50 protein-coding genes and 3 tRNA genes (1 of these 53 running past the window's edge) are annotated in these 57,671 nt (G+C 34.3%); 44 read left to right on the forward strand and 9 right to left on the reverse strand.

Going from position 1 to position 57,671, the window contains the following annotated elements; all coding sequences use genetic code 11:
* The coding region (locus tag ACWIUX_RS08180; protein ID WP_448590240.1) for a TaqI-like C-terminal specificity domain-containing protein at positions 1–2,326 on the forward strand (2,326 nt) is incomplete at its 5' end.
* 454 nt (positions 2,327–2,780) lie between these two features.
* On the opposite strand, the gene ACWIUX_RS08185 is transcribed toward ACWIUX_RS08180, so the two are convergent.
* Positions 2,781–3,443, reverse strand: coding sequence for a HesA/MoeB/ThiF family protein (locus tag ACWIUX_RS08185; protein WP_448590241.1), 663 nt, complete (start codon positions 3,441–3,443; stop codon positions 2,781–2,783).
* 87 nt (positions 3,444–3,530) lie between these two features.
* Between ACWIUX_RS08185 and ACWIUX_RS08190 the strand changes: the two genes are divergently transcribed.
* On the forward strand, positions 3,531–5,135 hold the full coding sequence (locus tag ACWIUX_RS08190) for a DUF445 family protein (protein WP_448590242.1): 1,605 nt from the start codon (positions 3,531–3,533) through the stop codon (positions 5,133–5,135).
* Here the strand turns inward: ACWIUX_RS08190 and ACWIUX_RS08195 are convergent, their stop codons facing one another.
* On the reverse strand, positions 5,136–5,723 hold the full coding sequence (locus ACWIUX_RS08195; RefSeq protein ID WP_448590243.1) for a sulfite oxidase-like oxidoreductase: 588 nt from the start codon (positions 5,721–5,723) through the stop codon (positions 5,136–5,138).
* A 224-nt stretch (positions 5,724–5,947) separates the two neighbouring features.
* Here ACWIUX_RS08195 and ACWIUX_RS08200 point away from each other — a divergent pair, with 224 nt between their 5' ends.
* From ACWIUX_RS08200 to ACWIUX_RS08290, 19 genes are all read left to right on the forward strand, one after another.
* Entirely contained in the window at positions 5,948–6,217 is a 270-nt protein-coding gene (locus ACWIUX_RS08200; protein WP_448590244.1) for an FmdB family zinc ribbon protein, read from the forward strand.
* Between the two features lie 8 nt (positions 6,218–6,225).
* Positions 6,226–6,300, forward strand: a tRNA-Pro gene (locus ACWIUX_RS08205).
* A gap of 157 nt (positions 6,301–6,457) precedes the next feature.
* A complete protein-coding gene (locus ACWIUX_RS08210; protein WP_448590245.1) occupies positions 6,458–7,381 on the forward strand; it encodes a dihydroorotate dehydrogenase in 924 nt (307 codons plus the stop codon).
* Positions 7,382–7,435: 54 nt separating this feature from the next.
* Positions 7,436–7,885, forward strand: a complete 450-nt coding sequence (dtd, locus tag ACWIUX_RS08215; protein WP_448590246.1) for a D-aminoacyl-tRNA deacylase — start codon at positions 7,436–7,438, stop codon at positions 7,883–7,885.
* Positions 7,882–8,475: an RdgB/HAM1 family non-canonical purine NTP pyrophosphatase gene (gene rdgB / locus ACWIUX_RS08220; RefSeq protein WP_448590247.1), complete on the forward strand. Its 594-nt coding sequence runs from the start codon at positions 7,882–7,884 to the stop codon at positions 8,473–8,475. The genes dtd and rdgB overlap by 4 nt, the downstream gene beginning before the upstream one ends.
* A 5-nt stretch (positions 8,476–8,480) precedes the next feature.
* Complete coding sequence (gene gcvT / locus ACWIUX_RS08225; RefSeq protein ID WP_448590248.1) at positions 8,481–9,572, forward strand: glycine cleavage system aminomethyltransferase GcvT; 1,092 nt, start codon at positions 8,481–8,483, stop codon at positions 9,570–9,572.
* A 30-nt stretch (positions 9,573–9,602) separates the two neighbouring features.
* On the forward strand, positions 9,603–9,977 hold the full coding sequence (gene gcvH / locus ACWIUX_RS08230) for a glycine cleavage system protein GcvH (RefSeq protein ID WP_448590249.1): 375 nt from the start codon (positions 9,603–9,605) through the stop codon (positions 9,975–9,977).
* Between the two features lie 2 nt (positions 9,978–9,979).
* The gene (gcvPA, locus tag ACWIUX_RS08235; protein ID WP_448590250.1) at positions 9,980–11,302 is read left to right on the forward strand and encodes an aminomethyl-transferring glycine dehydrogenase subunit GcvPA; all 1,323 of its coding nucleotides are present in this window, start codon (positions 9,980–9,982) and stop codon (positions 11,300–11,302) included.
* Positions 11,299–12,747: an aminomethyl-transferring glycine dehydrogenase subunit GcvPB gene (gene gcvPB / locus ACWIUX_RS08240; protein WP_448590251.1), complete on the forward strand. Its 1,449-nt coding sequence runs from the start codon at positions 11,299–11,301 to the stop codon at positions 12,745–12,747. Before gcvPA ends, gcvPB begins: the two co-directional genes overlap by 4 nt.
* 89 nt (positions 12,748–12,836) lie before the next feature.
* Complete coding sequence (locus ACWIUX_RS08245) at positions 12,837–13,628, forward strand: lipoate--protein ligase family protein (RefSeq protein ID WP_448590252.1); 792 nt, start codon at positions 12,837–12,839, stop codon at positions 13,626–13,628.
* The gene (gene lipA, locus ACWIUX_RS08250) at positions 13,594–14,478 is read left to right on the forward strand and encodes a lipoyl synthase (RefSeq protein WP_448590253.1); all 885 of its coding nucleotides are present in this window, start codon (positions 13,594–13,596) and stop codon (positions 14,476–14,478) included. Before ACWIUX_RS08245 ends, lipA begins: the two co-directional genes overlap by 35 nt.
* The gene (lpdA, locus tag ACWIUX_RS08255) at positions 14,468–15,820 is read left to right on the forward strand and encodes a dihydrolipoyl dehydrogenase (RefSeq protein ID WP_448590254.1); all 1,353 of its coding nucleotides are present in this window, start codon (positions 14,468–14,470) and stop codon (positions 15,818–15,820) included. Before lipA ends, lpdA begins: the two co-directional genes overlap by 11 nt.
* A gap of 190 nt (positions 15,821–16,010) precedes the next feature.
* Entirely contained in the window at positions 16,011–19,004 is a 2,994-nt protein-coding gene (gene fdnG, locus ACWIUX_RS08260) for a formate dehydrogenase-N subunit alpha (RefSeq protein ID WP_448590255.1), read from the forward strand.
* A 1-nt stretch (position 19,005) separates the two neighbouring features.
* Positions 19,006–19,785: a 4Fe-4S dicluster domain-containing protein gene (locus tag ACWIUX_RS08265; RefSeq protein ID WP_448590256.1), complete on the forward strand. Its 780-nt coding sequence runs from the start codon at positions 19,006–19,008 to the stop codon at positions 19,783–19,785.
* On the forward strand, positions 19,785–20,438 hold the full coding sequence (locus tag ACWIUX_RS08270) for a formate dehydrogenase subunit gamma (RefSeq protein ID WP_448590257.1): 654 nt from the start codon (positions 19,785–19,787) through the stop codon (positions 20,436–20,438). The genes ACWIUX_RS08265 and ACWIUX_RS08270 overlap by 1 nt, the downstream gene beginning before the upstream one ends.
* A gap of 118 nt (positions 20,439–20,556) precedes the next feature.
* Positions 20,557–21,342, forward strand: a complete 786-nt coding sequence (locus ACWIUX_RS08275; RefSeq protein ID WP_448590258.1) for a hypothetical protein — start codon at positions 20,557–20,559, stop codon at positions 21,340–21,342.
* Positions 21,343–21,579: 237 nt separating this feature from the next.
* Complete coding sequence (gene fdnG, locus ACWIUX_RS08280; protein ID WP_448590259.1) at positions 21,580–24,576, forward strand: formate dehydrogenase-N subunit alpha; 2,997 nt, start codon at positions 21,580–21,582, stop codon at positions 24,574–24,576.
* Position 24,577: 1 nt separating this feature from the next.
* The gene (locus tag ACWIUX_RS08285; protein WP_448590260.1) at positions 24,578–25,354 is read left to right on the forward strand and encodes a 4Fe-4S dicluster domain-containing protein; all 777 of its coding nucleotides are present in this window, start codon (positions 24,578–24,580) and stop codon (positions 25,352–25,354) included.
* Positions 25,355–25,356: 2 nt separating this feature from the next.
* Positions 25,357–26,007, forward strand: coding sequence for a formate dehydrogenase subunit gamma (locus tag ACWIUX_RS08290; RefSeq protein WP_448590261.1), 651 nt, complete (start codon positions 25,357–25,359; stop codon positions 26,005–26,007).
* Between the two features lie 65 nt (positions 26,008–26,072).
* On the opposite strand, the gene ACWIUX_RS08295 is transcribed toward ACWIUX_RS08290, so the two are convergent.
* Genes ACWIUX_RS08295 through ACWIUX_RS08320 form a run of 6 tightly spaced genes read right to left on the reverse strand, consistent with a single transcriptional unit; the run spans position 26,073 to position 32,766 of the window.
* Entirely contained in the window at positions 26,073–27,293 is a 1,221-nt protein-coding gene (locus tag ACWIUX_RS08295; protein ID WP_448590262.1) for an ABC transporter permease, read from the reverse strand.
* Positions 27,290–28,498 (reverse strand): ABC transporter permease, encoded by a 1,209-nt coding sequence (locus ACWIUX_RS08300; protein ID WP_448590263.1) that lies wholly within the window; start codon positions 28,496–28,498, stop codon positions 27,290–27,292. Before ACWIUX_RS08300 ends, ACWIUX_RS08295 begins: the two co-directional genes overlap by 4 nt.
* Complete coding sequence (locus ACWIUX_RS08305; protein WP_448590264.1) at positions 28,495–29,235, reverse strand: ABC transporter ATP-binding protein; 741 nt, start codon at positions 29,233–29,235, stop codon at positions 28,495–28,497. Before ACWIUX_RS08305 ends, ACWIUX_RS08300 begins: the two co-directional genes overlap by 4 nt.
* On the reverse strand, positions 29,232–30,338 hold the full coding sequence (locus tag ACWIUX_RS08310; protein WP_448590265.1) for an efflux RND transporter periplasmic adaptor subunit: 1,107 nt from the start codon (positions 30,336–30,338) through the stop codon (positions 29,232–29,234). Before ACWIUX_RS08310 ends, ACWIUX_RS08305 begins: the two co-directional genes overlap by 4 nt.
* A gap of 40 nt (positions 30,339–30,378) precedes the next feature.
* Positions 30,379–31,710 carry a TolC family protein gene (locus ACWIUX_RS08315; protein WP_448590266.1) on the reverse strand — a complete coding sequence of 444 codons (1,332 nt, stop codon included), beginning with the start codon at positions 31,708–31,710 and terminating at the stop codon, positions 30,379–30,381.
* Positions 31,711–31,740: 30 nt separating this feature from the next.
* Positions 31,741–32,766, reverse strand: coding sequence for a ketopantoate reductase family protein (locus ACWIUX_RS08320; RefSeq protein ID WP_448590267.1), 1,026 nt, complete (start codon positions 32,764–32,766; stop codon positions 31,741–31,743).
* A 187-nt stretch (positions 32,767–32,953) separates the two neighbouring features.
* Between ACWIUX_RS08320 and ACWIUX_RS08325 the strand changes: the two genes are divergently transcribed.
* Positions 32,954–33,598 carry an MBL fold metallo-hydrolase gene (locus ACWIUX_RS08325; RefSeq protein WP_448590268.1) on the forward strand — a complete coding sequence of 215 codons (645 nt, stop codon included), beginning with the start codon at positions 32,954–32,956 and terminating at the stop codon, positions 33,596–33,598.
* Between the two features lies 1 nt (position 33,599).
* On the opposite strand, the gene ACWIUX_RS08330 is transcribed toward ACWIUX_RS08325, so the two are convergent.
* On the reverse strand, positions 33,600–34,865 hold the full coding sequence (locus tag ACWIUX_RS08330) for a replication-associated recombination protein A (RefSeq protein ID WP_448590269.1): 1,266 nt from the start codon (positions 34,863–34,865) through the stop codon (positions 33,600–33,602).
* 93 nt (positions 34,866–34,958) lie between these two features.
* On the opposite strand from ACWIUX_RS08330, the gene ACWIUX_RS08335 reads away from it, so the two are divergent.
* The 22 genes from ACWIUX_RS08335 to ACWIUX_RS08440 form a co-directional block, all read left to right on the forward strand.
* Entirely contained in the window at positions 34,959–35,852 is an 894-nt protein-coding gene (locus tag ACWIUX_RS08335; RefSeq protein ID WP_448590270.1) for an MBL fold metallo-hydrolase, read from the forward strand.
* A gap of 112 nt (positions 35,853–35,964) precedes the next feature.
* Positions 35,965–36,882 carry a diguanylate cyclase gene (locus tag ACWIUX_RS08340; RefSeq protein ID WP_448590271.1) on the forward strand — a complete coding sequence of 306 codons (918 nt, stop codon included), beginning with the start codon at positions 35,965–35,967 and terminating at the stop codon, positions 36,880–36,882.
* A 367-nt stretch (positions 36,883–37,249) separates the two neighbouring features.
* Positions 37,250–38,458, forward strand: a complete 1,209-nt coding sequence (nifS, locus tag ACWIUX_RS08345; RefSeq protein WP_448590272.1) for a cysteine desulfurase NifS — start codon at positions 37,250–37,252, stop codon at positions 38,456–38,458.
* The gene (gene nifU, locus ACWIUX_RS08350; RefSeq protein WP_448590273.1) at positions 38,440–38,868 is read left to right on the forward strand and encodes a Fe-S cluster assembly scaffold protein NifU; all 429 of its coding nucleotides are present in this window, start codon (positions 38,440–38,442) and stop codon (positions 38,866–38,868) included. The genes nifS and nifU overlap by 19 nt, the downstream gene beginning before the upstream one ends.
* A 247-nt stretch (positions 38,869–39,115) precedes the next feature.
* Positions 39,116–41,023 carry a molecular chaperone DnaK gene (gene dnaK, locus ACWIUX_RS08355; protein ID WP_448590274.1) on the forward strand — a complete coding sequence of 636 codons (1,908 nt, stop codon included), beginning with the start codon at positions 39,116–39,118 and terminating at the stop codon, positions 41,021–41,023.
* Between the two features lie 204 nt (positions 41,024–41,227).
* Positions 41,228–41,800, forward strand: a complete 573-nt coding sequence (locus tag ACWIUX_RS08360) for a nucleotide exchange factor GrpE (RefSeq protein ID WP_448590275.1) — start codon at positions 41,228–41,230, stop codon at positions 41,798–41,800.
* Positions 41,790–42,695: a DnaJ C-terminal domain-containing protein gene (locus tag ACWIUX_RS08365; RefSeq protein ID WP_448590276.1), complete on the forward strand. Its 906-nt coding sequence runs from the start codon at positions 41,790–41,792 to the stop codon at positions 42,693–42,695. The genes ACWIUX_RS08360 and ACWIUX_RS08365 overlap by 11 nt, the downstream gene beginning before the upstream one ends.
* Positions 42,695–43,024 carry a MerR family transcriptional regulator gene (locus ACWIUX_RS08370; RefSeq protein WP_448590277.1) on the forward strand — a complete coding sequence of 110 codons (330 nt, stop codon included), beginning with the start codon at positions 42,695–42,697 and terminating at the stop codon, positions 43,022–43,024. Before ACWIUX_RS08365 ends, ACWIUX_RS08370 begins: the two co-directional genes overlap by 1 nt.
* Positions 43,011–45,416 (forward strand): ATP-dependent Clp protease ATP-binding subunit, encoded by a 2,406-nt coding sequence (locus ACWIUX_RS08375; protein ID WP_448590278.1) that lies wholly within the window; start codon positions 43,011–43,013, stop codon positions 45,414–45,416. The genes ACWIUX_RS08370 and ACWIUX_RS08375 overlap by 14 nt, the downstream gene beginning before the upstream one ends.
* A complete protein-coding gene (locus tag ACWIUX_RS08380; RefSeq protein WP_448590279.1) occupies positions 45,413–46,243 on the forward strand; it encodes an SDH family Clp fold serine proteinase in 831 nt (276 codons plus the stop codon). Before ACWIUX_RS08375 ends, ACWIUX_RS08380 begins: the two co-directional genes overlap by 4 nt.
* Entirely contained in the window at positions 46,243–46,890 is a 648-nt protein-coding gene (gene gmk / locus ACWIUX_RS08385) for a guanylate kinase (protein WP_448590280.1), read from the forward strand. The genes ACWIUX_RS08380 and gmk overlap by 1 nt, the downstream gene beginning before the upstream one ends.
* 1 nt (position 46,891) lies before the next feature.
* Entirely contained in the window at positions 46,892–47,083 is a 192-nt protein-coding gene (rpoZ, locus tag ACWIUX_RS08390; RefSeq protein WP_448590281.1) for a DNA-directed RNA polymerase subunit omega, read from the forward strand.
* 1 nt (position 47,084) lies between these two features.
* Positions 47,085–48,257, forward strand: a complete 1,173-nt coding sequence (gene coaBC / locus ACWIUX_RS08395; protein ID WP_448590282.1) for a bifunctional phosphopantothenoylcysteine decarboxylase/phosphopantothenate--cysteine ligase CoaBC — start codon at positions 47,085–47,087, stop codon at positions 48,255–48,257.
* 57 nt (positions 48,258–48,314) lie between these two features.
* Complete coding sequence (locus ACWIUX_RS08400) at positions 48,315–49,058, forward strand: pyridoxine 5'-phosphate synthase (RefSeq protein WP_448590283.1); 744 nt, start codon at positions 48,315–48,317, stop codon at positions 49,056–49,058.
* A gap of 20 nt (positions 49,059–49,078) precedes the next feature.
* The gene (gene glnA, locus ACWIUX_RS08405; protein ID WP_448590284.1) at positions 49,079–50,518 is read left to right on the forward strand and encodes a type I glutamate--ammonia ligase; all 1,440 of its coding nucleotides are present in this window, start codon (positions 49,079–49,081) and stop codon (positions 50,516–50,518) included.
* Positions 50,519–50,612: 94 nt separating this feature from the next.
* Positions 50,613–52,454 (forward strand): glutamine--fructose-6-phosphate transaminase (isomerizing), encoded by a 1,842-nt coding sequence (glmS, locus tag ACWIUX_RS08410; RefSeq protein ID WP_448590285.1) that lies wholly within the window; start codon positions 50,613–50,615, stop codon positions 52,452–52,454.
* Positions 52,455–52,460: 6 nt separating this feature from the next.
* Positions 52,461–53,369, forward strand: coding sequence for a cation diffusion facilitator family transporter (locus ACWIUX_RS08415; protein ID WP_448590286.1), 909 nt, complete (start codon positions 52,461–52,463; stop codon positions 53,367–53,369).
* Between the two features lie 46 nt (positions 53,370–53,415).
* The gene (locus ACWIUX_RS08420; protein WP_448590287.1) at positions 53,416–54,852 is read left to right on the forward strand and encodes an NAD(P)H-hydrate dehydratase; all 1,437 of its coding nucleotides are present in this window, start codon (positions 53,416–53,418) and stop codon (positions 54,850–54,852) included.
* A gap of 31 nt (positions 54,853–54,883) precedes the next feature.
* Complete coding sequence (locus tag ACWIUX_RS08425) at positions 54,884–55,993, forward strand: hypothetical protein (protein ID WP_448590288.1); 1,110 nt, start codon at positions 54,884–54,886, stop codon at positions 55,991–55,993.
* 87 nt (positions 55,994–56,080) lie between these two features.
* Positions 56,081–56,156: transfer RNA gene (locus ACWIUX_RS08430), tRNA-Lys, on the forward strand.
* An 11-nt stretch (positions 56,157–56,167) separates the two neighbouring features.
* Positions 56,168–56,242, forward strand: a tRNA-Asn gene (locus tag ACWIUX_RS08435).
* Between the two features lie 184 nt (positions 56,243–56,426).
* Positions 56,427–57,671 carry the 5' portion of a DNA methyltransferase gene (locus ACWIUX_RS08440; RefSeq protein WP_448590289.1) on the forward strand. The gene runs 366 nt beyond the window's last position, so 1,245 of the gene's 1,611 nt are visible here — the first part of the coding sequence; the start codon lies at positions 56,427–56,429; the stop codon falls past the right edge of the window.

Here is a 57,671-nt window from a genome sequence, read left to right on the forward strand (position 1 = left end):
ATTAACTGGCTTAAATGAAGCGTTTATTATCACTACAGAAAAAAGGAATGAAATTTTAGATAATTGTAAAGATGAAGAAGAAAGAAAACACACTGAAGCAATTATAAAACCTATACTTCGAGGTCGTGATATAAAGCGCTACTCTTACGAATGGGCAGATTTGTGGGTGATTGTAATACCTGCTGGGTGGACTAATGAACATAGAGGGGCAGAAAAAGCTGAAATATTTATAGAAAAGAGTTTACCCGCACTAATGGAGCACTTAAAGCCTTATGAAGTGAAAGCTAAAAAGCGAGACGATCAAGGTGATTACTGGTGGGAGCTTCGTCATTGTGCATACTATCCTGAATTTGAAAAGGAAAAGGTCGTGTGGAATAGAATTACTGACAAAATTATTTTTTCTTATGTAAAACAAGGCTTTTATATTCTGGATAGTACATTTATGTTTACTGGCAAAGACTTAAAGTATTTAATTGCATTATTAAATTCGAAAGTTATCGCTTGGTGGATAAAGTTATCATCTGCTACATTAGGGAAGGGAAGTTATGGTGCAAAAATTTACATAGAGAAAACACCTATTCCTCCCATTACTCCTGACAACGAGCCAATAGTGAAGCAAATAGAGAATGATGTGGAAACGATTTTATCAGCAAATTTATCAGCAAAGCGCCAAAATCTCAATGCCGATATAAGCCATTTAGAAAGAGAAATAGACCAGTTGGTTTATAGGCTTTATGATTTAACAGAGGAAGAAATAAAGGTAATTGAAAAAATCTTAGTTAAGGAAAGGGGAATTAGGATGGGGGATCTTCTTAAGAATTGGAAAATTTTTAATTTATTTCCAGATTTTAAAAAAAACTTAAGACCTCTACCTGATAAAGAGAAAATTTTTATAGTAATGGGATGTTTATCAGGAGATATTTGTAATGTTTTTAGAAATTTTTCTTGTCTCATATCTTATGTTGAAAGTCCTGACAAAAATAATCAGCAATCACAAGTTGAAGATGGCTTTATTGACTTTATAAGAAAATGTGATTTTAGTAATTGGGCAAAAGAGGATTTAGAAAAGTTAATTGATATGGCATATAAATCTGTTGGAAAATTGAAAAATTATATATCTTATACTAAGTTTAAAGAGTTTTTTGGAGAACCAACAGAAGCTCATTTAGGAATTTTATCAAACTATTTAATAAGTTCATTAAAATGTAGTGAAGAAGAAAGTATAAAAATAATTTGTTATATAAATATTTTATATTATTCTATCCTTCGTTGCAAAGATGAATACCGTGGCGATCTGATAAGAAAGTTATATAATCTTACTGAGAATTCTGGCAATAATTTTAATAAATTTTTATTTCAAATGATCTTAAGTGAATTAGTAAAAAATGATTGGGAAAAATTAAAAGAGTTTTTTTGGGAATATAATTATTTTTCTAAAACTAAGGATGAAATCTTTTGGCTTCCGTATGATATCTCAAATTTTAATAGTAAACTTTTTGCAAAATTATCTGGTCAAGACATATTAATATTACAAGAATATCAAGAAATGTTTTCTGATTTAGTAAAAGACATATGTGAGAGTTTAGATGATTCTGATATAGAGGAATTTCGTAAGATATTTCATATAGATAAATTTCACATAGATGAATTAAAAAGCGATCCAAATGGAATAGCTGAAATAAAACAACATTTAGAAGAACGCAAAAAGACATGCAGTAAGGTTTTTAGCATTGCAGGTTTAGATTGGAGAAATAATCAAAAAGAAGAGGAAAAACGTTTTCTTGAATTTTTTTGTGAACGTATGCGTGATGAATATGGTCTTCACATAGAGGGGTACAAGAAAGAAGAAAGACCAGATTTTATTGTACTTATTGATGGTAAAAGAGTTGGTATTGAATTAACTACTTACAATACAGAAGAAGAAAGAAGAAATTCACAACCTGAAACAGAAGTAAAATTAATATCAGCTAAAAAAGCAGAAAAAAAAGCTTTGCCGGCTTTGGAAGAAGCTATATATAAAAAGATAAAAAAATATAAACCTTTTAGGCACTCAGAAGAAATGGATGAACTAAAAATAGATGAACTTTGGCTTGTTTTATATTCACCTAATCCAAATTATGAAACAAGTATTGGTACTACATGCCCCCCTTTGTTTAATGACACTAATTTACATAGTAATTTAAATTCATTGAAAGAATCATCATTTAAAGATGATACAACCTTTGAATTAATTTCTGTTTTTGTATATAGTAATTTAAATTCATTTGTTTTTGCACCTAAACCTGTTTTTATTAGAAATGAATCTGCTTTGTTTAAGAAAAGATAGCCAATTTCAAATAATTTTTAAAATTTTTCAAATCTTTGTGATAATTTTTCCTTATCAATAAATTATCCTAAGAAATTTCACAACATCACATATTACTCCAGCTTAAGAAGAAAAAAGCATTTATTGACATTAGACAATTTAAGATTTATATTTTTCAAATGGGGTTGGGTTTAACTGATTCTATCAGTTGGATGAATTTACAGAAAAAATTGGGCGTGATTGTTTTAAGCATAAAACTATATATGTTTTATGTGATGCTTCTTTATTACCAATTATGAGGAAACAATGGTATTTCGAACAGCTGGAGGGAACCGTTGAACGTTCCTTATATGTCAATGCATTGACACTGCTGGGCAGCTTAAAAAATAAAAAACTTTCGCGAGCAAGATGCTCGCGTTACTATTAAGCTGTATGCTAGATACACTATAAAGCGTAGAATGCGCTATAAAGATACTCATGGTACTATATAGAAATTGTTCATCAGGTCAAAATAAATTCCATCTTTTAAGACTTTGCCTGTATTTGTTAAAAGTTTTATAACTTCCATTGCCTGAATTGATGCAGCTACTGCAACTGTAGGTGAAATTGTTCCCAGATAGACCTCTGTGCCTTTATTTTTCTTAAAATCAACTATTTCATCATCTGGTAAAAAAACCTTTATTTTTCCTGAAGTCATCGAAACTGCTGCATGAACTACAGGTATTTTTAATTTTTTTGATTCTCTAAGTAAGATCAATCTAGAGTTATTGTTATCCAATGCATCTACTGCAACATCTGATCCTTTTAATATTTCTGCTGCAGTGTATTCGTTAAATTCAGTTTCAAATGAATCTATTGTGACTTCTTTGTTGATGCTCTTCGCCCTGCTTTTAGCTATCTCTACCTTTGATTTACCAAGAGAATTGATATCTGAGAGTATCTGTCTATTTAGGTTTGACTCATCAAAGATATCCTTATCAACAATTTTTATATGGCCTATTCCCAATCTGACGAGGTGTTCAAGTACGAAACCCCCAAGTCCTCCCATTCCTATTATTGACACAGTAGAGTGAAAGAGTTTTATTTGATTTTCTTCGCCTAGTGACATTATATTTCTCTCAAATTGTTTTGAAATCACATTATGCTCCTTATTAAAACTTAAATATTTTTATCATATATGTTATATTTTAAATTGCTTTTAATCAATTTTACTGTAGGTGATGAATTGAAATTTGACAGAGTATTTTTTTCTTTGTTGATACCGTATATTCTCTTGTTTATTTTTGGGAATCTGTTAAAAATTGAATTTTTTTTGTTAATAATGCCGATCTTTCTTGGTGCTCTTGTAGGATACGTTACAAACGTTGTGGCTGTGTGGATGATATTTAATCCAAAGAAGAAAAGATTTGGTTATCAAGGAATAGTTCCAAAGTCAAAATTTGAAATAAGTGAAAGGCTCTCTCTCCTAATAGAAAAGGAACTTATTAACCACGATTCAATAATAAATATGCTTGAAAGTAAGTCTGACAAGATAAAGAAATCGCTGGTAGATTTTCTGTATTCTTTGCTGAACAATGATTTTGGAACCGCGAAGGACTGTTTTAAAGACAAATCAACCCAATTTAGATCGATGTTTTTAAAGTTGTATGAAAAAAATTTGAATTTGATAGTACGTCTTATAGACTCAATTATCTTAAAATTGCTTTCTAACCATTTAGGGAAGCTCGTTAATCTAGAAAAATTAAGAATTGAGATTATAAATTCAAGAGAAGCAATAAAGGATAAATTTGACAGTTATTTAAACGATAAGACTTTGGTTGATGTATTTGGTGAAGATAACCTTGACGTAATTTTTAATAAAATCAAGGGATATCTGAAATGTGATATGAAGGAAGTTTTATATTCAAACTTGTCGGATAAGCGTATAAACCAGATAGTACCAAATTCAAAGTTTATAGTAAATTTTGTGACTAACTGGTTAGTTACCAAATTAAGCGATGATGAGTTCGTGGATAAGATGGCTTCTTTTATCGAGGAGGAATTCAGGTCATCTAAGAAGGGAATTTTAGAGGAGGCTTTGCTGTTTTATACAAATATTTTTGCTCCAAATTTTATTTCAGAAAAAATCAAAAAATTTATTGAAGATTTAAGGGAAAAGATAGCTTCAAACGAGAAGATTGTTGAGGCCATAGAATATAGTATAAATGAATTAACGAACAAGAAATTCAGTGAGATTGTAAGCGCTGAAGGCTTTTATAGTTTCTACGATAAGGTATTTATATTTTTTGAGTCAAATATTAACGAATCAAAGAATAAGATATATCAAAAGAAAATATTGGACTATCTTGGTTACGATGCATTTGAAAAGGTCTTACTTACCATATTTGATTGTATTGAAAATAACAAAGAGAAGATTTACTTTAAAGAGTTGTATCTACTAAAAAGAGAGAGCTTTAAATCGTGGCTTCATACATTTTTAGGATCTGATAAGGTAAAAAGAAAATTTAACACAATTGTTGAATATTTGCTTTCAAGAAAAATTGGAAATATTGTTTTGTTTTTTGAAAGCATGAAAATAGATATAGATTTAATTTTAAAAGACATCATCGAAGGGCTTTATGTTTATATAAAAGAATGGATATCTCTTTTGATAGCACATGTTGATGTGAAATTGATTGTAAAGGAAAGAATAGATAGTTATTCGGTAGAAGAGATGGAAAATCTTGTGTTTGGGATAATGGATAAGGAGTTTAGGATAATTGAGCTCTTGGGCGTTCCCATAGGGGCTCTGTTGGGTATTGTTCAGGTAGCTATGAGTCTTTTCAAGTAGTTATTCGTATCTTTCTTCGAGCCATGGGTCGCCCCTCATATGATAACCTCTTTCTTCCCAGAATCCAGGTATATCTTGTTCGACTAGCTCTATTGACTCCACGTACTTAGCACTTTTCCATGCGTATAGTTTTGGTATTACAATTCTTAAAGGATAGCCATTTGATTTTGGGATGGGCATTGAATTCATCTTCCATGCAAGAATTGAGTCTTCTTCTAAGAGATAATTTAAGGGAAAATTGGTAGTATAGCCTTCGCGGCAGTGGACTATAACGTACTGCGCGCTCTCCTTAGGTGGGCACATTCTTAGGAGTTCCTTGGTTTGGACTCCTTCCCATCGGATATTTTTTACGCTCCAGGTGGTAACACAGTGAAAATCAGCAGTTAATTCTACAGGTTCAAGTTTCTTTATTTCATCAAAGCTCATTATCAATTCGTTTTCCACAAGACCATACAACCTAAACCTAAAATTTGATAGGTCTACTTCAGGAACCTTTTTTATGTCATATACAATTGGTTTTTCAACCCATTTCTGACCTGGAGGCAGCCTGTCGGGTCTATTTATACTTGAGCTAATTATCGATTTCATAGTTTGTCTCCTAATATAAAATTTAATATTAATTATTATAATTATATAGCAAATAATTTAATAATACAAAAAATTGTAGATTTAATAAATAGTTCTTATATTACATTTATATCTATTTTAAGCGACAATGAGTGATAATATAATAATATAAATTTTTGTATTAACAAATAATAATTTTTGGTTTATAATATTTCAATTATATTCTAACTTAAGGAGGGATAAACATGCCAACTTATGTTTTTAAATGCAAGAACTGTGGGAATAAATTTGAACAAAACCGTTCAATTAAAGATGAATCGGAGGTTTTGTGTCCTAAGTGTGGCAATCCTTCCGAAAAGATTTTTGTGCCTGTGCCTATAGTTTTTAAAGGTTCTGGTTTTTATGTAACTGATTCGAATAATTCAAAAAATAGTGCGATTTCATCTTCCTCAAATGGGGAAGGTTCTCTGTCTATTGAGAGCGCAAAATGTCCTGCTGCAAAGAAAGGCAAATAGTTATTTGTCGGGGCGTAGCGCAGTGGGAGCGCGCCTGCTTCGGGAGTAGGAGGTCGGAGGTTCAAATCCTCTCGCCCCGACCATTAGCTATGAAAATATAATGATTTTTTAAATTTGTTTTATGCAATTTTTTAAAAGGAGATTTTTAAACTGATTTTTAAAAGAGTTTTTAAAGATCGTAAAATTATTAAGTATTATTTTAGAAGTAGTAGGTTTTTTAGTCCTGGTTGTGGATAGTTTATGACAAATTTAAATGTAAAATTTTTCGATACAGTTCTTAAAAACCCATTTATAGCGCCTTCAGGTGTGTTTGGTCTTGGATATGACGTTAGTGAGGATTACGAATTAAAGAAGTTTGGAGCTTTTACTTTGAAAACTGCAACAACTAAAAGAAGAGAAGGAAATATTTTACCTAGAATAGTTGAAACTCCTGCGGGAATGCTAAATTCTATCGGGTTGCAAAATCCTGGTATAGATGGATATTTAAAAATTTTTCCGACTATAAAGGATTTCTTTGAAGATTGCCCTTTGATATTTAGCATATCAGGTGAAACTGTTGATGATTTTGAGTACCTTGCGAAAAGGGTACTTGAGATTGAAAATGACGTTATTGCTCTTGAATTAAATCTTTCGTGTCCAAATTTAAGGAGTGGGGGCGTTACCTTTGCCTCTAATGTAAAGGACTCAATTAAAGTATGTAAAAAGGTGAGAAAGGTATGGAAAAAGGCCTTGATAGCAAAGTTGTCTCCTCTTTCTGACTTTAAAGAGATGGGAGTTTCGCTTGAGGCAGAAGGTGTTGATGCTTTTTGTGCTATTAATACATTGCCTGGAATGAGGATCGATATAAGTAAGAAAAGGCCTTTTCTCGGAAATATACATGGTGGTTTGTCTGGTCCTGCTTTACTTCCTGTATCCCTTAAATGCGTTTGGGATCTTAGAAGGGTTACAAAGCTTCCTATTATAGGTGTTGGTGGTGTTTATTCTGTAGAATCTGCATTAGAGATGTTTATGGCCGGAGCTAATTATGTGGGTATTGGTTCGAGTTTCTACAACAATCCTAAATTGTTGGACGAGCTTCTTAGCGGGATTGAAGATTTTTTGTCTCATAGCGACATGAAAGGAGTAGAAGAACTTGTTTCTATCGCAAATAGAAGCGGTTGGTAGAAGAAGTTCATTTGATGTTCTTTTAGAAGATAAAATTGGGGGAAGGGTTAGGTTTTGAGAGTAGTTGCTCAGAGGGTAAAGGGCGCAAATGTTAGCATAGCTGGGAAAAATTTGTACGAATCGATAAATAGAGGTCTGGTTTTACTTGTAAACTTTGAAAAGGGTGATAGCGAGAAAGAAGTTTCTTCATTTTGTGAAAAAATAATTAAGCTGAGACTTTTTCAATCTGAAAGGATGCCAATGGATTTATCCATTATCGATATAAACGGCGAAATTTTGATTGTCCCTCAATTTACTTTACTCGCTAACACATCAAAGGGCTTGCGACCTAGTTTTGAAAGATCTGAAACCCCACAAAGGGCAAACGAACTATTTGATTATATGTTTAAGATTTTAAAAGAAAAGGTTGTTACGAAAAGAGGGTTTTTTGGTGAACATATGCTGGTATCTCTTATAAACGATGGTCCTGTAACCCTTATTTTTGATACTAGAGTAAACCTATGAGATTACTTCTTGCTACTAATAATAAAAACAAGATAAGAGAAATTGTAAATATACTATCTAAATATAATTTTGAATTTGTGTTGCCAAAGGAAGTGAATTGCTTTATCGAACCAGAAGAAACTGGTTCTACATTTTGTGAAAATGCCTTAATAAAAGCCAAAGCCTTTTATGAGGCTACAAATATTGCTGCTTTAGCCGACGATTCAGGCCTTGAGGTTGACGCCTTGGACAAAAAGCCTGGGGTTTTGTCCTCAAGGTTTTTTGGAGATGTAACAGATGCAGAGAAATGTATGGGCATTTTGAAACTTCTTGGCGATTTAGAGTTTGAAAAAAGAACTGCAAGGTTTAAAGCTTGTTTTGTTCTCTATAACGGTAAAGTTCTGAGTCAAGCTGAGGGAGTTTGTGAGGGGCATATTGGTTTTGAACCAAAGGGCGAAAATGGTTTTGGATATGATCCGATATTTATACCTTTAGGTTTTAAGCAAACTATGGCTGAGCTCTCGATTGATGAAAAGGAAAAGATAAGTCACAGGGGAAATGCCTTGAGGATCCTCAGTAATAATATAAAAAATTTAATAAATGGAAGGTGAAGTAAATGGAAAATCTAAAGTCAACTCCGCTTGAAGCTGAGCATATTAAGCTAAAAGCGAAAATGGCACCCTTTGGTGGATGGAATATGCCTATTCAATATGAAAGCATAATTGAAGAGCATAACCAATGTAGAAGTAAAGTTGCACTCTTTGATACGTGTCATATGGGGGAATTCTTTTTTAAAGGCGATTTGCAAGAAACCAACATTGAAATGGCCTTTTCTTTTAATATCGGAACAATAAAAATTGGAAAATGCAGATATGGTTTAATTCTGAATGAAAAAGGGGGTATTGTAGACGACTGTATTGTTTATAGATTAAGTGAAGATGAACTTATGATGGTTGTAAATGCGGGCACCAAGGACAAGGACTTCAACGTTATAAAAAGTGTATTAAAGGGAAATTTTGTATTTGAGGACAAATCTGACGTTACTTCGAAGCTTGATGTTCAAGGCCCATTATCAAGAGATGTTTTAAGAAAATATTTCCCAAATGTTATTGAGGAGTTAAAGTATTTTTCTTTTACCAAAGATAAACTTTTAGGTGAAGAAATCTTGCTTTCCAGGACAGGATATACTGGGGAGTTAGGTTTTGAAATATATATGCCATCAAAGATTTGTGTTGATGTTTGGAATGATTTGCTTAAAGATGAAAGAGTTAAGCCTGCTGGTTTGGGTGCAAGGGATTTATTAAGACTTGAAATGGGCTATCCTTTGTATGGCAGTGATCTTGATGAAGATACTACGCCTTTAGAAGCAGATCTGACATATTTTGTGCACTTTGATAAAGATTTTGTGGGAAAGGATGTGCTCATAAAGCAAAAAAATAACGGAATAGAAAAAATAAGAGTAGGTTTTGTTTGTGAGGGCAGAAGGGCTCCAAGACACGGTTATAAGATTTTTGCAGAAGGTGAAGATATTGGATACGTTACAAGCGGTGGCTTTTCTCCATCATTGGGTAAGGGAATAGGTATGGGCTATGTAAAGACCAAATATAGTACTGAGAACTCTTTATTAGAGTTGTCTCAAGATAAGGTAAAAATTAAAGCAGTAGTTGAAAAGTTTCCATTTTATAAAGATGGATCACTCAGAAAATAAAAAATAAAAATATTTAGAGGAGGTTTATTTATGTCGAAGTACTATTCAAAGGATCACGAATGGGTAGAGATTGAGGGGAATATAGGAATTATTGGAATTACAGATTATGCTCAACACCAATTGGGTGATATTACCTATGTGGAGTTGCCGGAGGTTGGCAGTGAGTTAAAGCAATTTAATGTATTTTGTACAATCGAATCTGTAAAAGCAGCAAGTGATGTTTACGCACCGGTAACGGGGAAGGTTATTGAAGTAAACACAAAATTAGAAAATGAACCTGAAATTATAAATAAAGATCCTGAAGGCGAAGGATGGATAGTTAAAGTGGAAGTTTCTGAAATGAGCGAGCTAAGTAATCTTATGGATAAGGATTCTTATGAAAATTACGTTAAGGGGTTAGATTAAAAATGAATTTTTGCCCTCATACATCAGAAGATATAAAGGAAATGTGTGCAGTTTGTAATGTTAATGAAGTTGACGAACTATTCAAAGATCTACCTATTGAAAAGATAAATTTCAAAAAATTGGGTAAAGGGATCTCTGAATATGAAGGTTTCAATCAAATTTTGGATATGGCTAAAAAGAACAAATTGTTGTCATATCACTTTATTGGTGCAGGCTTGTACGACCATGTAATTCCAAGCGTAGTGGATTTTGTAGCATCAAGATCTGAATTTTATACTGCATATACTCCATATCAGCCAGAATGTTCTCAAGGAACACTGCAAGCTCTGTTTGAATATCAAACCGCTATGTGTAATCTAACCGATCTGGATGTAACTAATGCATCTCTCTATGATGGAGGTACTGCTTTAGCTGAGGCTGTTTTGATGTCTTTAAGAATTACTAAAAGAGAAAAAATAATTATGGATAAAAGCGTTAATCCTATATATAGGAACATAGTAAAAACATATTTAAAGTTTTTGCCTTATGAATTGGTTGAAGTAGATACTGTTGGAATTGAACCTGATTTTGAGAGGATAAAGTCTTTACTTGATTTAGACGTAGCTTGTTTTGTTTTTCAAAATCCAACCTTTTATGGCAGTGTGTACGATTGGACGGATCTAATAAACATTGCGCATGAAAAGGGAGTTTTAGCTGTGTCTTCTGTATACCCGATTTCGTTGGGGATAGTAAAAACGCCAGGCAAGATGGGAGTGGATATTGCTACTGGTGAGGGACAGTCATTGGGCAATCCGCTTTCATTTGGGGGGCCATATTTTGGTTTTCTGGTTACTAAAAAGAAATATATTAGAAATATGCCGGGCAGAATTGTGGGAGAAACTGTAGATAGGAATAACAAGAGAGCCTATGTTCTGACACTGCAAGCAAGAGAGCAACATATAAAGAGACACCGTGCAACCTCGAACATATGCTCCAATGAAGGACTGTGTGCTTTGAGAGCTTTGGTTTACCTGTGCTCTCTTGGAAAGAGTGGTCTCAAAGAGTTAGCTTTGCTAAACTTTAGCAAAAGCGAATACATGAAAGAAAAGCTGTCAGATATTGGTCTTACCATAAAAAACAAAGGCACTACATTTAATGAGTTTGTAGTTGAATTTAAGAAGGATGCTAAAGAAGTTTTTTCAGCGCTTTTATCGAAAAACATTGCCTTTGGAGTTCCGCTTTATTTATTTGAAGGTCCTGAAAACGCTATTTTGGTCAATGTTACTGAAAGGATGTCAAAAGAGAAAATTGATAATGTATGTTCTATTTTGGAGGCTATACTATGAATCTAATATTTGAGAAATCAAAAGATGGTAGAAAGTCTTTTAATCTACCTGAATCAGATGTTAGTTTGAAAAATTTTCCAAAAGAATTGTCACGTTCCGATTTAGATTTGCCAGAGATATCAGAGCTGGATCTGATAAGACACTTTATTAACCTTTCAAGATTAAATTTTTCTGTGGACACCCAGTTTTACCCATTGGGTTCTTGTACGATGAAATATAATCCTAAAATATTAGAAAAGGCTGCAAGTATACCTGAATTTACAAATTTGCATCCATTTTTTTCTATTTTGCCAGGATGTGAAGATATGTGCCGTGGTGCTCTTGAGATAATTGCAGATTTTCAGGATGTATTATGCGAGATAACAGGAATGGACAGTGCTACTATAAACCCGATGGCGGGTGCTCATGGCGAATTGACTGGTATTATGATTATTTCAAGCTATCATAAATCAAAAAATTCTAAGAGAACCAAGGTTATTGTTCCCGATTCTTCTCACGGTACAAATCCAGCAAGCGCCTCTATGGTAGGTTATGAAGTGGTTACAATACCTTCAAATAGCGAAGGCGAGATGGACGTAGATGAGCTAAAAAAACATCTTGATACTGATGTAGCAGCAGTAATGATGACATGTCCAAATACACTCGGACTATTTGAGAAGAATATAAAGCAAATTTCTGAGATGGCTCATTCTGTGGGCGCATTAATGTATTACGATGGTGCAAATCTTAATGCAATTATGGGGAAGGTAAGACCTGGTGACCTTGGATTTGACGTAATACACGTGAATGTTCATAAGACCTTTGGCACTCCTCATGGTGGTGGTGGTCCTGGAGCAGGTCCTGTAGGGGTAAAGAAGTTTCTGGAGGAGTTCCTTCCTATACCAAGAGTTAAAAGAGAAGATAGTTCTTTGGTAGTAGTATCCAATTCAGACAAATCAATTGGTCATATTTCCTCCTTTTTTGGGAATTTTGCTGTAGTGTTAAAGGCTTACTTGTATATTAAGTTGCTTGGCAGCGATGGGATAAAGTATTCTGCCGAAATGGCTGTATTGAACGCAAATTATGTAATGAATAGGCTTAAGGAATATTTGAAATTACCGTTTGACAGAACTTGTATGCACGAATGCGTTTTCTCTCTTTCTGAAATGGCAAAGAAAGGGGCAAACGCACTTGACTTTGCAAAATATCTTATAGATATGGGTTTTCATCCGCCTACGATATATTTCCCTTTGATAGTGAAGGAAGCATTTATGATTGAGCCAACTGAAACTGAATCAAAAGAAACTCTTGATAAATTTGTCGATTCTATTATAGATGCAGTAAAATTGGCAGAACAAAATGCACAAGTTTTCAAGGAATTTCCAAAAACCACCGTTATTTCAAGACCAGACGAGACGAAAGCAGCTAAAGATTTAATAGTAAAGTATGAAAAGGTAGTTAGTTAAAGATTTTAGAAAAAGACATATATTTTTTTGTTAGTTTGTTTTAAAATATATTAAATTAAATTTTTTAAGAAAGAAGGAGTTAAAAGAGGATGTCTAGCAAGAAGTTTAGATTTATTGTTTCGTCGCCATTAAGTGGTGATTATAATATGGCTATTGACGAAGCTTTATATTTAACCTTCTTGAAAAAAAGAGAACCTGTGATAAGGTTTTATTTTTGGTATCCTTCAGTGCTTTCAGTTGGGAGATTTCAAAAGATATCTGATATCAACAAATTTTTCCCAATTCAGGAGGGGGGATATTTTGTTAGGAGGTTAACTGGAGGGAATGCTTTATTTCATCATGAAGAAATTTCATACTCTATTGTTTGTTCCCAGGAACATTTAGGCAATTTGTCAGTAATTGATTCTTATAAAAAACTAACCTCTTTTGTTTTGGATTTTTATAATTCTTTAGATTTAAATGCAAAATGGGCATGCGAATGTAAAGATGATTATAAATCTAGTGAAAGCCCAGTTTTGTGTTATCAAGGAAAGGAAAAATACGATATTGTTATAGATGGACAAAAAGTAGGCGGTAATGCACAAAAGCGCTCTCATGACGTAATATTTCAACATGGATCTATTCCTATAAAAAGCAGAAAAAATCTTTCAAAAGAATACGAGTACGGAAGATCACTTCAAGATTGGATTGAGGACATTTCTTACAAGAGTGCTCTTAAAGGTCTTGCTTTGTCCTTTAGTAAAGAGATGAATGTGGATTTAGATTTTTGTGAACCGTCAAAGGATGAGATCAGACTTGCCTCTTATTTGAGAGAGAAAAAATATTTATCTGAAAGTTGGAATAAAGATGGTATTGAACAAGAAACCTATTTGGCTTCGTAAGAAGGTTTGTCAAAAAACAGAGAATTTTACAAGGTCATTGTTAAAGGATTTGGGTTTACACACGGTTTGTGAGGAAGCAAGATGCCCAAATATTTCAGAATGCTTTGAAAAAAAACATGCGACCTTTTTGATAATGGGTGATACATGCACTAGAGCATGTGAATTTTGTAATGTCAAGAAGGTTATAGAAGGAAATTTACTAGAGCCGCTAGATCCTTTCGAACCGGAAAGGATAGCTCAAGCTACTCAAAGGTTGGATTTGTCTCATGTGGTCATTACATCTCCTACAAGAGACGATATCTTTGATGGGGGAGCTTTGCACTTTGCTTATACGATAAGGGCAATACGTACTTGTATGCCACATACTACAATCGAAGTGTTGGTTCCAGACTTCAAAGGCGATATTAGTGCTATAAAAACAGTTTTGGTTGAAAAACCTGAAGTTTTTGGTCACAACGTAGAAACAATTCCAAGACTTTATTCTATAAGAAAAGGTGCATCGTTTGAAAGGTCATTAAGTGTTTTAGAAAATGCTAAAAGGATTTTGCCTGACGTATATACGAAAACTGGTTTAATGCTTGGATTAGGAGAAACGCTTGATGAATTAAAGGAGGTCTTTGATAAGCTCATAAACGTTAATTGTGATTTTCTTAGTATAGGTCAATATCTGCGACCAGGATTGAAGAACGTTGAAGTCTATGAATACGTTCATCCCGACAAGTTTGAAGAAATAAAAGAAATTGCGTTGAACTTTGGCTTTAAGCATGTAGAAAGCGCTCCATATGTAAGAAGTTCTTATAATGCCCAAAAATATCTATCTAGTGGGAGAGAAATAAAAGTTGGAAAATAAATTCGATGTTATAGTGCTTGGTGCGGGTCCAGCAGGTTATGAGTGTGCTCTTTATCTTGGGGAAAGGGGAAAGCGCGTTTGTCTTGTAGATAAATCCGAAGAAAATATTGGCGGAACATGTCTTAATGAGGGATGCATTCCTGTAAAGTCGTTGGTTGAAAGTGCACATCTAATTCAAAGGATGAAAGAATACAAAAACGTCTTTAACATTAACTTTGACGTAGAATATTCTAATGCAGTAAAACTTTTAGAAGAGCAAAAATCTCAATTGAGACAAGGGATAATTTCAAGGCTGAAAAGGTGCAACGTTAATCTGATTTTTGGTAAAGGTATGCTGATTGATAAAAATACTGTAAGGGTGTGCGATGTTGATTATTCTGCTGATAATATAGTTCTATCAACTGGTTCGTATCCAAAGAGCCTCCCGAATCTAGTGATAGATGAAAAGAGAATTATTTCAAGCAGTGGCCTTTTACGATTGAAGGAGATTCCAAAGGATATTCTTGTTGTTGGTGGGGGTTATGTAGGTTGTGAATTTGCATCTTTGTTAAATTATTTTGGATCAAAAGTAACAATTGTTGAATTTTTACCAAAAATTATGGGTTTTGAGGATGATGAAGTTTCACGCACTATGCTCAGGGATTTTAAAAAAAGGAATATTGCAGTAAACACGAATTCAGAAATTGTAGATATCCAGAACATAGATGAAAAAATGCTTGTTAAATTTAAGAATAGAGAAAATAATTCTGTTAAAGAGGTTTTTGTAGATATAATATTGGTCTCGGTTGGCAGAGGGGCTAATACAAAGGATCTTAATTTAGAATCAATTAATGTTAAAACTGAAAATGAGTTCATAGTTACAGAAAAAAACTTTAGTATTAACAATACCAGCGTATATGCTGTTGGAGATATCATAAAAACTCCTATGCTTGCTAACGTTGCTACTAGAGAAGGTATATTTGTAGCAAAAGAAATAATAAAGGAGCCAAGAAGCATAAATTATAATCTTTTACCAAGAGTCGTGTTTACTGATCCAGGTGTTGGATGTATCGGTTTTACTGAAGAAGATTTAAAATCTAAAGGAATATCCTACAAGACATACAAAGCATTTTTCAAGGGTAACGGAAAAGCGCTTATTATGGGACAAAATTCTGGATTTTTTAAGGCTCTTGCTTCTGATGATGGGACTATCCTGGGCGCGATGTTTATAGGGCCAATGGCATATGAACTAATTCACATTATGGCGATAGCTATGAAAAGTAGTATAAATATTACTGAACTCAATGACATAATATATGGTCATCCAACCCTTTCAGAGATAATCTTTAATGCTGTCTTGTAGGACATTGTTAAATTTAGTTATAAATTATATTTAGCTTAATATAAGTATTTTTTATTTACTATGTTTGTTTTTTTATTTATTAAAGTTGTAAAATAATAATATGTTTTTTATTAATTTATTATAAAAACGCTATTTATTATTGTTTTCTTTATTTTATTATTATATATGTCTCAAAAAGGGAGTGAAATTAATGGGGAATATCAAAAGGAGGGATTTTTTAAAGCTTACCTTTGCAGGCGCTGCAGCAATGGTAATGGATGGGAATATTGCTGTACCGGCAAGGGCTTCTGTAAAGCCATTTAAGCTAAAAGACACCAAAGTAAGTCCTTCAATTTGTATTTATTGTGGGGTAGGTTGTGGATTGTTAGTTTATGCAAAAGACGGTAAAGTAGTAAACATCGAAGGAGATCCTGATAATCCAAACAATGAAGGCGGACTCTGCGCGAAAGGTGCAACGTCTTATAGCGTTTACGTTAACCCTCTAAGACTAAAAAAGCCAATGTATAGAGCTCCTGGCTCTGATAAATGGGAAGAAAAAAGTTGGGATTGGACTATTAATGAGGTTGCAAAGAGAATTCTGAAGACAAGAAATAGTACTTTTGTAAAAGAAGTTGGTGGAGTTCCGGTAAATAGGACAGAAGGTCTTGTTCAACTTGGGGGAGCATCTCATGACACTGATGAGTGCTATCTATTATCCAAATTTGCAAGATCGCTTGGAATAGTTTATCTCGAACACCAGGCTCGTATATGACATTCTTCCACAGTGACCAGTTTGGGTCCTAGTTTTGGAAGAGGTGCAATGACAAATCCTTTAACAGATGTAAGGAATTCAGATGTTATTATGATTTGTGGCGGAAATCCCGCTGAAAATCATCCTGCTATAGCAAGATATATAAATATGTGCAAAGATGCTGGGGGGATTGTAATCTCTGTAGATCCAAGGTTTACTAGAACTTCTGCAATTTCTGACATATACTCACCTATAAGACCAGGAACTGATATTGTATTTTTTGGGGGGTTAATTAATTACATTATTCAAAACAAGAAATATCAGGAAGTCTACCTGAAAAACTATACTAACGCCTCATGGTTAGTGAATCCAGAATTTGATTTTAAAGATGGGCATTTTTCTGGATGGGATGAGGCAAAAAAGACTTACAATTATGCAACTTGGGGATTTCAAACTGGACCTGATAAAAAAGTTTTGAAGGATATGACTCTGCAAGATCCAAACTGTGTATTTCAAAGATTGGCGAAGCATTACTCCAGGTATACTCCAGAAGTCGTAGAGAACGTCTGTGGAATGAAAAAGGAGACATTCCTTAAGATTGCTGAGGTTTATTCTTCTACTGGAGCTCCTGAAAAGTCAGGTTGCTTAATTTATGCTATGGGACTTACCCAGCATACTATAGGTACCCAAAATATTAGAGCTTTTTGTATAATTCAGTTGTTACTTGGCAATATGGGTATGGCGGGCGGTGGTGTGAACGCGATGAGAGGAGAGGCAAACGTTCAAGGTTCTACTGATATGGGTCTTTTGTTCCATACGTTGCCCGGTTATTTGCCTGCGCCAAACGACAAGTTACACCCAAATCTTCAAGAATTTATTAAAAAATCAATTGCACCTGATAGTTATTGGGTCAACGCTCCGAAATTTATTATCAGTATGTTGAAAGCGTGGTTTGGAGACGCAGCTACAAAAGAAAATAATTTTGGTTATGATTGGTTGCCAAAGTGGTCAAAACCTGCTTCATGGATGCATATATGGGACAATCTTTATAAAAATGAAGGCATTAAGGGGATGATGATTTGGGGACAAAATCCGTTGGTATCTAGCCCATTTGCAGAAAAAACCGGCAAAGCTCTTGAAAATCTTGATTGGTTAATGATAGCTGATCTGTTTGAGACTGAAACCGCTAATTTTTGGAGAAGACCTCACGCCGATCCGAAAAATATTAAGACAGAAGTTTTCTTGTTACCTGTGGCTTCAATGGTAGAGAAAGACGGTTCAGCTACTAACACTTCTAGATGGCTTCAAATGAGATATAAGGCGGTAGAGCCTCTTTATGAATGTAGAGAAGATTCTGTAATAATGCACGACCTGATTTATAAAATAAAGGAGCTTGTTAAGGCTGATCCGTCAACGCCCAATCCAGAGGCAATATTAAACTTGACCTGGAATTATGGTGGACACAACCACAGTGCAGAAGAGGTATTTAAAGAGATAAACGGTTTTGAAGTTGCTACCAAAAAACAGGTTCCAGGTTTTGCTGCGCTAAAAGATGACGGTTCTACAGCATCTGGATGTTGGATATATTCTGGAATGTATCCTCCTACAGGAAATCTTGCTAAAAGAAGAAAGCCAGAAAAAACCGGACTTGGGCTTAATCCTGAATGGGGCTGGGCTTGGCCTGTAAATAGAAGAATTTTGTATAACAGAGCTGGGTGTGATTTAGAGGGCAATCCTTGGAATGCTGAGAAATACGTTATAAGGTGGGATGCTAATCAGAAAAAGTGGGTAGGTCGAGATGTGCCTGACTTCTTGCCAACAAAGGCTCCATCAGAACCAGGTGGAACGCTGCCTTTTATAATGCTTACTGGCGGACAGGGAAGGATATTTGTTCCTGGCGGTTTAGTAAAGGATGGGCCTTTCCCAGAACACTATGAACCAATTGAGTCTCCAGTTGAAAATAAGATAAATCCAGTGCAAAATAACCCAATTGCTTTGGTATTTAAATCAAACATAGACAAGTATGCTGAGCTTGGAGATCCAAAATATCCGTATATATGTACAACATATAGGGTTGCAGAGCATTATCAATCAGGCGCAATAACGAGAAAAATTCCTATAACCGTAGAAGCTATGCCACAGGTTTTTGCTGAGATCGATCCTGAACTTGCAAAGGAATTAAATATTAAAGATGGAGATAACGTAGAACTTGAATCTATTAGAGGTAAGGTTAAGGCAAAAGCATGTGTTACTACTAGAGTTCAACCAATGATAATTAATGGTAAAAAGTATCACGTAGTGGGTATCCCATGGAACTGGGGTTTTGTTGGGATTGATCCAGACAGCGGTAAAGACGAGTCCTTTGCTGCAAATCTTGTAACAGAAAATGTTGGAGATCCAACAAGCCTTATTCCAGAGTCCAAAGCTTTGATGATTAACTTGAGGAGGGCCTAAAATGGAAAGAGTGGCCTATATGTACGATTCTTCTAAGTGTATGGGTTGTAGGGGATGTCAGAGTATTTGTAAGCAGTGGAACGATCAAAAAACCGATCCTACAACTTTTACTGGAGTATACACTAATCCACCTAGTTTAAATCCTGATACAAGGATGATTATAAAATTTTATGATACCTTTACTCCAGATCCAAACTTTAACTTTTTTAAATATCAGTGCTTTCACTGTGGAGAGCCGGCATGTGTAAAGGTGTGTCCGAGTGGAGCTCTCTTTCAGGCTGAAAACGGTATAGTGGCTTTTGATGTAGATAAATGTATTGCTTGTGGGTATTGCCATAGTGCGTGTCCCTTTGGGATCCCCCAGATTGGAAAGGTGATAAACAAATGCGATATGTGTTACTCTAGAGTTATGGAAGGCTCTGATTCTGACAAAACTTCTATGCCTGCCTGTGTAAAGAGTTGTCCTGCAGGAGCACTTTACTTTGGCAAAAGGGATGAGCTGATTGAAGAGGGTAAAAAGAGGGTTGAAGTCTTAAAAAAGAAGGGATATACAGAGGCAAATCTTTACGGAGAAAATATTCTAGGAGGATTAGGGGTTCTTTCTATATTAAAATATTCTCCTGAAAAATATGGTTTGCCAAAAGAACCTGTGGTTCCAACAGACATTGGTTTGTGGAAAGATATATTGCATCCGTTGGGTTTAGTTATGTTAGGAGGTGCAGCAGGTCTTGTTGTGCTTCATAGAGTACTCAACCTTGGGAAAAAGGGAGGTGATCAATAATGGCTGTAAAGAAAATTGAAAAACACAGTAAAAATACTAGAATATTTCACTGGCTGCACTTGATAACATTTATAGTTATGTTATGGACAGGAATTTCTCTGTTTTATCCCTGGACTAATGTTTTAGGGATGACCTTTGGAAGTCTAAGGAACGCAGCTTTTATTCACAAATATCTTGGTTGGTTTTATGTGATCCTTCCTATAATATATGTATCATGGAATTTTAAATTGTTTTCAAAATTTTTCAAAACGATTAGTACCTTTACGCCTGAAGACAAAAAATGGTTATCAATATTTGGAGGATATTTACACCCTATAATTAAAGCTGATGAGGTGCCGCCACAGGGTAAATATAATGCAGGCCAAAAGCTTTTAGGTTGGATAATAATTGTTTTTTCGATTCTACTAGGTTGTACGGGATTAATAATGTTTTATTATACGTCCTTTCCAGGCTTATTAGTTAGAATGGCTATAATAGTTCATGTATTTTGCGGTACGTTTTTAGGTGCCGCTATTATTGTACACTTTTACCTTGCTGCAATTAATCCCACTTCGAACAAAGAGTTGGGGACTATGCTTGGCAGTGGTATGATAGAAGAAGACCATGTTAAGCACCACAATGCACTTTGGTATGAAGAATTGAGTAAGCGCTAAGTTTCTAAGTTGAAATTAAATATATTTTAAAGAAGCAAATTTAATATTGTTTTTAAATTGAGTGCAGGGTTTTATATAACCTTGCACTCAAAAACTATTAACTTTATTGGAGGTATGAATGAATTTAGCGAAATACGTGGAAAAATATCCGATACTAGAATCAGTCGCTGAATTTTGGGATAAATACTTTTCTTGTAGAGAAAAGCTGTTATATAAGATACCCAGTTTTATTCCACCTGATCTTATTAAAATTGAAGAATTTAAAAAAACATTTAATGAAGGCAGGCCATATTTAGATCTATTTGAGCTTAAGATATACAAAAAAAACCTAAATCCTCTGGCGAAAATTGTAAAGGATGATTTTGGAATAAAAGAAAAAATAAAATTTGAAGAGAAAGTTTTGCCAATATTCGATAAGTTAGCCATATCAGAGGATAAAACGGGCTTCATAAAGTTAATTGTTTATTCTTCTATTTATTCGTATATTGGCGATTTAATAATGAAAAACTGTAATCTTGTAAAATGGTATGAACCAATTTGTCCTGTTTGTGGTTCAAGGGCAGGAATAGGATTTATAGAGGGAGACGGTAAGAAAAGTTTGGTTTGTTCAACTTGTTATACGAGATGGGGGCACAGGAGGACTGTTTGCCCGATTTGTGCTGATGAAGAACAAAAATCCATGAAATATTATAGCACTGATGAACTACCTGGTTGGAGGATAGAAGTTTGTGAATCATGTGGTATGTATCTGAAAGTATTAGATTTAAGAGAAAGAAATGAAGATACTCCTCTTTATCCTTTACTCTATCTTTCAAGTTGGGAACTAGACGTTTCTATGGAAAATTTTAATTTTAGACCATCATGGTTCAAGATATTTTATGCTGCATCTTGGCTTAGCAAATAATATTTATCATTATTAATAAAATATTTTTATGAAATTCTACGATTAATTAACTAATTTTAAAAGTTTAGTTTAGAATTTATTGAATTAATATAATTAAAATAAAAGTTTTTTATTTTTTAGAAAATCTTTTTAATATCCATATTAAAAAGATTTTATTTTACTATTTCAATGTGATATTATAGACTTGATAGTGTTTTGAAATTGAAAAATATATTCACTATCAAGGGAGTGAAATGAATGGGGAAATTTAATAGAAGAGATTTTCTGAAGCTTTCCTTTGCTGGTGCTGCAATGATGGTTTTCGATGGCAATGTAGCTGTACCAAAGGTTGCCTATGCAAGCGTACCTTTTAAGCTAAAGGATACTAAGGTTACAAATTCCGTATGTATTTATTGTGGGGTTGGTTGTGGTCTTTTAGTTTATTCAAAGGATGGAAAGGTAATAAACGTCGAAGGTGATCCTGATAATCCAAATAGCGAAGGTGGACTTTGTGCGAAAGGATCTACTTGTTTGAGCGTTTACGATAGTCCTCTAAGATTGAAAAAACCAATGTATAGGGCTCCCGGTTCGGATAAATGGGAAGAGAAGAGTTGGGATTGGACTATTTCTGAGTTAGTCAAAAGGATCAAAAAAACTCGAGATAGTTCTTTTGTAAAGACATCAAACAACGTTACTGTAAATAGAACTGAGGGTCTTGCTATGCTTGGAGGTGCGTCACATGGTACCGACGAGTGTTATCTGTTTTCTAAGTTTGCTAGGGCTCTTGGCATAGTTTATCTCGAACATCAGGCAAGAATCTGTCACTCTTCTACTGTAACTGCTTTAGGGCCAAGTTTTGGAAGAGGGGCAATGACAAATTCATTAATAGATGTGAAAAATTCTGATGTGATTATGATATGCGGAGGAAACCCTGCAGAAAATCATCCAGGTAGCGCTCGTTTTATAAACATGTGCAAAGAACGTGGCGGAAAGGTTATTTCTGTTGATCCAAGATTTACTAGAACTTCTGCACTCTCAAATATTTATGCTCAGATAAGGCCTGGTACTGATATTGCATTTTTTGGCGGGCTAATAAACTATATTATTCAGAATAATAAATACCAGGATGTTTATGTAAAGCACTATACTAATGCGTCATATCTTTTGAAACCTGAATATAGTTTTCAGGATGGATATTTTTCTGGATGGGATATGGCTAGTAAATCATATAATTATTCAAGTTGGGCATATCAAACTGGTCCTGACAATAAGCCGCTAAGAGATATGACTCTTCAGGATCCAAATTGTGTATTTCAGAAGATGAAGCAACATTATTCACGATACACGCCTGAGGTTGTTGAAAAGATTACAGGAATAGATAAGAAAACATTTCTTGAAATCGCTCAGTTATATAGTTCAACTGGTGCGCCGGATAAATCTGGAACTTTAATGTACGCTATGGGTCTTACGCAGCATACTGTCGGAACACAAAATATTAGAGCTTTTTGTATTGTCCAGCTTTTACTTGGGAATATTGGTATGGCTGGTGGTGGGGTAAATGCAATGAGGGGAGAAACCAATGTTCAGGGCTCCACTGATATGGCTCTTCTTTATAACTCCTGGCCTGGCTATCTTGCAGCTCCGAACGAAAAGCTGCATCCAAATTTTAAGGAATATCTGAAAAAGGTTACATTGCCTGATTGTTACTGGTCAAATGCGCCAAAGTTTGTAGTTAGCATGCTTAAAGCATGGTTTAAAGATGCAGCTACAAAAGAAAATGATTTTGGTTATGATTGGCTGCCAAAGTGGTCAAAGCCTGCTTCCTGGATGTATATATGGGACAATCTTTATAAAAATGAAGGCATTAAGGGGATGATGATCTGGGGTCAGAACCCATTGGTATCAAGTCCATTGGGCGACAAAACTGGTAAGGCTTTAGATAATCTTGATTGGCTTATGTGTGCTGATATCTTTGAAACTGAGACAGCTAATTTTTGGAGAAGACCGGGTGCTGATCCAAAGAGCATAAAAACTGAAGTTTTTATGCTGCCTATATCTTCATTTGCAGAAAAAGATGGTTCAGCTACCAATACTTCCAGATGGTTACAAATGAGATACAAGGCAATTGAGCCGCTTTATGAGTCTAAAGAAGATATGGTAGTATTAGACGCTTTAGTACGTGGCTTAAAAAAACAGTTTAAAGAAGATCCTTCTACTCCTGCTCCAGAGGCTATGCTTAATTTAACGTGGGATTATGGGGGAGATAAATATGATATAGATTCAGTGCTTAGGGAAATCAATGGGTTTGAAGTTGCTACAAAAAAACAATTGGTAAGTTTTGCAGCTCTTAAGGATGATGGCTCTACTGCATGCGGCTGTTGGATATATTCAGGAGTATATCCTCCTACAGGTAATTTGGCTGCGAGGAGAAAACCTGAAAAAGAGGGAATTGGCCTTAATTCTGAATGGGCTTGGTCATGGCCTGTAAATAGAAGAATTCTATATAACAGAGCCAGTTGCGATTTGGAAGGAAAACCATGGAATCCTGATCTATCTCTTATTTACTGGGATAGTGAAAAAAAGAAGTGGACTGGTCGAGATGTACCAGATTTTTTGCCAACAAAGGCACCAAGCGCACCTGGTGGCGATGCTCCTTTTATAATGATACCTGATGGTGGAGGAAGGCTTTTTGTACCAGCTGGAATAGTGAAGGATGGTCCTTTCCCTGAGCATTATGAGCCAATCGAATCTCCTGTGAAAAATCTTATAAGTTCTGTTCAAAATAATCCTATAGCTATAGTTTTCAAATCCAATATTGATAAGTATGCACCCTTAAACGACCCAAAATATCCATATATATGTACTACATATAGGTTGACTGAGCATTATCAGAGCGGAAGTATAAGCAGAAAGATTCCGATTTTGGTCGAAGAGATGCCGCAGGTTTTTGCAGAAATAGATCCTGAACTTGCAAAAAATCTTGGAATTAAAAATGGAGACAAAGTAGAACTTGAGTCTATTAGAGGAAAAGTAAAGGCTCAAGCTTGTGTTACTTCCAGGCTGCAGCCGATTATGATTGATGGCAAAAAGTTTCATATAGTAGGGATACCGTGGCACTGGGGTTTTGTAGGAATTGATCCTGATAGCGGTAAAAAAGAATCTTTTTCTGCTAATCTGATGACTGAAAATGTTGGAGATCCGACTTCTGAGATTCAAGAGTCTAAAGCTTTGATGATTAACTTAAGGAGGGCCTAAAATGGATAGGGTGGCCTATATGTTTGATTCTTCTAAGTGTATGGGATGTAGAGGTTGTCAGTCTGTTTGTAAGCAATGGAACGATCAAAAAACTGATCCTACTACCTTTAATGGATTCTATACAAATCCGCCAACTTTGAACCCGCATACGCGTATGATTATAAATTTCTACGATGATTTTACTGAAAAACAAAACTTTAACTTTCTTAAATATCAGTGTTTTCACTGTGGAGAACCTGCCTGTGTAAAGGCTTGCCCAAGCGGAGCTCTTTTCCAGGCAGAAAATGGCATAGTAGCGTTCGATGTAAACAAGTGTATAGCATGCGGTTATTGCCATAGTGCCTGCCCTTTTGGGATTCCGCAGATCGGTAAAGTAATAAACAAATGTGATATGTGCTATTCAAGGGTTATGGAGGGCAGCAAGTCTGATGGAACTGCTACTCCTGCCTGCGTAAAGGCATGTTTGGGAGGAGCGCTATATTTTGGCAAGAGAGATGACTTGGTAAAAAAGGGTAGAGAAAGGGTTGAAATTTTGAAAAAAGAAGGTTATACAGAAGCAAATCTTTATGGTGAAAATATACTTGGGGGACTGGGGGTACTGTCTATATTGAAATATGAACCTGAAAAATATGGTTTGCCAAAAGATCCTGTTTTTCCAGTAAATACTCTTATCTGGAAAAATATAATGCATCCACTTGGGTTAGTGATGTTGGGTGGTGCTGCAGGTTTAGTATTTCTTCACAGAATGTTACAGTTTGGAAACAAGGAAGGTGATTAATAATGGCAAAAAGAATGATCGAAAAACATAAAAAATCTACTCGTATTTTTCACTGGCTGCACCTTATAACTTTTATAATAATGCTTTGGACGGGATTATCTTTGTTTTATCCTGCAATGAACGTTATGGGATTAACCTTTGGAAGCTTAAGAAATGCTGCTTTTTTGCATAAGTATCTTGGATTCTTCTATCTTTTGCTGCCTCTTACTTATGCAATATTTAACTTTAATCTATTTTCAAAGTTTATTAAATTAATTAGTACCTTTACACCAGAAGACAAACAGTGGATGAGGGTTTTTGGCGGGTATCTTGCCCCGCTAATAAAAGCGAAATATATTCCACCACAAGGAAAAATCAATGCAGGGCAGAAGCTTTTGGGATGGATAATTATTATATTTTCTTTGTGTCTTGGTTTAACTGGTTCAATGATGTTTTTTTATAAGTACTTTCCTGGGTACTTAATTCAGGTAGCAATTATTATTCACGTCTTTTGTGGCACCTTTTTGGGGTCGGCAATTATTGTTCACTTCTACCTCGGAGCAATCAATCCGAGCTCTAGAAAAGAACTTGGAACAATGCTTGGCAATGGGATGATTGATGAAGAGTATGTAATGAAACACAATGCGCTCTGGTATGAGGAATTAAAGAAGTAAATTTTCTTTTTTTAAAAAAATCCAGGCTTCTGATATATGTTAATTAAGATATCTCAGAAGCCTTTTTACGAATAGATAGCTCTTATCGGGTCAACATCTGCTGCCTTTTTGGCTGGAATTGTACCAAATATTACGCCCATTAAAAATGCTACAAATATAAGCGGGATTAAAATCTTATAAGGCACTACAAATGGCATTTTTGTAAAAAAGGTTATCGCAAAGGTTATTAAAAGTCCAATTAATACCCCAAAAATTGTTCCGGATCCAGAAAGTATTGCTGCTTCTATGAAAAATTGCATTAGTATATCTTGTTTTGTTGCACCGAATGATTTTCTAACTCCTATTTCCTTCGTCCTTTCTTTTACTGCTACTAAGAGAACTGCAGCTATTCCTAGCCCTCCGATAAATACGGCAATCATTGCTAGAGCAAGCGTAAGACTGTCGAGTGTTTGAGTAGATTTAGTTTGTGCAGCTATTATGTCACTTTGATCTTGAACAGTAAAGTCATTTTCTTGATTATCTGTTAATTTGTGGTTTTGTCTTAAAATTCTTATAACTTCATCTTTGTAAGAACTCATTAGATACTCCTGAGGGGCTGAAATGTAAATATTGTTAATATAAGTAACATTTAGTAGTCTATCAAGCGCAGTATTAAGAGGAATAATTATCTGGTTATCTTCGTCTTGTCCTCCAATATTTATACCTACTGGATCTTGTATACCTATAACTCTAAATGGTATTTTGTTAATCAAAATTGTGGCGCCAAGTAACTGTTCAGGAACGGCATTTAAATTTTGTATGACCGTTCTGCCAATTATTGCAACTCTTTCGCGAAGTCTATCTTCTCTAGAGGTAAATTCTCTGCCCATACTAACAGTATAGCCCCTCACACTAAATAAGCTGGGAGTTGCTCCAATTATAGTAGTCTGAGCGCTATAATCAGAGAACTTTACAACAAAAGAGTTTTGTTGAGTAGCAGCTACTTTAGCATTTGGAAGATCCTTTTTTATTACAGTGTAATCAAATGGGGTTAAGGTTGTTACGTTTCCAACCTGATGAGGTCTATTTCCCACTACTTTAAGTTGTCCTGCTGTAACTACGATTAAATTACTGCCCATACTCTTTATCTGGTCAACTGTTTTTTCTTTGACGCCTGAACTGATGCTTGCAATTACCACGGTTGCACTTATACCAATAAGAAAGCCAAGAATAGCAAGGGTTGACTTTCCCTTTCTTCTGGATATGCTTCTTATTGCTTGTGAAAAATTAATAAAGAAATTGTTCATCTCTGCAACACTACTGCGGGGTCGTATGAACTGGCCTTTATTGCAGGCTGAATGCCAGCAATCAAAGCGATTAGGGTAGAAACGCTAAATGCTACAAGGAACAATAGTGGACTAATTGAAACGTGTATTCCAGTAAAATGTCCTACTATTAAACCTAAAATAGCTCCGAATATTGCACCAAAGAATGAACCAATAATACTTATTACAAATATTTCGAGAAATACCTGTATTATTATAAGAGACTTCGTGGCTCCAAAGGCTCTTCTAAGAGCTATTTCCTTTTCCCTTTCAGAAATTGATGCTTGCATTATGTTAGAAACTACTACGGAACCAATTATTATAGAAATGATAGTTGAGACAACGAGAAACATATTTAAAGTAGAATTAATTCTGTTCAGAAATTCCATTACTTGATCAGGCGTTATAATTGTAAAGTCGTCTGGAAGCCCCTGGGCAGTGAGTTTATGGTTGTATCTTAAGATCGTACTGATTTCTCCTGCGACGCTATTTATATTTGTTCCACGTGCAAACTTTATTCTCATCATAGTAATATATGTCTGGTTTAACATTCTTTTTAACATAGTATTAAGAGGTATAATGATTCTATTGTCTCTATCCGTTCCGTTTGGAGTGGTGCCAAGTGAGCTTAAAACACCAATAACAATAAAAGGTGTGGTTCCAATTCTGATAGTCTTGCCTAAAGGATTTTGCCCCTGAAAAAGCTGTCTTTCAACTGTCGTACCAATTATTGCTACTCTTGACATAGAAATGTTTTCCCTTTCAGTAAAAAATCTACCTTCAGCTACATCCCAATCCCAGGCAGTTGTAAACATAGGCGTCGCACCGACAATAGTGGTATCTATATTTTGTGCGCCATATTTTGCATTCATGTGGCTGGTTGCTTCAGGGTCTATTGCTACAATGCCACTTATTTGATCGCTGATTGAGCGAACATCATCTAAGGTCATTGTTGTTGACCTCTGGAATGGCTGTCCTGGCTGTCTTCTGCCACCTGCAAAAACTATCACAGATGTAGGACCAAATTGCTGAAGGGTTTCGTTTACGAGTTGTCTTGCTCCAAGGCTTATCGATGTTACTAATGTGATTACAAGGATACAAAGCGATATTCCAGCTATCATAATAAAAACCTTCAAGCCTTGTTTTAAATTTATTTTAATTGCTGAAGAAAGTATCTTAATTATCATGGGTTAATCACATACATCTTTTGTAATTCTTCTTGAGCTGACTTTGGTGTTCTTATTATATCCTCTTTTAATACCTTTCCAAAACTGAGAGTTATAACCCTATTACTAAAGAGAGCAATTTCGGGAGAGTGTGTGACCATCAGTATTGTAATGCCTTCTTTGTTTAGCTTTTGAAAAACCGACAATACCTCCATACCCGATTGAGGGTCAAGATTTCCTGTGGGTTCATCTGCAAGGACTAATTTTGGATTGTTTATTAAAGATCTCGCAATAGCTACTCTCTGCTGTTGTCCGCCTGACAATTCAGAAGGGTAAAAATCTAACCTTTCTCCTAAACCAACAGTTTGGAGGTATTTTTTGGCTCTTTCTTTAACATCTGGTGGTGGATTTTTAGCATAGACAGATGGTAATAATACATTCTCAATTGCAGTGAGGTCGGGTAAAAGGTGAAATTGCTGAAATATAAAACCGATGTACTGATTTCGCAAGTGAGCAAGCTCGTTATCTGAGAGTTTAGATGTTTCTTTGTTATCGAGAAAATATCTACCACCAGTAGGTCTATCCAAAAGTCCTATTATATTCATTAAGGTGGTCTTGCCGCTACCAGAGGGAGCCATAATAGAAGCAAATTCTCCCTTTTCTATAGTAAAACTTACGCCTCTTAAAACAACGGTTTCAAGAGTACCTGATTTATATACTTTTTGAATGTTATCTAACTCTATGATTTTTTCGCTCATTTTATTTTCTTTAATATACTTTCTGGAATGTCGCCTACTATTACTTTGTCGCCTTCCTTTAAACCGCTAATTACTTCGGTGTAGTCCAGATCTGATATTCCAGTCTTAATTGCCCTTTTCTCATACACTCCAGGCGCTGTTTCTACAAAAACCACTGTTTGGTTGCCAAAAGTTTTTAAAGCAAGATTTGGTACTGCGAGTACATCCTTTTTTTCATCTACTTTGATATTTACATTTGCTGTCATCCCGGGTCTTAAAAGATGACCAGGATTTGAATTAATAGTTATTACTGTTGTGTAATATACTACATTACTTACTACAGTTGATGTTGGATATATTGCTGCAACAGTTCCTGTAAAAGTTTTATTTGGATAGGCAAGAACTGTAAAGGTAGCTGGCATTCCTACTTTTACCTTTCCAATGTCAGTTTCATCAACAGATGCATCTACTTCGAGTTTGTCGAGGTCATCAATTGTAACAAAATTAGGCGCATTTAACCCAGATACTACTGTTTCACCTTGGTGTGTGGTTACTGCTGACACCATACCACTTATCGGAGCTGTGATAGTGCAGTATTCAAGATTTACCTTTGCGGTATTGACAGCAGCAGAAGTTGCTTCTAAATTACCTTTTTGAGCAAGATAATTAGCTTTAGCGCTGTCATATTTATCCTTTGAGATAAGTCCTTCTTCAAATAGTTTGGCATATCTTTCATAGGTTACCTTTGCGTAATTGTAGTTACTTAGTGCTGCCTGGTGATTTGCTTCTGCTTGATTTAGAGCTGCAATTTGTGGTCTTGGATCTATCTCGGCCAGCACTTCACCTTTCGTAACAATACTACCTACCTGTACGTTTAATTTTACAACCTGCCCAGTAACTCTGGCACCAACGTTAATCTGAGCACCGACTTGTGGATTGACAGTCCCAGTTGAATTTACCATTTCTGTAATGGTTCTTTTTGTTACAGGTACAGTTTTAATTGCTTGCTGCGATTTTTTTAGATTGTTCATATAGGCGTTATATCCAAAAAATGAACCTATAATAATTATTATTAAGACGATAAACAAGGCTATTATCTTTTTTTGTTTAAGTATTTTTAACATTTCTCCTCCTTTTACACAAGCGCGGATGCTTGTGTTACTTTTAATAATTTTCTACATTTAGAAATTTAACACCTACATCCCTTTCGAGTGCAGCAAGACTAAGATAGTAATTGTACTCGTTTATTATTCTTTGGTTCTTGGCAGAAATGTAGTTATTTCTAGCTGTTGTCAGATCAATTATAGAATTTAAACCTTCTCTATATTGTGCTTCATTTACTTTTAGATTTTCAAGAGCGCTTTTTACAGCTGCATCAGATAGTTCAAATGTAGAATAAGCGTTATTTAAATTTAATATATCAGTCCATACAGCGAGTTTAACCGAATTCTCTAGATTATCTTTTGTTTTTATTAAAGAGTTTAGTATATCCTCTTCTTGTCTAATCTTTGAAATGTTTTGTCCGCCATTAAAAAATGTTATAGTTGCTGTAATACCATAAAACCAGGAATAGTTCTCAGGTGGAAATTTACTATCGCTTCTAGAATAATCGCCTACTAAGTTAATTTTTGGATACAAAGAACTTTTAAGATTTTTTAAAGTATACTTGGCTGCTTCAATTCCTTCTACAGCGGCTGCTATATCAGGCCTATTTTTTAGAGCAATAGAAAAGATTTCATCAGCAAAGCCTGTTTTTATTTGTTTAGGTGCCATATTATAAGCAATTTGGGCTATTGTAAAATTTTTTCTAGGGTCGTAACCCAACACGTTTGCTAAGTTTGCTAGATTTACCTTGATTTGATTTTGGGCATTAAGAAGAGAAATTTTAGCATTTTGCACTTCAACTTCAGCAGATAAAACATCAGATCTAGCCACCAAGCCTACGTTAAATTCTGATTGGGTATATTTTAAAACTAAGTTAGCCAAATCTAAACCTTCTTTGGCAGTATCGTAAAGTTGTTCTGCAGATAAAACGCTTAGATAGCTTTGTTTTACTTGGTACTCTATTTGTCTAAGTGTATCAAGATATTGTTTTTCACTTTGTTTATAACTATGGTATGCACTTTGTATATATGAATTTGTTGCTCCAAAGTCATAAAGAAGTTGGCTTGCATCCAGCGAATATGAAAAATTGTCTCTTGAACCATATGAAACATTATTTGTCGACATGGGTCTAATTCTCTCGTAGTCTAAAGATCCTGTAATGTTCGGTAATCTATAACCTAAAGCCTGTATGTATGTTTCTTTTGCTGATTGCATCTGATAATACTCAGCTTGAAGAGTTTTATTATTTTCTTTTGCGATTGTTAGCGCATCTTCAAGTGTTAGAACATCTTCCTCATTTGTATTAGCAGCATAGGCCCTTGATACAATTGGTGATAAGCTGTAGAACGCTAAAAAAAATATTAACGAAATGTTAATGAAGATCTTTAACATATATTTTTTCCTATTTGTTTTTGGTATCATCTATATTAGCCTGTATTTGTATAAAAAGTTTCTTTCTTTATTAAGATAGAGTTCTTCTAAGCCTTTAACTATATGATAAGACGTGTAAATTACAGGAGTATTAAGACTATTTTTTTTACCTCTATGATATAGCTCTCCAAGAGTAAATTCTAGTTCTGTTTTCTTTTGTCTTAAAATATCAACAGACATTGATACTCTTAGATCCTTTAAGTTTTTTATTTTAAGTTGATTTGCTTTTCCGTTTAGTATTTCTATAGCTTCATTTTCGTTAAGTGTAGTTGTCAAATTTATTACTTCAAGGCCATTCATATCAAAAAGCCTTATGCCCTCGCTTTCTGCTACGTTTTTACCCTCCTTCAATGCATCTAGAAATATTTTGCAAAGGTTTTGTGAGCTCCAAATCATATGATAGGGCAGTAACGTTAAACAGCCTACAGCTGCGCCTGCACTATAGAACACGAGTTTGTTCCAAACAAGTCCGATTGGGTCATCTTCTATATTTGCAGGAAAGCTTGCATCGATAAATGTTTGAGATAACTCTTCTAAAAATTTTGCAGAAGTATTTGTTTTCTCATACAAAGAAAGCCAAATAGAGCCAGGTGAAGTGTAATTTACAATTCCTTTATCTGTAAAGGTTGCACCTATAGTGCAAGCTGAAGATATTGCTTTTTCTTTTCCTATGAAATTGATTAGTTCATCTTCCTTTTTTATACCATTTTGAAAAGAAAGTGCATAAGAGATGTTTGGTTTTATCACTTCAAGCGCATCGTAATAATCTTTTGTGGCAAATGATTTTACTACAGTAATCATCAAATCAAACTTTTCGCTTTCAATAAGTTTTGGGTTGCTAAATGCCTTAACATTTTTGTAATGTTTTATGCCTAGTGGTGTTGCAACCTTTATACCGTTATTGTTTATAAAATCGGTATTTTTACTAAATCCAAAAAGTACAACTTCATGTTTTTCTGATAAGTGTGCTGCAAATAACATGCCTAAAGCTCCAGTACCAGCAATCAAGATTTTCATTTTATCACCTCTTAAATAAGAAATACGAATTAATTAAGTTATATGTAACAAGCTTATTTTAACACTTTGATCAATTTGATCTAAAATAATACTATGTGTAGTTAGTAACGTTTTTGTAGTCGAAAATAGCTACAATTTTAATGCAAAAAAAATTTAAAAATTCTATATTTTAGAGGAGGAGGTTAAGATGAAGATTGAATATTTTGGTCATGCATGTTTTGTAGGGGAGACAAAAGCTGGCACGAGATTTATGTTTGACCCCTTTAATGAGAAAGTGGGTTATCCTTTGCCCAGTGTTTCAGTTGATGTTGTACTTACATCTCATGATCATTTTGATCACAATGCAGTTAATGTAGTTAAGGGAAATCCAAAGGTATATAAAGATGCTGGCAAGTTTGAATTCAAAGACCTTTCTATAGAAGGACATATATTCAACCATGACAACAATAGTGGAAAGGATAGGGGAAAGGTTGTTGCTTATAAAGTAACTGCTGATGGAGTTAGTATAGCTCATATGGGAGATCTAGGGGAAATTCCAGCCAAAGAATCTTTAAAACCGTATGAAAACGTTGATTTACTTTTAATTCCTGTTGGTGGATTTTATACAATTGGGCCTGATGAGATGATAAAGGTTGTTGATATGATCAAACCAAAACAGGTTATCCCAATGCATTATAAAATGACTGGGAATGAATTCCCAATAAAGACGTTAAATGAATTTTTAGCAAAGTGGAAATATAGCGTAAATAACATTAATTCTAGTAAATATGAAGTTATATCTAACAATAAAGAGAAAGAACTAATAGTAATGAAGGCAGTTTTTGAAAAATAAGCTATTCGTTTTCATTTCCCCATAGCTTTTGCAGTCTCTCTTTGATCTTTTTTTCGAAACCAACATCAGAGGGATAATAGAACTTCCTTTTTTCAGATAGATACCTTTGCTTCACAAAGTGTTCTGGGAAATCGTGTGGGTAAAGGTATCTATTTTTTAGGTCTTCAGTGTGAATATTTTTAAGATGTTCAGGTATTTTTAAAATTTGTTCATCCTTAATTGATTTTTTTGCGTTGTTTAGTGCCATATACGCGGTATTACTTTTTGGTGCACAGGCAAGATACACGGTGGCATGGGCAAGATTGATTTCAGCTTCAGGAAGACCTACAAAATTTATCGCATCAAGAGTAGAAGTTGCAATAGTTATTGCATAGGGATCAGCTAAACCTATATCTTCTGAGGCAAGTATTATTAGTCTTCGAGCTATAAATCTTGGATCTTCACCTGAGTCGAGCATAAGAGCTAGGTAATAGATGGCAGCGTCAGGATCGCTACCCCTTATAGATTTTATAAAGGCTGAAATTGTGTCATAGTGTTGATCTGATGATCTGTCAAACAAGAGTTTTTTCTCAATTATTCCTTCTAGGCTATTTTTGGAAAGCTTTACAATATTCTCTTCAGATGATTCAGCAATTAACTCAATTATATTTAATAAATATCTTGCATCCTTTTGCGAAAGGTTTATTATTAGATCCTTTGTTTCTTTATCAAAAACAATCTCTTTATTTTTAGATTTTTTGTAGTAATCTATTGCTCTGTAAAACAGTTTTTCGAGGTCATCTTTACTGAGAGGGTGTAATGTAAGAAGTAATGACCTTGAAAGTAAAGGCTTGATAATATAAAAAAAGGGATTTTCAACGGTAGCTCCTACAAATTTAATAGTATTATCTTCTAAGACTGGAAGCAGGGCATCTTGTTGAGCTTTGTTCCAGCGATGGACTTCATCTACAAAGAGTAAAGTGTCTATTCCTCTTTTTTTATTCTCTACTGCTTTGTCAATAATCTTTCTGAATTCTGGCAGTCCGCTAAGCACAGCATTTAAGATTTCAAAGTTGGCTTTCGAATAAGATGCTATTATTTTTGCAAGTGTTGTTTTGCCAACTCCAGGAGGCCCATACAATATAACGCTTTTTAATTTTGCGTTAACTATACTTTTATAAATAACTCCATCCTTTTTCAAAAGATGTCCTTGCCCAAGAAACTCATCGAGATTTCTGGGCTGAAGCAACTTAGCCAGTGAAGTTTCGCTTTCAAATAAGCTTTCCATATTTTTAATTTTATCAAAATAAAGTTATAATTTGCTTAATATATTCTTCATACTTGGTATATTGAGTCAATACTTTATAAGGGAGGTAAACAGTTGCAGTTAATTTATATAAACGAGCGTTGTGGATATATAAAATCGAGCGTAAATATTGGTTTTTTAATAAATGAAAGTAAAGAGGCTATCTTAATCGATGCTGGAATTGATGATGATAACGCAAAAAAGGCATATAAACTTCTTAAGACTGAGGGAATTGTGCCAAAGGACATAATTATTACTCACGCTCATGCAGATCATTTTGGTGGCGCATGGTGGTTTGTAAAACATCTTAATACAAAAGTACTGTCAAGTCTTCCTGCAAGGTCTATATTAGAATATCCTTTGTGGGAGCCTATATACCTCTTTTCTGGGGCATATCCTCCAAAGATTCTTCATCAAAAATTTTTCCTTGGAAAAAAGGTAAGTGTAGATAGAATTTTAAACTCAGGGGTTATAAGTCTTGAAAATATAAATTTTGAAATTGTTGAGCTACCTGGACATTCCTTTGGTCAAATTGGAATTTTGTTCGAAAACTATCTTTTTTCTGCTGACTCCTTTATATCTTTTGAATTTTTAACCAAACACAAGATACCCCTTAACTCGGATATAAGAGGTAGCTTACAAACTTTAAGTTATTTGAAGAATTCTAATTTTAAAGGAATAATACCCTCACACGGTGAACTTTTTGAGAGTTATTTTGACGTCTTGGTTGAAAATGAAAGAATTATAAATCAGGTTTTAGAATTCATTTTGGAAATATGTTTTAAGAAAACCTCTGAAATAGAACTCTTAAATTTGGTGTACGATAAATTTGGCATCTTAATAAAAGATATGGCTAGCAATGTTCTAATGAGACTTTCTATTCTAGCATATATAAGCTACTTGTTAGATGAGAGTCTTTTAGCCATAGAATTTATAAACAATCAACCATTTTTTATTAGAACTCCTTAAAAAATTTTGATTGATGCCTTTCTTCTTATAAAAAATTGTATTTGACATAACGTAAATGAATATGATATTCTCTGAACAATTTATTTTATAGTTTTGTTGTGGGAGGAGATCGTTGAAGCATATTAGTGGGAAGAATATAAAAAAATGTGATTTAATTCTTGATAATTTCTTAAAGTGTCCTATTGGCGATTCTTCAGTTTTTCCTATGTGTATAATAGACAAAGATCTAAATATAATCAGTAAAAATGAAAAATTTTCAACCTTTTTTGAATGTGATTTAAATTTTACAAAATTAAACGATGACTTTTTCGGACGTAAAGATTCTCTAGATTCTAGTAAGTTGTTAGAGCAGTTTGAAAAACAAGAAGATAGTATTTCTTTTTTATTTACTAAAAGATGCAAAGATGAATTTAAACATATATTAATTACCTCACAGTTGTTTATTGCAAATGAGATGACCTTTATTATATGTCTGTTTCAAGATTTCTCTAAGATTTTCCAACAAAATGAAAGGATAAAATATTTAAGTTTTCATGATGAATTAACAGGTCTTTACAACAGAAATTATTTTGAAAATGAAGTCAAAAAGATTAGCGATGGAAGGCTAGATCCTATTGGTGTGTTTGTTATGGATGTCGATGGCATGAAGTTAATTAATGACTCACTGGGGCATCAGGCAGGTGATAAGGCTCTTAAAGAAATGTCGAGGCTTCTTAGAAAAACGTTTCGTAAGAGTGATATTGTCTGTAGAATTGGGGGAGATGAATTTTCAGTTATAATTCCTCGTGTCAATGATGGTCTAATGGAGATGTTGTGGAAAAGATTACTCTCTATTTATTTGAATTCACAAGATCAGTTTTTGGTTCCTTTATCCTTTAGCATGGGCTATGCAGTGGGGAATACAAAGGATGAAGATTTCGAGAATATTTTTAAACGAGCAGATATGGCTATGTATTCTGCTAAATTTTCAAAAAAAAACAAAACTTACAGAGAAATAATAAGTAAAATAGAAAAATTTAACCTTTCATAAATTTAAAACTTAATAAAGCCTCTTTTTAAAAATTAAATCCATCTTAACTTGAATAACAATTTACACATGCTTTATTTTATTGACAAAATAGAATTTTTATGTTAGCCTTCTAACCTTTTTAATTTTGCTTCTGGGCTACGAAGAGAATATTCTTTAAACAAACCTTTTCAAAATTACCTAAATAACTGTAAAAAACTTTTTTAATAGATTATTTAGGGAACTACCAAATAGTTGACTAAAATGATAAACTATTATAAACTTATACTTGAGTAGATTAGTGAAATATTTTTACTAAAAATTCATTAAATGTGTTTAAAGAAGTTATAAGTTTGATTTTTAAAAATTAGATTCAAAGGAGGATTTTAAAGTGAAAAGATCAATATATATGGATTATGCTGCTACAACTTTTGTAAGACAAGAGGTTCTGGATGAGATTTTGCCGTATTTTAAGGATAATTTTGCGAATCCTTCTTCTCTATACAATTTTGCCGAGGTTAACAGAAGCGCTATAAAACTTGCCAGACAAAGGGTAGCAAAAGTTATAAATTCTGATGAAAATGAGATTTATTTTACGTCTGGAGGTTCTGAAAGCGACAATTGGGCTATTAAAGGCATAGCGTTTGCTAATAAATCTAGGGGAAATCACATTATAACATCACAGATAGAACATCATGCAGTACTTAATGCAAGCAAATTTCTTGAAAAAAATGGGTTTTCTGTAACTTATTTACCAGTTGATTCTGACGGTTTTATAAACATAGAAGATCTGAAAAATGCTATTACCGAGAAAACTATATTAGTTTCGATTATGTTCGCAAATAATGAAGTTGGTACGATTGAACCAATATCAGAGATTGGAAAAATTTGCAGAGAAAAAGGCATATATTTCCATACTGATGCTGTCCAGGCAGTTGGACATTTGCCTGTTGATGTAAAATCAATGAATATAGATTTGTTGTCTATGTCGGGTCACAAGTTTTATGGTCCTAAGGGTGTAGGAGTGCTTTATATAAGAAAAGGTGTAAAGATTGATAACTTAATTGATGGCGGTTCTCAAGAACGAGGAAAGAGAGCGGGTACAGAAAATGTTTCTGGGATTGTAGGATTGGGTAAAGCTATTGAAATTGCTGGGCAAGAACTTGATTTTGAAGCTAACCGCTTGAAAATCTTAAGAGATAAGTTAATTGACGGTATTTTAAATAAGGTTCCTAAAGCAAGATTGAATGGACCTAGAGGAGACAAAAGATTGCCAAACAACGTTAACTTTAGTTTTGTCGGAGTTGAGGGTGAGACGCTACTTTTTGATCTTAATGATGCAGGAGTATTCGTTTCTACTGGAAGTGCGTGCGCGTCAGGTTCTTTAGAACCATCGCACGTTTTGCTCTCAATTGGTCTATCTCACGAAGTTGCTCACGGTTCTGTTAGGATGACTCTCGGATTAAACACAACTGAAGAGGACGTTGACTATGTAATAGATGTTTTACCCAAAATTGTGGAAAGACGTAGGGGCATGTCGCCTCTTTGGAACCAGATTTCGGACAGAGAGGAGAAAATATCATGTACAGCGAGAAAGTAATGGATCATTTTAGAAACCCAAGAAATGTGGGTGTCATTCCTGATGCTGATGGAATAGGTGAAGTAGGCAATCCTAGATGTGGTGATATTATGAAGGTTTATATAAAAGTTAAGAATAACGTGATTGAGGATGTAAAGTATGAGACTTATGGATGCGCATCTGCAATAGCATCATCAAGTATTGCAAGCGAGTTAATAAAAGGGAAAACACTTGAAGAAGCCTGGAAAATAACTAATAAGGCAGTGGCAGAAGCTTTAGATGGATTGCCCCCTATGAAAATGCATTGTAGCGTTTTGGCTGAAGAGGCAATACATAAAGCTATAAATAACTACAGAAAAGCCAATAATCTTGAGCCGTGGAAAGAGAGAACACATGCACAGGTTATAAAGGATCATCAATGTAATAGTTAAGTTTTTAATTACATAAAATATTACATAAAATTATAAAATTAACATCTCACAAAACAAAATTTGTGAGATGTTTTTATTATTTGGTAAAAATGCATCCAAGGTTTAATATGAGTATTTTTTGTCAAATAAATTTATTATTGATATAATATAGCATTGAGTATATTATTATAAACACTATTGACACATATTAATAAATATGTTATATATTATTTGTATAAAATTTTATAAAACACTTGGAGGTGTAATAATGTCAGAGAAAATAGTCGGTATCGACTTGGGTACAACAAATTCTGTTATTGCTGTAGTTGAAAGCGGTGAACCGGTAGTTATTCCTAATAGTGAGGGTAGTAGGCTTACTCCTTCTGTAGTTGGCTTTACAAAAAATGGTGATAGGTTGGTAGGTCAACTTGCAAGAAGGCAAGCCGTGCTCAATTCTGATAATACTGTTTATTCAGCAAAAAGATTTATTGGACACCGTTTTTCAGAAGTTGCTGATGAAAGGAAGAGAGTGGCATATCAAGTTGTACAGGGTCCAAATGATTCTGTAAGATTTAGAATTCCTGCTATAAATAAGGATCTTTCACCAGAAGAGATATCTTCTATGGTATTGATGAAATTGAAAACAGATGCTGAAGCCTATCTAGGAACAAAAATTAAAAAAGCAGTAATCACTGTTCCTGCGTACTTTAACGACTCACAAAGGCAGGCTACAAAGGATGCAGGTAAAATTGCAGGTTTGGAAGTAGTGAGAATAATAAACGAACCTACTGCCGCAGCTCTTGCATATGGTCTAGATAAAAAGAAAAATGAAACAGTACTTGTATGGGATCTAGGCGGTGGAACTTTTGATGTATCTATTCTAGAAGTAGGAGACGGAGTTTTCGAAGTTAAGTCTACATCTGGTGATACACACCTTGGTGGAGATGATTACGATCTTGCGCTTGCTAATTATTTGGCTGATGAGTTTAGGAAAGATCAGGGAATAGATTTGAAAGCCGATAAGCAGGCTTGGCAAAGGCTTCTTGAGGCAGCAGAAAAGGCGAAGATTGAGCTCTCTTCTATGACTTCTACGAATATAAGTTTGCCATTTATTACTGCTGACCAAACAGGGCCAAAACATCTTGAGATGAGTATTACAAGGGCAAAATTTGAAGATATTACAAGACATCTTACAGAAAGATGTATAGCTCCTTTTAAGCAGGCTCTTGAAGATGCAAAGCTAAAAATTGAAGATATAGATGAAATCATCCTTGTAGGTGGTTCTACTAGAATGCCTGCGGTTCAAGAACTTGTTAAGAGATTGACCGGGAAAGAACCAAATAAGGGAGTAAATCCTGATGAAGTTGTAGCTGTGGGTGCAGCAATTCAAGGTGCAGTTCTCGCAGGAGAAGTAAAGGATATTGTTTTGTTAGATGTTACTCCTCTCTCCCTTGGAATTGAGACGTTAGGTGGCGTTTTTACAAAAATGATTGAAAGAAATACTACTATTCCTACTAAAAAGAGTGAAATATTTACAACAGCAGAGGATAACCAACCTGCAGTTGAGATCCATGTCTTGCAGGGAGAAAGAGCAATGGCAAGAGACAACAGAACACTTGCGAGATTTAGATTGGAAGGGTTACCACCAGCTCCAAGAGGAGTCCCTCAAATTGAAGTTACCTTTGATATTGATGCAAATGGCATATTAACTGTTCATGCAAAGGATTTGGGTACCGGTAAAGAACAAAAAGTTACAGTAACTGGAGCTTCTACTCTATCTAAAGAAGAGATAGATGAGATGATCAAGAAAGCTGAACAATTTGCTGAGGAAGATAGGCGAATCAAAGAAGAGGCAGATACAAGAAATCAGGCAGAAAGCTTTGCTTATAGTTTAGAAAAGACTCTAAAAGATTTGGGTGATAAAATTTCGCAAGATGAAAAGTCGAAAATTGAGAAAGGAATCTCTGAGTTAAGAGATCTGGTCAAGAAGAATGCAGGTAAATCAGAAATTGAGGCAAAAATGAATGAACTAAAACAACTAAGCTATAAGATCAGTGAAGAGATATACAAAACTAGTTCGGCAGGTGCCTCTTCAGGGACTTCTGCGTCTAGTTCTTCAGACCAGGGACCTCAAGAGGGAGAAGTAATTGATGCTGATTTTAAGAAAGAAAACTAGAGCAAGATAATTTCTAGCCTTTTACTATTTTAAAAAAGTTATTTAAGAATTTTAGGTATCGAGTGACAGATATAGGAGAAATGAAATGCTATGTATGTCACTCGTTACCAAAATATTATTATGTTTGAAATAATTTTGCAAATTAATCATATATTGTATTTTTTTTAATAACCAAAATTAGCTTTAGATAAAAAGGAGGTAAATATGTCTGAAATTAAAATAGAAAATAATAATAATGAAAATAATAATAATAAAGACAGCGAAGAACTAAAGGATTATGTAGAGACCCCAATAGATGATAAAGATGCTCTTATTGAAAAGCTTAAACAAGAAATTAATGACTTACAGAATAAATATTTAAGAAGTTTAGCCGATTATGATAATTTAAGAAAACGAACCCAAAAAGAAATAGAATTTAGAACTAATGAAATTAGAAGAAATTTTCTTACAAAAATATTGCCTAATATAGATCAGCTTGAAAAAGCTCTATCCTACTCTGATTCCGAAAATTTTAAAAAAGGAATAGAGATGGTTTATAAAAACTTGTTTGAAGCTCTTAAGTCAGAAAATGTAACGAAAATTAATGCAGAGCCTGATACTATTTTTAATCCTCTCTATCATGAAGTAGTGTTTGTTGAAGAATCTGATAAACCCGAAGGAACCATACTTCAGGAATTGAGTGCTGGATACATGTATAACAACGAAGTATTAATTCCATCAAAAGTTAAAGTTAGTCGGCCGCCTAAAAAGGAAGGCGAAACTTTAGATGAAGTATAAAGATTATTATAAAATTCTTGGAGTTGATAGGAATGCAACGGAGAAGGAAATAAAGCAAGCATACAAGAAATTAGCCAGAAAATATCATCCTGACCTACCTGGAGGCGATGCTGAAAAGTTTAAAGAAATAAATGAAGCTCATGAAGTTTTATCAAATCCTGAAAAGAGAAAAATATATGATCAAATGGGAACTTCATGGACAGGAGCGGGCGCCGGCAATCAAGGCTTTAACTTTAACGGCAACTTTTACACTCAATACAACGTTAACCCTGGTGAATTTGATAATATATTCGATCTTATAAATAGTATCTTTGGTTCTACGAGTAAAAGAGGCTTTTCTAGTAGAGGTTTTTCACCATTTGATCTTTTTGGAAAGCAACAAAATGTAAGAACAAATATTGGTCAAGATGTAGAGTCAGAAGTTACTATAACGCTTAACGAATATTTGCATGGAACTACAAAAAAAGTAAATTTACCTTACTTGAATAAAGATGTTGAGCTAAAAATTCCTGCAGGAGTTAAAGAAGGTTCGAAAATTAGATTTAAAGGTTTGGGTCAAAACGGTGGAGATCTGTATCTAAAAATTAAAATAGAAAAGGACCCAAAATTTTCTATTGATGGTGATAATATAAAGACTTCTGCTAACGTTTCTTTGTTTACGGCTCTTCTAGGAGGAGAAATTCCGGTAGATACTCCTGATGGAAGGGTGAAAGTAAAGGTCCCGCCTGGCTCTTCATCTGGAACAATTTTAAGGCTAAAGGGACTTGGTGCACTTAAGCATAACAAGACAAGAGGCGACTTGCTTGTAAATATAAACGTTCAAATACCTAAAAACCTCTCTGATGAAGAGAAGGAAATAGTTACAAAATGGGCTAAGTTAAGGGGTGAGAAATAATGCCTGAAACAAGTGGTTTCTATGCAATAAGTATTGTTTCGAAGATGTTGTCAATTCACCCACAAACGATAAGAAGATATGAAGAATTAGGTTTGATTTGCCCAAAAAAACTTGCCGGAAAAACAAGGGTTTTTAGTGATGAAGACATAGAGGTGTTAAAAAAGATTCAAGAATTTACAAAAGATCTTGGAATAAATATTGCTGGCGTTGAGGTGATTTTAAGATTATCCAAACGAGTGGAGGAATTAGAGTCAGAAGTTATAAGGCTTAATAACTTATTAAATAATATTTCTAAAGAAAAGGAGGGTGAGAGCGATGAACCCAGATAAGTTTACAGAACAGCTTAGAGATTCTTTAGAATCATCTCAGAGAGTGTTGATGAATTTTCAAAACAATCAGCTTGATGTAGAGCATCTATTATATGCTATGCTAACTCAGCAGGACGGTCTTGTTGGAAAAATTTTAACTAGAGCTGGAATTAATAAGAACGATATAAAGGATAGATTGGAAGCAATTTTAAATAGACTTCCCAAAATACAGTATTCATCTTCTGTTCCGCAAATTTATATTACACCGTCCTTAAAAAAGGTTTTAGATATAGCTGAAGAAGAAGCGATTAGGTTAAAGGATGAGTTTATTGGAATAGATCACGTCTTGATTGCAATTGTAAAAGAGGGCGAAAGCCCTGCTTCGAGACTTTTAAAGGAGTACGGTTTCACAGAAGAAAAGGTTTATCAAATTCTTAAGGATATAAGGGGTACACAAAGAGTGACAGATCCAGGTGCTGAAGAAAAATATCAAGCTCTTGAAAAATATACGAGAAATTTAACTCAACTTGCTTTAGAAGGTAAGTTAGATCCTGTAATTGGCAGGGATGAAGAGATTGAAAGGGTTATGCAAATTCTTTCTAGGAGAACTAAAAATAACCCTGTCTTAATAGGTGAACCAGGTGTGGGAAAAACAGCAATTGTTGATGGTATTGCTCAAAAAATTGCTTCTAATGATGTGCCTGAGATCCTTAAAGGGAAGCAGCTTTTAGCACTTGATATGGGGGCTTTAGTTGCTGGTACAAAATTTAGGGGCGAATTTGAGGAAAGGTTGAAAACAATAATTGATTCTGTAACTAAGACGCAAAATTATATATTGTTTATTGATGAGTTGCATACTGTAGTAGGAGCAGGTGCTGCAGAAGGAGCTATAGATGCATCAAATCTGTTAAAGCCTGCACTCGCAAGAGGCGAGCTGAGAGTGATAGGTGCTACAACCCTAGATGAATATAAAAAATATATAGAAAAGGACCCCGCGCTCGAAAGAAGGTTTCAACCAGTTTATGTAAAAGAGCCGAGCGTAGAGGATACTATTTCTATCCTAAAGGGTTTAAGAGATAAGTATGAGGCTCATCATAGGGTAAAAATTACTGATGAGGCAATTGAGTCAGCCGCTCATCTTTCTGAAAGATATATATCAGATAGATTTTTACCAGATAAGGCTATTGATCTGATTGATGAAGCTGCTGCTAAAGTTAGAATTCAGCTTTCTAATATGCCCCAAGAGCTTAAAGAATTGGAAAATAAGCTTTCAAGGTTGAATCAAGAAGGGCAGGAAGCGGTGAGAAGAGAAGATTATGAATTAGCTGCAAAATTGAAGAATGAATCTGAAGCACTTTCAAGGGAATTTAAGGAAAAAAGAGATAAATGGCTTATTGATAAGAAGGTTAATGAAGTGGTAGATAAACAAGATATTGCAAATTTGGTTTCTAAGTGGACAGGAATACCTGTAACAGAATTGGTTCAAGAAGAAGTTGACAAGTTAACCAACATGGAAAATATCCTTCATAAGAGAATAATTGGACAGGATGAAGCAGTAACTGCTGTTTCCGAAGCAATAAGGAGATCAAGATCGGGTTTAAAGGATCCAAGGAGACCAGTTGGATCTTTTCTGTTTCTTGGTCCAACGGGAGTTGGTAAAACTGAATTGAGTAAAGCCCTTGCTTCCTTTTTATTTAAGGACGAAAATGCTTTGGTAAGAATTGATATGTCAGAATATATGGAAAAACATTCTGTTTCAAGGTTGGTAGGGGCTCCTCCTGGTTATGTGGGTTATGAAGAAGGTGGACAATTAACAGAAGTAATTAGGAGAAGACCATATTCTGTAATACTTTTGGACGAAATTGAAAAAGCTCATCCCGATGTCTTTAATATATTATTGCAGGTTCTAGATGATGGAAGGCTAACTGATGGTAAGGGAAGAACTATAGATTTTAGGAATACTGTTATAATAATGACATCTAATTTGGGTTCTGATATACTTTTGAATTCCAATGTTGAAGATGAGCGAGAATTTGAAAAGGCAAAAAATAGGGTTTTATCTTTGTTAAATTCAACTTTTAGACCAGAATTTTTGAATAGAATAGATGAAATTGTAGTTTTTAAACCTCTATCTAGATCTGATATTGAAAAAATAGTAGAATTAATAATAAACGACATTCAGGAAAGATTGAATGAAAAGAAAATTAAAATTATACTAACAGATGAAGCTAAGAAGTTTTTTGCTAAAGAGGGTTATGAACCAACATTAGGAGCAAGACCTCTAAAAAGGTACATCCAGAAAAATTTGGAAAATCTTATTGCTAAGGAAATTTTAAATAATAATATAAAGGAAGGAGACACTGTGAAGATAGCAGTGGAAGATAATAAGATTAAATTGGTGATAAATAAATGAATTTTTTTGATATAATTTGGTTTATTTTTATAATATTTGCTTTTACTCCTGTATTACAGCAAAAATACCTTGAGAATATGAGAATTAGAACTATAAGGTCTATGGAAAGGAAAATGAATTCGAGGGTTATTACACTTATACACCGACAGGAGACTATTTCTTTTTTTGGCATTCCGCTTTCGAGGTATATAGATATAGATGATTCGGAACAAATTTTACGAGCTATAAGACTTACAGAAAAAAATGTGCCTATCGATATTATACTTCATACTCCTGGTGGTCTAGTGCTTGCAGCCGAGCAAATAGCAAAAGCTCTCATAAGACATCCAGCTCCTGTTAGAGTATTTGTGCCTCACTATGCTATGTCAGGTGGTACTATGCTTGCTCTTGCTGCTGATGAGATATATCTTGATGAAAATGCGGTTTTAGGTCCTGTTGATCCTCAGTTGGGAGAATATCCTGCTGTATCTATTATACAGGCTGTAAGGGAAAAGGGTAGAGAAAATGTTGACGATAGAACTTTGATTTTAGCTGATATGTCTCAAAAGGCTATCAATCAAGTAAAGAGTACAATCAAGCAACTCTTACAGGATAGAATGGATTCTGAAAAGGCATCATTTTTAGCTGACTTGTTTACAAGCGGAAAGTGGACTCACGATTATCCAATTTCGTATGAAGAAATAAAGAATTTGGGCATTTCGGTTAGAAAGGATTTGCCTGATGAGGTATATGAATTAATGGAATTGTACCCTCAAGCTGGTAACAGAAGACCATCCGTGCAGTTTATTCCACTTCCTTATAAAGTTCCTACAAAGGGTAATAAGTAGTGTATAAAAAGAACGATGAAAGAAAAGGTTTATTATTTGTAGTTTCAGGACCTTCTGGTGTTGGGAAAGGTACAGTAATTAAGGAACTAATGCAAAGGGATCCTATGCTGTGCCTTTCTATTTCTATGACTAGCAGATCCAGAAGGCCTAACGAAGTTGACGGTAAAGATTATTTTTTTGTTTCTGAATCTGAGTTTTTAGAACACATAGAAAAGGATAACCTTCTAGAATGGGCAAAAGTTCATGGCAATTACTATGGTACTCCTAAAGATTATGTTTTAAAAAAATTAAGCGAAAATAATGACGTTATTCTTGAAATAGATACCAGGGGTGCGAGTAAAGTAAAATCGTTGTATCCTGAGGCAATCTTAATCTTTATTGTACCTCCAAGATGGTGTGATCTCAGATTGAGGTTGGAAACTAGATCTTCTGAAAATTTCGATGAAATAAGAAGAAGACTTTCAAGATCAGTTGAGGAAATTGAAGAATATTTTATATATGATTATATAATCATAAATAATAGTGTCATAGAAGCTGCCAGCGAGATTGAATGTATTATCGTTGCTCAAAGAGCAAGAAGGGAAAGAAGAGAAGATATAATATCGAAACTTAGGTCAGAAATACAATTTGGACAGGAGGTAATATAGTTTGATAGCACCAAGCTTAGAAAATGTTTTTAAAAAGATAAATTCAAGATATGCCCTAGTTATTGTAGCTGTAAAAAGGGCGAAAGAGATTAAGAGCAATAAAGATCTTTTTATGACTAACGTTAGCGATCCTCTTGAGCAAGCCTTCGAAGAAATTGCAAGTGGGAAAATAAAGGTTTTAGTAAATAGATAAGTTGAAGATACTTTTTGGCGTATCTGGTGGTATTTCGGTATATAAAGCAGCAAATTTTGTTTCATCTCTTGTAAAAGAGGGACATGAAGTAAATGTTGTTATGACTGAAAATGCCACTAAATTTGTTTCTCCTCTGACTTTTGAAGCTCTAACAAAAAATAATTGCTATACAGATACCAATATGCCTGTTGGCAAAGAATCTTTAGCTCATATAATCTTGCCTCAGAATTCTGATGTATTCGTTGTATGTCCAGCCACGGCTAATACTATTTCAAAAATTGCACTGGGTATAGCCGATAATTTACTTACTACAATGGCTATGGCAAGGAATTGTCCACTGGTATTAGTGCCAGCGATGAATAACGTTATGTGGCAAAATCCATCCTTACAAGATAACGTGAAAAAATTATTAAGTCAGAATGTGATTTTTTTTGGTCCTACTTATGGCAGACTTGCTTGTGAAAGCACAGGGCCTGGTAGAATGATAGAAACACATGAATTCTTGGAAATGTTTAACTATTATTTTTATCCTAAAAAGGATTTTCTTGGGAAAAAAATACTAGTAACTGCAGGGCCTACTCGTGAGCCCATTGATCCAGTTAGGTATATTTCTAATAGATCATCAGGCAAAATGGGTTATTTTCTTGCTCAAATTGCTTCATTGAGGGGGGCGCAAGTAAAACTTATTTCAGGGCCTACCAGTTTAGATACTCCCTATATGGTGGAAAGGATCAACGTTGAGACTTCTGAAGAGATGCTTAGATGTGTACGTGAAAATTTTGAAACTTGTGATATTTTGATCATGGCGGCTGCTGTATCGGATTTTAAGGTAAGCGAACAATTTATGAATAAAATTAAAAAGAAAGATAGTTTTGAAATTAAACTTACTTCAAATCCTGATATATTGAAGGAAATTAGTAAACTTAAGAAGAATCAGCTGGTTGTTGGTTTCGCTGCTGAGACAGAGAACTTGAATATTTATGCAAAGAAAAAGTTAGAAGAGAAAGGTTTGGATTACATAGTTGCAAATAAAATTCATAATAGCGGTTTTCCTTTTGGAAGTGAAGATAATGAAGTTTTGATTTTAAGTGCTGAAGGGGATTTCTTTGAATTAAGTTCTACTAAAAAGGATATTGCTAATTTTATTTTGGATATTTTATCAAAGAAATTGTGAGATAAATCTATCTTTTTTTGTGCTATAATTTTGACATCATAATAAAGAGGTGATTATGTGGTCAGGAAAATCCGTTTGGGAGTTAATGTTGACCATGTTGCTACACTTAGAGAATCGAGGAAAATTACGTATCCCGATCCGCTCTTTGCTGCTTTAATATCTTTGTCTGCAGGTGCTGATCTCATAACAGTTCATCTTAGAGAAGATAGAAGGCATATACAGGACAATGATGTCCTTAAGATAAGAAGGGCTGTAGATAATCTAAATTTAGAGATGGCCTGTGTTCCACAAATTGTTTCTTTTGCCCTCAAGGCAAAACCTAACAAGGTGACCTTAGTTCCTGAAAAAAGGGAAGAGCTCACGACAGAAGGAGGTTTAGATCTTTCTAAAAACTACGATACTTTAAAAGAAAGTATAAAAACTTTGAAGTCAAATGGGATTGAGGTTTCTCTTTTTATTGATCCTGATGAGGTTTCTGTTGAAAAAAGTTCGATGTTAGGTGCTGATTCTGTAGAGTTACATACGGGAAGATATGCTGACTCAATAGACGAAATTGAAAGGAATTTCGAACTGGAAAGGTTAAAGAAAGCTTCCTTTCTTGCTAAAGAAGCAGGTCTTAAGGTTTATGCAGGCCACGGTTTGAATAAAGACAATCTTTTTGAAGTTGCTTTGCTGCCCGAGGTTGAAGAATTAAATATTGGACACAGTATTGTATCGAGGTCAATATTTGTAGGAATTTATAGGGCAGTTGAGGAGATTGTAGAAAAACTTAACTTTGCAAGTGTTTTAAGAGAAAAATAAAAGTATTTAGGAGGTCTAATTTGAGCAATCAAGATAAGGTCGGTTTTAAAAACTATGAAGAGTTTAAAAATTTTGTCAAAGAAAATGAAGTGAAGTTTGTAGACGTAAGGTTCTGTGACGTTCCAGGAACATGGCAACATTTTACTGTTCCTGTAGAGGCCTTTGATGAAGGCGTAATTGAAGAGGGATTAGGTTTTGATGGTTCAAGCATAAGGGGTTTTCAACAAATAGAAGAAAGCGATATGATCCTTATTCCAGATCTATCTTCAGCCTTTATAGATCCATTTTTTGACGATCTAACTATTGACATTATTTGCGATGTAAAAGAGCCTATTGTATTAAGAGACTACCCAAAGGATCCAAGAGGTGTTGCAAAAAGAGCAGAAAATTATCTTAAGGCTTCTGGCATTGCAGATACTGTTTATTTTGGCCCTGAAGCAGAGTTCTTTATTTTTGATGATGTCAAGTATAAATATGACTCAAAGGGTGGCATGTTTTCCATCGACTCTGTAGAAGCGTGGTGGAACTCTGATAGAGATGAGGAGCCCAATCTTGGTCACAAAATAAGATCTAAAGAGGGCTATTTCCCCTGTCCTCCTAATGACCAATTACAAGATGTTAGATCTGAAATGGTAAAAGCTATGATGGAAGTTGGACTTGAGATAGAAGTTCATCATCATGAGGTTGCAACTGCAGGCCAGGTTGAAATAGATATAAAGTTTAATAGTTTGCTAAAAATGGCTGATAACCTTATGAAATACAAGTATGTAGCAAAGAATGTTGCAAGAGCAAATGGTTTGACAGTAACTTTTATGCCCAAACCTTTGTTTGGCGATAACGGTTCGGGTATGCACTGTCATCAGAGTTTGTGGAAGGGTGGAAAGCCTCTTTTCTACGATGAAAAAGGCTATGCTAATCTTAGTGACATTGCTTTGTGGTATATTGGCGGTCTTCTTAAGCATGCAAAATCTGTATTAGCTTTTGCCGCTCCAACTACAAATTCTTATAAGAGACTTGTACCCCATTATGAGGCTCCTGTGAACCTTGCATATTCACAAAGAAATCGTTCTGCTGCTATTCGTATTCCAATGTACACTGCCAATCCAAAAGCAAAGAGGATAGAGTTTAGGCCACCCGATCCATCTGCAAATCCCTATCTTGCTTTTTCTGCAATGCTTATGGCAGGTTTGGATGGCATTGAAAACAAGATTGATCCTGGTAAGCCTCTTGATAAAAACATTTATGATTTGCCACCTGAAGAGGCAAAGAATATTCCTTCTGTTCCCGGTTCTTTAGATGAAGCGCTCGACGCTCTTGAAGCAGATCACGAATATCTCTTAAAGGGCGGGGTGTTTTCAAAAGGTTTGATTGAATCCTATATTGGATTAAAGAGAGCTCAAGCTAAAGAATTAGCTATAAGGCCTCATCCTTATGAATTCGTTACACTTTTTGATATTTAAACAAAAATATCTTTAAATTTATAAATATTTGAATTGGCACTTGGTATCTTTAACCAAGTGCCATTTTTATGTTGTGTTTTAGAAAGGAGATAATATGTGCGGAATAGTTGGTTATATTGGTAGTAAAAATTCAGCAGATGTTGTTTTACACGGTTTAAAGAAATTAGAGTATAGAGGATACGATTCAGCTGGTATTGCTGTAGTGAATGAATTAGGTGAACTTGATATCAGACATGCGGTTGGAAAAATTATCTTTCTTGAAGATAATTTAAGAGATATTCCTCTTAGGGGTTTTGTTGGGATTGGCCATACGCGATGGGCTACTCACGGAGAGCCTTGTCTTAAAAATGCTCATCCTCAGGTTGATTGCACCTTTTCTATTGCTGTAGTACACAATGGAATCATTGAAAACTATCTAGAACTTAAAGATAAGTTGATATCCAAAGGTCATGTTTTTAAATCCGACACTGATACAGAAGTAATAGCCCACTTAATAGAGGATTATCAAAAAACAAATAATGATACTTTCAGCTCTTTTTTGAAAGCTTTGAACGATTTAAGAGGCGTTTTTGCTATAGCACTTGTAAATGCTAAAGAGCCAAATAAAATATTTGCAGCAAGACAATTTGCACCCCTAATTTTGGGACGTGGACAAGGGGAAAATTTTTTGGCCTCTGATATACCAGCTATATTAAAATACACCAAAGAAGTTTATATTATGAATGATGGTGAAGTTGCAGTATTAAGCAAAGATGATATAAGTGTTTTTGATATGACCGGAAATAAAATTAAGCCAAACTTTTTTAATGTTAATTGGAACGAAGAAGATGCAGAAAAGGGTGGTTTTGACCATTTTATGTTAAAGGAAATTTCCGAGCAACCCCTAGTCGTTCAGGAAACAATTGGTCAAAGAGTATTTTTTGAAAACGAGTTTGAACCTTATAAAAATGAACTTCCTAAAGATGTGATAAGAAGTATTTCAAGAATTTGTTTTGTGGCATGCGGTACTTCTTATCATGCTGCATTAATAGGAAAATTTTTAATGGAATATTTAGCAGATATGCCATGTGAAGTTGATTACTCTTCAGAATTTAGATATAGAAATGCAGCAGTTAATAATAACGTTCTAACCATTGCAATATCTCAATCAGGCGAGACAGCCGATACCTTAGCTGCTATGAGAGAAGCTAAAAAAAGAGGTAGTTATGTATTGGCTATTACTAACCGATTGGGTTCTACTGCAAATAGGGAAGCTGATTTTAGTATTTTAACGAGGGCAGGTCTTGAAATTGGAGTAGCAGCTACAAAGACATTCACTTCTCAACTAGTAAGTTTGTATATCTTAGCCCTTTATATTGGAACTTGTAAAAAGAGCATTTCAAAAAGTGTTGTTGAGGAAACACTTGAATATCTTCTTGATGTACCAAAACAGCTTAAAGAATATTTCCCAAAATACTTGAGCGATATTGAAAAAAGTGCAAAAATTTATTCTGGTTATAAAAATATGATCTTTATGGGCAGGGGTATAAATTATCCAGTGGCTCTTGAAGGTGCTTTAAAACTTAAAGAGATTTCATATATTCATGCTGAAGGATATCCTGCAGGTGAGATGAAACACGGTCCAATAGCTCTTCTCGATCCTACTACCCCTGTTTTGGCTATTGCGACAAAGTCTTCTATTACTTATGAGAAAGTTTTGTCTAATATCGAAGAGGCAAAGAGTAGAAGATCTAGAGTTGTAGCTTTAATTAGTGAGGGTGATAAAGAAGCTATAAATCTTGTAAACGATGTTTTATATGTACCTGATGTGCCAGAAATTGTTTCGCCAATTTATAACGTTGTGCCGTTGCAACTTTTTGCGTATTATGCTGCTGTATGGCTTTCGAGAGATCCAGATAAACCAAGAAATCTTGCAAAATCGGTAACAGTGGAGTAGATACAATTGAGCGAACATCATCATCATGAACAACTTAATAAAATATCTGATATCAACGATATAAAATTATTTTTAGTTATAATTTTAAATTTTGGCATATCTTTTTTTGAAATAATTGGGGGAATCCTTTCAGGAAGTGTTTCTCTATTTTCTGATGCAATGCATAACTTTAGTGATGGTTTATCCGTGTTAATTAGTTATATTGCCATAAAAATACAAAACAAAAAAAATGATGAAAAAAGAACTTTTGGATATAAAAGATCAGGTATTATTTCAGCTTTCATAAATTCTCTGATTTTGATATTTATATCTCTCTTTCTTTTTAAAGAGGCATATGAAAGGTTTTTGCATCCCGCAAACATTAATAGTTCTATTATAATTTCAGTTGCATTTTTAGCAACCATTGCAAACTTTTTGGGAGTTCTTTTATTGCATAAAGGATCACGGGAAAATATGAATATAAAATCATCTTATTTACACTTGCTTGGGGATACACTTTCTTCTATTGGCGTAATAATAGCTGGAATTTTAATTTTCTTATTTCATAAAAATTGGGTAGACCCCTTTATAGCTGTTTTGATTGGTATGTATATTTTAAAAGAAAGCTTTGATATTTTAAAGAATTCCACAAACATATTGTTTGAAGGTGTGCCAAATAATATTGACATTTACAAGATTGTTGAAGAAATAAAAAAGATAGATGGAGTTATTGATGTACATCATGTTCATATATGGTGCTTGAATGAGGATAATATAAATTTTGAAGCGCATGTAGATGTAGAAGACGTTTTGATAAGTCATACTAAAAAGATAATAGACGAGATTGAAGAGAAATTAAAGCGATTTGGAATTAATCACGTAACTATCCAATTTGAACATAATTTTTGTGTGGGCGTTGGGGTAATTAAAAATTAAGTTGATGTTACAATAACTATATATAAATTTCAAAGGGGGCTTTGAAATGTTTGTTTTGAGCTCTTCAGATATTAGATTTGAAGAAGAGAAGCTTTTTTCTACCGGGCAAACACCTTTGGCTCTTATGAGTGTAGTAGGGGCAATGAGCTCATTGAGGTTTGTTGAAGATTTCAAAGACGCACGTAGGATAATAGCAGTGTGTGGTAAGGGGAATAATGCAGGGGATGCACTTTCTTTGCTTTATAATTTAAAATTAAAGGGCTATGATTGTTCTATTTATCAACCGTGGGGCGCAGCAACTGAAGAGTGTAGGGTTCAAAGAGAACTTTGTAGGTCCTTAGGTATAGAAGAAACTTCAGACTTAAAAGGTGCAGATGTTATTATAGAAGGACTTTTAGGTATAGGCTTTTATGGAAAACTTAGAGATGAAATGCTTAGATTGATCAGGGAATTGAACAGTTTAAATAAACCGATAGTTTCTATGGATGTTCCTGCTGGATTAAATTCTGACACAGGAGAACCTCAACCTGAAGCGATTAAAGCTACTTATACCTATTCCATCGGCTTTTTAAAAAGAGGTTATCTCTTTAGACGTTCATATGAATATACAGGTAAAGTTGTGATAATAGATATTGGTTTTCCAATTCCAGAAAACGGCATAAAGTTATTTACATCTTCTGATTCAAAGGAGCTAATAAGAAAAAAGGATGATTTTGTTCATAAAATAGAAAAGGGATCCTTACTAGTATGGGCAGGATCTAAACAGTATCCTGGTGCGCTTAGGCTTTGTTTGGAAGGTGCTTTAAATATGGGATTAGGGATGAGTTTTTCAATTGTAGAAGATGAATTTTCGCTTTTGCCTGCAGAGACGATACCTATTGTTGAAGAGGATTTTGTAAATGGGAAGGTTGGAAATAGTATTTCAAAAAAATGGAAAGCTGTTTTAATAGGCCCTGGTCTTACAAAGAAAAGAGAAGAATTCATAAAAAGTTATGTCTCACAGTCTAATTTGCCAATGATTTTGGATGCCGATGCCTTGTTTCCTGAAATTCTTGATTTAATAAAAGATAAAGAAGCAATAATTACGCCTCATGAAGGTGAATTTGAGAGAATATATAAAAATGACGCAGATAGGATAGAAAGATTTGAAACTTTTCTTGAGTTATATCCAAACATTACTTTAGTTCTTAAAGGGGCAAACACTTTGATAGGGAAGGGGTTTCAAAAATATCTAATACCTATTGCTGATTCTGATCTTGCAGTAGCTGGTTCTGGTGATGTATTAAGTGGGATGATTGGTGCTCTTCTTGCAACTGGATATGATACACTTAGCGCGTCGCTTTTAGCTACTTTTGTTCATGCAATTATTCCTGAATTTGCTAGACAAAGAAATATGAAAGTAACGAGGGCTTCTGATTTGGCCAGATTTTTAAAGACTTTTGGAGGTTTTGAAAATATTATAAATAATTGTGATTTTATATAATTAAGAACAATCAAATTATGGAGGAATATTCATGAAAAAATTTTCAAATGTGGCACCAAAATCTCTTATCAGAAAGGATTTTGATCATTTAAACACAACTGTTCATTTAATAGTAAATGATAAAGTTAAACCGTTAATACTAATACAATCAATAGAAGGACACGCTCATGAAGGTCACTCTGTTTTTAGAGGGGAAAAATTTCCTAATACTTGCATGGAAGATATTGTGTTAGCTCTTAATATGGATGTAGATGTAATTAAAAGAGAAAGGCAAAAATTAATTGATGATATAAGGGAGTGGTTTCTAAGCCTGAAAGAAGAAGATTTAGATAATAGAAAGCCATTATTAAATTCGTTTGGGGAGCCACTACTTGGAATTACAATTTTTGAAAATATGCAAGTTTCTGTAAAAAGTGCTGTTTTCGGATATGTCTTAGCTGGATTGATGGACGATATTGAGTATAGAAAGAAAGCTGAAGCCAAATACAAAGTTAATATTGGAGGGGGAGATATTTATATTGTTGACAGAACAAAAATGGAGGAGCTAAAAATAACAGGAGATATGCTTGCAAAGGAAGAAAACGAAAAAAACATTGAAGAATATAAAAGAAATGGCCTGATAGTTTCAAGTGATAGGGTTTTACCTGGTTCAAATGTAATAGTTTCTCACTATATCAGACATAAAAAGGGACCTGGTCTATCTGATGATGCTGCCTTGCTCTCGGCTGGATTTTTGTCAATTTTTAAGAAAAGAGATGTATCTGCACTTATTGGAGCTTTTTTGGCTGACTCAGTAGATACTTTAGATAAATTTTCCGATAGAATAGTTGAATTGGGTCAGGATGAAGAGCTTGCATTCGAGCTAATTTCTAAATTCAAGCAATTTGATCTACGTGAGGATTTACTCTTAAAATTTATATATTTAGCTAGTATACCAGAAGATATGAAGGGTAATGTTCCAGATAGTTCTATGAGACATTTTTTGCAAAAGGATGAGAAGGTAAAAATTTCAGAACTGGAAAGTCATATCTCTTTTTTACGAGGTGAAGAGGTACCTTCTATCATTCTAGCATTTCAAGAGGTGCCAAGTCATAAGTTCTATAATTATTATAATAATAGACTAAAGGAACTAGGGATCTAATCAGTTTGGCATTCGTAATATTTTCAAAAGCGTTTCTCTAAAAATTTGACAAAATAAAAATTTATTAGTAAGATATTTATCCGTAGCGGGTCGTTAGCTCAGTTGGTAGAGCAGCTGACTCTTAATCAGCGGGTCAGAGGTTCGAATCCTCTACGACCCACCAGATTTAAATGTTCCTCGGTAGCTCAACGGTAGAGCAACCGGCTGTTAACCGGTAGGTTGTAGGTTCGAATCCTACCCGGGGAGCCATTCATAACATCATAAAATGAGGTTTTTCGGAGTTAAAAAATGACTCTCTTCCTTATCTTTCTTGTACTTACTTCGCTTATCAAGTTATTCAAAAAGTACAGATTGTTAAACCGTGTGTAATAATGTTGAAAATTATGTGAAATAAGAAATTGAAGTTAAGCATTAAGAGGAGAAAGATTAAAAAATGTCAAAGATGCAGCCCACACTCTTTAAAGAAGAGGATAAGAAGTTCGTAAGTTTGAAAGAGGCAAGTGTTTGGGCTTCTCAATATCTAAATCGCAGAATCAGTGTTTCAAATATATCTTATCTAATTCAGTATGGAAGGATAAAGAAATATGAAAATAATGGCAGTGTTCTTATACATATAGATGAATTAAAAGATTATTATGATAATTTTTCTAAGGAAAAAGAATGGCGAAGTATATTAGGAGAAGATATCGATTGGCATTTATCTTTTTCTCAATATAAAGAAACCGAAAGAACAAAACACGTCCATAGGTTGCATCCTTACAAAGGTAAATTTATTCCTCAATTAGTAGAGTATTTTCTTGATTCGCATACTGATGAGTTTAAAAAAGAGATTTATTTTAGTAAAGGTAATATAGTTTTAGATCCATTCTGTGGAAGCGGAACAACATTAGTACAGGCAAACGAATTAGGAATACACGCCATTGGAATAGATATTTCTCCTTTCAATGTCTTGATTTCTAATGTAAAGGTTGAAAAGCATAATCTAACTCTAATAGAAGATGCGATTCGTAAACTGAATTTAAAACTAAAGGAATTTCAAAAGACCAAAAATAATATTATTTTTGAAGAACATTTGTTATCAGAATTGACAAGATTTAACAATAAGCATTTCCCTTCGCCGGGATATAGAAGAAAGATTGCAAACGGTGAAATCAATGAAAATGAATACGCAAAGGATAAAGAAAAGGAATTTCTTAACATTTACAATGAACTAATACGAAGGTATCAAATTAAAATAAGACAGGATAAAAATGAGACGTTTTTAGACAAGTGGTTTTTAGATCCAGTAAGAAAGGAAATAGATTTCTTATCAGAAGAAATTAAGACATTAAATAATTTGGATGTAAAAAATGTTCTAACTATTATCTTAAGTAGAACTGCCCGTTCATGCAGAGCTACGACTCATGCTGACCTGGCAACGTTAAAAGAACCTGTCACTACTACTTACTATTGTAAGAAGCATGGAAAAATTTGTAAACCAATATTTTCTATAACAAGATGGTGGAAATTTTATACAGTTGATACACTAAATCGCATTAAAGAATTTGACAAGTTGAGAACAAATACTTTTCAGGTCTGTTTAACAGGGGATAGCAGAATAATAGATATTTATGAAGAGATTAAAGAGAAAAACCAAGAGCTTGCTGAAATTTTATTAAAGCAAAAAATAAAAGGGATT

The organism is Thermodesulfobium sp. (genome assembly GCF_053498235.1).

What these genes read in the sequence shown, in the direction of transcription:
- ACWIUX_RS08195 (WP_448590243.1), bottom strand. Translation starts at nt 5,723, where the DNA reads ATGAAATCGATAATTAGCTCAAGTATAAATAGACCCGACAGGCTGCCT.
- ACWIUX_RS08200 (WP_448590244.1), top strand. Translation starts at nt 5,948, where the DNA reads ATGCCAACTTATGTTTTTAAATGCAAGAACTGTGGGAATAAATTTGAA.
- ACWIUX_RS08210 (WP_448590245.1), top strand. Translation starts at nt 6,458, where the DNA reads ATGACAAATTTAAATGTAAAATTTTTCGATACAGTTCTTAAAAACCCA.
- rdgB (WP_448590247.1), top strand. Translation starts at nt 7,882, where the DNA reads ATGAGATTACTTCTTGCTACTAATAATAAAAACAAGATAAGAGAAATT.
- gcvT (WP_448590248.1), top strand. Translation starts at nt 8,481, where the DNA reads ATGGAAAATCTAAAGTCAACTCCGCTTGAAGCTGAGCATATTAAGCTA.
- gcvH (WP_448590249.1), top strand. Translation starts at nt 9,603, where the DNA reads ATGTCGAAGTACTATTCAAAGGATCACGAATGGGTAGAGATTGAGGGG.
- gcvPA (WP_448590250.1), top strand. Translation starts at nt 9,980, where the DNA reads ATGAATTTTTGCCCTCATACATCAGAAGATATAAAGGAAATGTGTGCA.
- gcvPB (WP_448590251.1), top strand. Translation starts at nt 11,299, where the DNA reads ATGAATCTAATATTTGAGAAATCAAAAGATGGTAGAAAGTCTTTTAAT.
- ACWIUX_RS08245 (WP_448590252.1), top strand. Translation starts at nt 12,837, where the DNA reads ATGTCTAGCAAGAAGTTTAGATTTATTGTTTCGTCGCCATTAAGTGGT.
- lipA (WP_448590253.1), top strand. Translation starts at nt 13,594, where the DNA reads ATGGTATTGAACAAGAAACCTATTTGGCTTCGTAAGAAGGTTTGTCAA.
- ACWIUX_RS08265 (WP_448590256.1), top strand. Translation starts at nt 19,006, where the DNA reads ATGGAAAGAGTGGCCTATATGTACGATTCTTCTAAGTGTATGGGTTGT.
- ACWIUX_RS08270 (WP_448590257.1), top strand. Translation starts at nt 19,785, where the DNA reads ATGGCTGTAAAGAAAATTGAAAAACACAGTAAAAATACTAGAATATTT.
- ACWIUX_RS08275 (WP_448590258.1), top strand. Translation starts at nt 20,557, where the DNA reads ATGAATTTAGCGAAATACGTGGAAAAATATCCGATACTAGAATCAGTC.
- fdnG (WP_448590259.1), top strand. Translation starts at nt 21,580, where the DNA reads ATGGGGAAATTTAATAGAAGAGATTTTCTGAAGCTTTCCTTTGCTGGT.
- ACWIUX_RS08285 (WP_448590260.1), top strand. Translation starts at nt 24,578, where the DNA reads ATGGATAGGGTGGCCTATATGTTTGATTCTTCTAAGTGTATGGGATGT.
- ACWIUX_RS08290 (WP_448590261.1), top strand. Translation starts at nt 25,357, where the DNA reads ATGGCAAAAAGAATGATCGAAAAACATAAAAAATCTACTCGTATTTTT.
- ACWIUX_RS08295 (WP_448590262.1), bottom strand. Translation starts at nt 27,293, where the DNA reads ATGAACAATTTCTTTATTAATTTTTCACAAGCAATAAGAAGCATATCC.
- ACWIUX_RS08300 (WP_448590263.1), bottom strand. Translation starts at nt 28,498, where the DNA reads ATGATAATTAAGATACTTTCTTCAGCAATTAAAATAAATTTAAAACAA.
- ACWIUX_RS08305 (WP_448590264.1), bottom strand. Translation starts at nt 29,235, where the DNA reads ATGAGCGAAAAAATCATAGAGTTAGATAACATTCAAAAAGTATATAAA.
- ACWIUX_RS08310 (WP_448590265.1), bottom strand. Translation starts at nt 30,338, where the DNA reads ATGTTAAAAATACTTAAACAAAAAAAGATAATAGCCTTGTTTATCGTC.
- ACWIUX_RS08315 (WP_448590266.1), bottom strand. Translation starts at nt 31,710, where the DNA reads ATGTTAAAGATCTTCATTAACATTTCGTTAATATTTTTTTTAGCGTTC.
- ACWIUX_RS08320 (WP_448590267.1), bottom strand. Translation starts at nt 32,766, where the DNA reads ATGAAAATCTTGATTGCTGGTACTGGAGCTTTAGGCATGTTATTTGCA.
- ACWIUX_RS08325 (WP_448590268.1), top strand. Translation starts at nt 32,954, where the DNA reads ATGAAGATTGAATATTTTGGTCATGCATGTTTTGTAGGGGAGACAAAA.
- ACWIUX_RS08330 (WP_448590269.1), bottom strand. Translation starts at nt 34,865, where the DNA reads ATGGAAAGCTTATTTGAAAGCGAAACTTCACTGGCTAAGTTGCTTCAG.
- nifU (WP_448590273.1), top strand. Translation starts at nt 38,440, where the DNA reads ATGTACAGCGAGAAAGTAATGGATCATTTTAGAAACCCAAGAAATGTG.
- dnaK (WP_448590274.1), top strand. Translation starts at nt 39,116, where the DNA reads ATGTCAGAGAAAATAGTCGGTATCGACTTGGGTACAACAAATTCTGTT.
- ACWIUX_RS08360 (WP_448590275.1), top strand. Translation starts at nt 41,228, where the DNA reads ATGTCTGAAATTAAAATAGAAAATAATAATAATGAAAATAATAATAAT.
- ACWIUX_RS08365 (WP_448590276.1), top strand. Translation starts at nt 41,790, where the DNA reads ATGAAGTATAAAGATTATTATAAAATTCTTGGAGTTGATAGGAATGCA.
- ACWIUX_RS08370 (WP_448590277.1), top strand. Translation starts at nt 42,695, where the DNA reads ATGCCTGAAACAAGTGGTTTCTATGCAATAAGTATTGTTTCGAAGATG.
- ACWIUX_RS08375 (WP_448590278.1), top strand. Translation starts at nt 43,011, where the DNA reads ATGAACCCAGATAAGTTTACAGAACAGCTTAGAGATTCTTTAGAATCA.
- ACWIUX_RS08380 (WP_448590279.1), top strand. Translation starts at nt 45,413, where the DNA reads ATGAATTTTTTTGATATAATTTGGTTTATTTTTATAATATTTGCTTTT.
- glmS (WP_448590285.1), top strand. Translation starts at nt 50,613, where the DNA reads ATGTGCGGAATAGTTGGTTATATTGGTAGTAAAAATTCAGCAGATGTT.
- ACWIUX_RS08420 (WP_448590287.1), top strand. Translation starts at nt 53,416, where the DNA reads ATGTTTGTTTTGAGCTCTTCAGATATTAGATTTGAAGAAGAGAAGCTT.
- ACWIUX_RS08425 (WP_448590288.1), top strand. Translation starts at nt 54,884, where the DNA reads ATGAAAAAATTTTCAAATGTGGCACCAAAATCTCTTATCAGAAAGGAT.